Consider the following 57,430-nt stretch of genomic DNA (forward strand, 5'->3'; position numbering starts at 1 on the left):
GTGGGCTGACGACCGTGGTGATGAAGCCACCGGTGATCAGCAGCGCCACTCCGCGACCGGCCAGCATCAGCACCAGGGTCGCGATGATCGGTTGGATCTTCGCGACCGCGACGAGGAAGCCGTTCCACACCCCGAGCAGGAGGGAGAGTCCGACACCGGCCGCCATCGCGAGCAGCACGGTGCCGAGGCTGCCCGAGCTGCCCGACCCGTCGATGATGGTGAGGGTCACAGCACCGGAGATCGCCATCACCGCGCCGACCGACAGGTCGATGCCGCGGGTGGCGATGACCAGGGTCATCCCCAGGGCGACGAGCATCAACGGGGCGCTCTGGCGCAGGATGTCGATGGGAGCGCCGTACAGCTCGCCGTCGCGGAGCGTCACCTTGATGAACCGCGGGCGCACCGCCGTGTTCAGCGCGATCAGCGCCAGCAGGCAGACGACCGGCCAGAACAGGCGATGCTTCATCAGTCGCGTCACGCCAGGCTCCCTTGGCTGTCGTTCGCCATGAGGTCGATGAGTCCGTCAAGGTCGGTGGAGTGCGAGTCGAGCACACCGATCTGGCGTCGGTCTCGCATCACCACGATGCGTTGGGCCAATCGAAGCACCTCCTCGAGCTCGGAGGATATGAAAATGACGGCGAGCCCCTGCTCCGCGAGCTCGGCGACCTTGCGCTGGATGTCGGCCTTGGCGCCGACGTCGACGCCGCGGGTCGGTTCGTCCAGGATGAGCAGCCGCGGCGCGGTCGCGAGCCACCGCGCGAGGACGACCTTCTGCTGGTTGCCGCCCGACAAGTTCCCGGCGAGCATCGCCGGGTCGGCGGGTCGCACACCCAGGGAGGACATGAACTCGGCGACCACGGCGTCCTGTTCGCTGCGCCGGACCCGCCGCAGCCAGCCACGGCGCGCCTGAAGGCCGAGGACGATGTTCTCCGCGACCGTGAGGTCCGGGACGATGCCCTCGGCGCGACGGTCCTCGGACGAGAACGCGATACGCCGCTCCGTCGCCACCCGTGGGGAGGACAGCTTCACGGGGCTGCCGTTGATCTCGACCACCCCCTGGTCGGCCCGGTCCGCGCCATACAGCAGACGGACCAGCTCGGTGCGTCCGGAGCCCAGCAGCCCGGCGATACCGACGACCTCGCCCTCGTAGACGTCGAGGTCCGCCTCGCCGAGCACTCCCCGACGGGCGATGCCCTTCGCACGCAGGACCGGTGCCCCGCTGCGGTCGATGACGCGCTCGGCGGTGACGGAGATGGCCTCGAGCTCGGCGATCTCCCGACCCACCATCTTGGTCACGAGCTGGCCGCGCGGCAGGTCCTCGACGCGGTACTCGCCGACGAGCTGGCCGTTGCGCAGCACGGTGATGGTGTCGGCGATCTCGTACACCTGGTCAAGGAAGTGGCTGACGAACAGGATCGCGACGCCTCTGTCCCGCAGGTCGCGGACGACCGCGAAGAGCCGCTCGACCTCGTCCCGGTCCAGGCTCGACGTCGGCTCGTCGAGGATCAGGACGCGTGCGTCCAGGACCATGGCCCGGCTGATCGCGACGAGCTGCTGGACGGCGATCGAATGGCTCGAGAGAAGCAGGTTGGTGTCGAGCCGGACCCCGAGGCTGCCGAGGTGCCGGGTCGCCTCGGCGTGCAGCCTCGTCCATCTGATGCCCCGGGCGCCTCGCGGCTCGTGGCCCAGCATGACGTTCTCGCCGACGGAGAGGTTCGGGCAGAGGTTGACCTCTTGGTACACGGTGGAGATACCGGCGGACTGCGCGTCCCCGGTGCTGCCGAAGACCCTCGGCTCGCCGGCGATGGTGATCGTGCCTGCGTCGATCGAGTAGACGCCCGTCAGCGCCTTGATCAGGGTCGACTTGCCGGCTCCGTTCTCGCCCATGAGGGCGTGCACCTCGCCGGGTCGCAGGGTGAAGTCGACGCCGTCCAGAGCCAGGACGCCGGGGAACCGGATCGTGATGCCCCGCATCGCCACCACGGGCGCGGTCTCGCTGAGCATTGACATGTCTTCGGCCGATCCTCTCGAGGTGGCGACTGCGCCGGAGCCGGTGGAACGCTCGGCTCCGGCGCAGTCGGTCATCTGGTTGCTGCGTGAGGATCAGTACGGACGGGAGTCGATGACTGCCTTCGCCTGCTCCTGGGTGAAGGACCCGTCGGTCGCGAAGTTCTTCTTCTCCACCGTCGTGCCGGCCAGCACCTTCTTCACCAGGTCGGCGGCCTGGTCGCCGAGCAACGGGTTGCACTCGACGATGTAGTTGATCTTGCCGTCGACCAGGGCCTGCATGCCGTCGTGCACACCGTCGATCGAGACGATGTGGATGTCGGTGCCGGGCTTGCCGCCCGCCGCCTCGATGGCCTCGATGGCCCCCAGAGCCATGTCGTCGTTGTGCGCGAAGACCAGGTTGATGCCCTTGACTCCGTACTTCTGCAGGAACCCCTCCATGACCTTCTTGCCACCGTCGCGGGTGAAGTCACCCGTCTGGGAGGCGATGGTCTTGATCTGGGTGCCCTTGATCGCGTCGCCGAAGCCCGCGGCCCGGTCGTTGGCCGGCGCGGAGCCGGTGGTCCCCTCGAGGACCACCATGTTGGTGGCCTTGTTGCCGTACTGCTCGGCCGCCCACTTGCCGGCGGTCTCGCCTTCCTTCTTGAAGTCGTCGCCGACCCAGCTGGCGAAGGACTCGTCCGGCGCCGACGTCGTCCGGTCCTCCAGGACCACCGGGATCTTGGCGGTCTTGGCCTCGTTGAGGACGTCGTCCCAGCCGTCGCTGACGATCGGGGCGATGACGATGGCGTCGACGCCCTGGCTGATGAAGCTGCGCACCGCCGCGATCTGCGCGGCGGGGTCGTTGTCGGCCGCGTTGAACACCAGGTCGAAGCCCTTGTCCTTGGTGAACGCCTTCTTCATCGACTCCGTGTTCGCGCTGCGCCACCCCGACTCCGAGCCGGTCTGCGCGAACCCGACCTTGATCGTCTTGTCGCCGCCACCACCGCCTCCCGCATCGTCGGAGGAGTTACCACAGCCCGTCGTGACCAGCGCAAGGGCGCCGATCAGGGCTACACCGGCAAGGAACCTCTTCTTCACGCCAGACCTCCTCGACTTGGGACCGGCCTCGAAAGACCGATTCGGTGTGGGCGCCATTGCCCTACCGTGAGCCCACTGCGCCGGATGTTAGCCCTAACATTTCAAGATTGGCCAGCATGTTATCGATAACATTCCGATAACGTGCCCCGGACAATCGTGCTCCTCAAGCCGCCGCAGCACGGTAGGCGGCAAATGGTTAGCGATCACATCCATTGGCCGCCCCTACTGTGAGCACCGATGAGCACCTCGGAACCCACGCCCCGGCGCGGCGGGCGCATCGGCGTCCGGGACGTCGCCCAGCTGGCCGGCGTCTCGACGCAGACCGTCTCGCGGGTGCTGAACAACTCCACGAGCCTGCGTGAGGAGACCCGAGCGCGGGTGCTCGAGGCGATGATCGAGCTGGACTACCGGCCCAACAACGCCGCCCGCGCGCTCGGCACCGCGACCACGCGCACGCTCGGCGTGGTGGCGACCGACGTCACGCTGTACGGCCCCGCACTGGCGGTGGCGGCTCTGGCCGCCGCCGCGCGCGACGCCGGGCGGTGGATCGCCGCCGCGTACGCGGACGCGACGGACGAGTTGTCCGTGCAGTCCGCGCTCTCGCACGTGCTCGGGCAGGGGGTCGACGGCATCGTGCTGGTGGCGCCCCATGCGCGGACCCGAGACGCCCTGCTGGACCACGCGTCCGGCACGCCCATGGTGGTCATGCACGGCGGCCCGGTCGACCGACAGGCCGAGGGCACCTCGCTCGTCGTGGACCACCTGGTCAGCCTCGGCCACCGGCGCATCGGCAGGCTGGGCGGTCCGGCCGACTGGTTGGAGGAGCTGTCGCGCCGCTCCGGCTACGAGGCCGCGCTCGCCGCCCAGGGCCTCGCACCCGGGCCTAGCTGGGTGGGCGACTGGTCGGCTGAGGCGGGGCATCGGCTGACCGAGCAGGTCGTCGAGGCGGTTCGCTCGCCGAACGGACCCACCGCAGTCGTGGTCGCCAACGACCAGATGGCCCTGGGACTCATGGCCGGCCTGCGCGCGCGGGGGGTGGACGTCCCCGGACAGCTCAGTGTCGTGGGGTTCGACGACAACCCGGACGCCGCCTACTACAGCCCGCCGCTGACCACCGTCAGCATCGACGTGACGGCGGAGGCGCGCCGCTGCGTGGCGCAGGTCTTCGGCCACGAGACGCCGGACGAAGGGGCAGCCCCTCGACTCGTCGCCAGATCGTCGACCGCCACGGCGGTCCAGTCGCCAGCCTGATCGGCAGGTCGATCCGCAGGTCAGGCTGGCGGAGAAGCAGATGTTACCGGTAACGTCCACTTCGCCGGCGCCCGAGCGTTCGCGTTCGGCCCCGACCACCCGCCCGGAGGAAGTCTCGTGAGCGACCTGGCAGAAGCGCCCGAGGAGGGTGGCGAACCCGAGGTCAGCGACCGGTTCACCATCGGCATCGACTTCGGCACCCTTTCCGGGCGGGCGGTCGTGGTACGGGTCAGCGACGGCGCAGAGCTCGGCTCGGCCGTGCACGAGTACCCGCACGCGGTGATGGACGTCGCCCTCACCGCCGGGCCGTCGTCCCGGACCGATCGGCCGGTGGCGCTCGCCCCGGCCTGGGCCCTGCAGGTTCCGGCCGACTACGTCGAGGTCCTCCAGCACGCCGTCCCGGCCGCCGTCCGCGCCGCCGGCATCGACCCGGCGCAGGTCATCGGACTGGGCACCGACTTCACCGCCTGCACGGTGCTTCCCGTGCTGGACGACGGCACCCCGTTGTGCGAGCTGCCCCAGTACGCCGACCGCCCGCACGCGTACGTCAAGCTCTGGAGGCACCACGCCGCCCAGCCGCACGCCGACCGCATCAACGAGCTGGCGCACGCTCGAGGCGAGACCTGGATCGCCCGCTACGGGGGGCTGATCTCCAGCGAGTGGGAGTTCGCCAAGGGCCTGCAGTTGCTCGAGGAGGACGACGAGCTCTACCACCGCATGGACCACTGGGTGGAGGCCGCGGACTGGATCATCTGGCAGCTGACCGACCGCTACGTGCGCAACGCCTGCACCGCCGGCTACAAGGGGATGCGCCAGGACGGGCGGTATCCCGACCGGGACTTCCTGGCGGCCCTGAACCCCGCCTTCGCCGGGTTCGTGGCGGACAAGCTCGACCACGAGATCGGGCAGCTCGCCGACGCGGCCGGCACGCTCAGCGCGCGCGCCGCCGCCTGGACCGGGCTGCCGGAGGGCATCGTCGTCGCGGTGGGCAACGTCGACGCGCACGTGACCGCGCCAGCCGCCCAGGCCACCCGACCGGGCCAGATGGTGGCGATCATGGGCACCTCGACCTGCCACGTGATGAGCCACGACGAGCTGGTCGATGTGCCGGGCATGTGCGGCGTGGTAGACGGGGGCATCGTCTCCGGCCTGTACGGGTACGAGGCCGGGCAGTCCGGCGTCGGGGACATCTTCGCCTGGTACGTGAAGAACCAGCTGCCCGACCGCTTCGCCAAGGAGGCGACGGCCGCCGGGGTGTCCGTGCACGAGTACGTGACCGACCTGGCCTACTCCGAGCCGGTGGGCGCGCACGGGCTGGTGGCACTGGACTGGCACTCGGGAAACCGGTCGGTGCTGGTCGACCACGACCTGTCCGGCGTCGTGGTCGGCCAGACCCTGGCGACCCGACCCGAGCAGGGCTACCGGGCGCTGCTCGAGGCCACCGCGTTCGGCACCCGGGTCATCGTCGAGACGTTCGCTGCCGCCGGGGTGCCGGTCACCGAGTTCATCGTCGCCGGCGGGCTGCTGACGAACCGCCACCTCATGCAGACCTACGCCGACGTCCTGCGGTTGCCGATCTCCACCATCGCCAGCGAACAGGGTCCCGCGCTGGGCTCGGCGATCCACGCCGCAGTGGCGGCCGGCGCGTATCCCGAGGTGCGGGCCGCGGCCTCGGCGATGGGTGCGGTCAACCTCGCGGCGTACACGCCGAACGAGGCCGACGCAGCGGTGTACGACCGGCTCTACGACGAGTACCGGCAGCTGCACGACTGGTTCGGGCGCAACGGGAACCAGGCGATGAAGCGGCTGCGCGCGCTGGCTCGGGACGCTCTCGCCAGCCGGCCGGCGCAGGACGTGCCGGCCCCCGCAGGTGCGCCGTGAGCGGGTTCGGCGCCGAGGTGCAGGCAGCCGTCGCGGCCGTTCGGGAGGACGTCGCGCAGTTGCACGCGGAGCTGGTCCGGTACGGGCTGGTGGCCTGGACGGGCGGTAACGTCTCGGGCCGCGTTCCGGGCGCCGACCTGTTCGTGATCAAGCCCTCCGGGGTCTCCTACGACGAGCTCTCGGCCGACCGGATGATCCTGTGCGACCTGGACGGGGCCGTCGTCCCCGGGACGCCGGGCAGCGAGCGCTCGCCGTCCAGCGACACGGCCGCGCACGCGTACGTCTACCGGCACCTGCCTGAGGTCGGCGGCGTCGTGCACACCCACTCGACGTTCGCGGTCGCCTGGGCCGCCCGCGGCGAGGAGATCCCGTGCGTCATCACCGGGATGGCCGACGAGTTCGGCGGGCCGATCCCGGTCGGCCCGTTCGCGGTGATCGGGGACGACTCCATCGGGCGCGGCATCGTCGAGACGCTGCGGGGGCACCGGTCGCGGGCCGTGCTGATGCGCAACCACGGGCCGTTCACCATCGGCATCACCGCACGGGACGCCGTCAAGGCCGCTGTGCTGACCGAGGACGTCGCGCGGACCGTGCACTACGCCCGGCAGGGCGGTGAGCCGGTGCCGATCCCGCAGGACGTGATCGACCGTCTCTACGACCGCTACCAGAACGTCTACGGCCAGGCCACCGACGAACGCCGTCCCGCCGAACGAGAGAGCTGACATGCCACCTTCCCCCATCGAGACCGCCCTGGACGGCTACGAGGTCTGGTTCGTCACGGGCAGCCAGACGTTGTACGGGGAGGAGACGCTCCGACAGGTCGCCGAGCAGTCACAGCAGATCGCACAGGGGCTGAACGGCCTGCCGGTGCGCGTGGTCTGGCAGCCCGTGCTCACCGACCCGGACGGCATCCGCCGGCTCGCGCTGGAGGCGAACGCCCGGGACGAGGTCGTCGGCCTGATCGCCTGGATGCACACGTTCAGCCCGGCCAAGATGTGGATCGGTGGCCTGGACGCGCTGCGCAAACCGTTGCTGCACCTGCACACCCAGGCGAACGTCGAGCTGCCCTGGGCCGAGATCGACTTCGACTTCATGAACCTCAACCAGGCGGCGCACGGGGACCGGGAGTTCGGCTACATCCAGACCCGGCTCGGGGTCGCGCGCAAGACGGTCGTCGGGCACGTGTCCAGCACCGTGGTGCTCGGCCAGGTCGAGGACTGGCAACGTGCGGCCGCCGGCTGGGCGGCCGCGCACTCGCTCAAGCTGGCCCGCTTCGGCGACAACATGCGGTTCGTCGCGGTCACCGAGGGCGACAAGACCGAGGCCGAGCTGCGGTTCGGCGTCCAGGTGAACACCTGGGGGGTCAACGAGCTCGCCGACGCGGTGGCCGCGGCGACCGACTCGGACGTCGATGCGCTGGTGTCGGAGTACGTGGACAGCTACCAGGTCGCCGCCGAGCTGCTGCCCAGCGGGGACCGCCACCAGTCGCTGCGGGACGGCGCGGCGATCGAGCTGGGCCTGCGCTCGTTCCTCGAGACCGGCGGGTTCGGCGCCTTCACCACGAGCTTCGAGGATCTGGGCGCGCTGCGGCAGCTGCCCGGCCTGGCCGTGCAACGGCTGATGGCCGAGGGCTACGGCTTCGGCGCCGAGGGCGACTGGAAGACGGCCATCCTGGTCCGAGTCGCGAACGTCATGGGTGCCGGGCTGCCGGGCGGCGCGAGCCTGATGGAGGACTACACCTACGACCTAGTCGAGGGGCACGAGCGGGTTCTCGGCGCGCACATGCTCGAGGTGTCCCCGTCCCTGACCACCGCCACGCCGAGGCTGGAGGTCCACCCGCTCGGCATCGGCGGCAGGGACGACCCGGTGCGACTGGTGTTCACCGCGGACCCGGGACCGGCCCTGGTGGTCGCCCTGTCCGACATGCGCGACCGGTTCCGGCTGGTCGCCAACGTGGTGCAGAACGTCGAGGCTCCGGACCTGCCCAAGCTCCCGGTCGGGCGGGCGGTCTGGACGCCGGAGCCGAACTTCGCCACCGCTGCCGGCTGCTGGCTGGCCGCGGGCGGGGCCCACCACACAGTCATGACGACCGCGGTCGGCATCGAGGTGTGGCGGGACTTCGCCGAGATCGCCCGGACCGAGCTGCTGGTGATCGACGACTCGACCACGCTGCACGGCTTCGCGCGCGAGCTGCGCTGGAACCAGGCGTACTACCGGCTGGCCGGCGGCATCTGAGCCAGAGGCAGCCATGACGCCGCGCCGGGTCCTAGCGGTGGCCCTCGGATGTCGGCGTAGTGGCCCTCGCCGGTCGACATTCACCGCCGGTGGCTCCTCAGGTGCGCGCCATCGGCCAGCTGCGGCCGCTGGCCCGCGCCGTCACGCGTAGGTAGCGGTCCGGGTCGGTCGGGTCGTCGTCCGTGCGCGGTCGCTCGGGGGACGGGCCGACGACCGGCTGATGCGAGTCGAACGCCGTGGTCAGGGACCCCTCGCCGCGGGTGAGGTCCGGCACCTGCTGGAACAGCTCGTGCACCCGCCCGGCTGGCAGCATGCCCTCGATCAGCAGTCCGGTCCGCGATGCGCGGGTGGCCAGCGGGACGGCGCGGAACGCGGGAAGCGCGGTGAGGACCGCGCGCTGGGCCGCCTCCGGAGCCTCCAGCTGGAAGCGGTGCATCGGCTCGCAGACCAGCGTGCCCGCCCTGAGCAATGCGGTCATCAGCACCAGGGGCGTCAGGTAACGGAAGTCCGCTGCCGTGCTGGAGATGCTCTTGGTGAACGCAGCGTGGCCGATGCTGTGCCGGCCCCAGTATCCGCTGTGCGTCATGGTCAGCCGGCAGTCCGGGACCTGCCAGCCGTGCGGGCCTTGCAGCAGCGCGGTCGCGGCGGAGTCCTCGACCGCGGCGAAGAACGCCGCTGGCATGGAGCCGCGCTCGACCTCCAGGTCCAGCCGGACGCCGCTGCCGACCGGGGCCGGCTCGACCCGCAGTCCGACGCCCGCCAGGTAGGGGTTCGTCGCCCAGCCGATCAGCTCGACCGCCGCACCGGTGCCAACCACACGCTCGATGCACAACGGCGTCGAACGGGTGAAGGAGACCGCGACGCCGTACTCGGACTCCAGCAGGCCGGCGATGACCTCCTTCTGCACCTCCCCGTAGAGCGAGACGGACAGCTGGCCGCGGGCGTCGTCCTGCCGGACGTCGATCAGCGGGTCCTGCTCGGCCAGCTGGGTCAGGCCCTGGTGAAGCTGCGAACGTTGCCGCGGGTCCACCGCCGAGACGACGGTCTCCAGCGAGGGTCGGGCGAACTCGTGCACGCCGCGGCGCGGCGCCGGGTCGGTGCCGATCCGGTCGCCGATGCGGGCGGTCTCCCAACCTCGCACCATTGCGATCTGGCCAGCCGCGACGGCGTCGACGTCGACCAGCTCACCGTCGACGAACACCTTCAGGGCCGTCACCTTCGCCGGCCCCCCGCGGCCCAGATCCACCCGGTCGCGCACGTGCACGGTGCCGGCGCCGAGCGTGAGGTAGACCAGCTTCTCCGCTGCCGGGCCGCGCTCGACCTTGAAGACGGACCCGGACGCCGCGCCCTCGGCGTCCGCGTCGTGCACCGGTAGCAGGGTCGCGAGCAGCTCGAGGAGCTCGCGAACGCCCGCCCCGGTGATCGCCGAGCCGAACAGCACGGGGTGCAGCGTGCCTCGGCGCGCGTGGCTGCGCAGCTGTTGCTGCAGAATGGAATGCGGCACCTGACTCGTCCCGTCGGTGGCGGCCTCCAGCACCCCGTCGTCCACCGCCGCGACCACCTCGAGCGTCGACTCGTAGGCGGCCGGGCCGTCCAAGGACTCGGCCACCACCTGGGCGGCCGGTGTACCGGCGCCGTTGACCCGTTGCAGCGCAACGCTTTGTGGTGCCAGCCGCCGGCGCAGGTCGTCGACCACCTGGGCCGGGCGGGCACCCATCCGGTCGACCTTGTTCACGAAGAACGTGGTGGGAATGCCCAGCCGGTGCAGCGCCCGGTACAGGACCACGGTCTGCGCCTGCACACCCTCAACAGCCGATACCACGAGCACCGCGCCGTCCAGCACGGTGAGGGCGCGCTCGACCTCAGCGATGAAGTCCGAGTGCCCCGGGGTGTCGATCAGGTTGACGGTGACGTCGCCGCCCTGGTCGTGGACGACGAAGGACGCGACGGCAGCGCGGATCGTGATGCCGCGCCGACGTTCGAGCTCCATCGTGTCGGTTCGGGTGCTGCCGGCATCGACACTGCCCGGCTCGTCGAGGACACCCGCCTCGTAGAGCAGCCGCTCTGTCAGGCTGGTCTTGCCAGCGTCAACATGCGCGACGATCCCTAGATTCAACGTACGCAACAGCCTTCACGTCCATCCCACTGGTGGTGACAACCGGTCGGGGCGTGAAAGCTGCTCGCACTGGAACTCCTGGTGGTCGGTGGCGGCGTGTGCTCAACGAGGGCACCACAGATCCGCGGCCCGGCGCCAGCCAATTTCCGTTGGCTAGGCCACCGACGGGGCGCGGCCGCGGGGGATGCGGGAGGCGGCCAGCGCGCCGAGAGCCAGGCACGACAGCGCCACCGCGACGGTCACGCCACGGGCCGGCCACCACTCGCACAGCTGGCCGGCCGCGAACGACCCGAGTGCGATGGCACCGACGTTGACCTGGTCGCTGACCCCGAACACCCGCGCCACCGCGTCCTGGCGGGCCGCGCGCTGCAGGGCAGTCACCGCGACGACCTCGATGACCATCGTCGCAGCCCCCGCCAGCGCGAGCAGCACTACGGCCGGGCCTGCCGAGCCGATCGTGGCGAACCCGACGACGGCCAGGCAGAACCATCCCAGCACCAACATCAGGGACCGGTCGGTCCGGTTGCGGTTCGCCACCCGGTTGACGACGAGGAGGGCCGCGAGCGCCCCCACGGTCAGCGCCGCGTTCAGCCACCCCGGCGCCGCGGCTCCGACCAGCAGCATGCCGACCAGCAGGTAGCCGTAGAGGAAGTTGTTGGCCACCGCGACCGCCAGGGGCCATCGCAGACCACGCCCGGTGAACACGTCACGGGCCCCGTCCACCACGTCTCGGACCCAGCCGGTCGAGGCTCGTCCGGACGCCGCCAGACGAGGCACGCGCATTGCGACGACGGCGGCCACCGCGAAGGCCGCGGCCGCTCCGGCGATCGTGGTCCGGGGCTGCCAGCCGATCAGGAGGACGAGCCCGAGCACCCCTGGGCTGCACATCCAGGCGAGGTTCTCGACCGCGGTCACCAGCGCGTTCGCGGCGGGAAGCTGCACGCTCGGCACGCACTGCGGGGCCACCGCGGCCAGTGCCGGGTAGGACGGCGTCGCGCACACCGCGGCGAGCGCCGAGACGGCGACCAGCAACGGCACCGGCGAGCCGGCCAGCAGACCGCCGAGCACCAGGATGCTTGCGACACAGCGGATGACGGCGGACCAGGCGAGCACCTGACGTGCCGGACGCCGTCCGGCCAGCGCACCGGCCAGGCCGGAGAACAGGGCGTACGGCGCGAAGCCGAGGGAGACGGCGACCGCGACCCAGATCCCCGACGACGTGCGCTCCAGCACCTCGAGCCCCACGGCGAGGGTCAGCACCACCTGGGCGCAGGTGGCCAGCGCGTGTGCGATGAGCAGGCGGCGCAAGGGGCGGGACGCCAGGACGACGGTGAAGCGCGCAGCTGGTGGTTCCCCCTCGACGGCTGTCGGCGAGGTGGGTGCGGCGAGGACCGGCTCGGCGCTCACGTGAACACCTCGCGCAGCGGCGCGAACCCGTTGAACCCGACGGTCGAGTAGGTCGCGGTGTACGCGCCGGTCGAGTGGAACAGCAGCCGGTCCCCCGGCTGCAGCGACGTCGGCAGCTGGTACGGGTGCTCGACGTAGAGGACGTCGAGGCTGTCGCAGGTCGGTCCGGCGAGCACTGCCGGCTGCGTCCGGCCGGCCAGCGGGGCGCCATCCCGGACCGCCTCGACCCGGTACCGGATGCCCTCGCCGACCGTCTCGACCAGGCCGGTGAACACGCCGGCGTCCAGGTAGACCCAGCGCAACCCGGCGCGCTCGCTGACCAGCAGGACCTCGGTCTCGAGCACGCCGGCCTCGGCGACCATGGCCCGTCCCGGCTCCGCCATCAGCTCGGGGACGTCGGGGCCGAGGAAGCGGGCGACGGCCTGCCGGATCCCGGCGCCGTACACCGCGAGCGATGCGGTGGGTTCGCGCATCGCGGCCGGCAGACCACCACCGAGGTCGACGACGGCAAGGTCGGCGCCGTGCGCCCGTGCCACCTCGCGCAGCCGGGCGGCGGCCGCCACGGGCTCAGTCCAGGCCAGCGGGTCGCTCTGCTGACTGCCAACGTGGAACGCCACGCCGACGCGATGGCCGGACCGGATGGCCTGCACGAGCAGGTCGGCAGCGACGTCCGGCGGGCAGCCGAACTTGCCGCCGAGCGCCCAGCCCGCGCCCTGGCCGGAGGTGGTGATCCGCACCATGGCCAGCGATCCCGGCGCGTGCTCGGTGAGCTTGGCCAGCTCGCCTGGCGAGTCGAAGGTGAACCGGCGGACGCCGACCTCGTGGGCGTAGGCGATGTCGGCCGCCCGCTTGACCGTGTTCCCGTAGGACATGTCCGCGGCCGCTCCACCGGCGCGCAGCACCGCCTCGATCTCGCCGCGGCTCGCGACGTCCCAGCGACAGCCCGCCCGGGCCAGCGCACGCAGCACCGGGCGGGCCGGGTTGGCCTTGACCGCATAGTGCAGCTGGACGCCGGGCAGCGCCCGCCGCAGAGCGGCGAGCTGGCGGAGCACGATCGCGGTGTCCACCCGGACAACCGGGGTCTGGCTGAGTACCTGCGGCGCCGCGACCGGGCGCGAGGTGACGGGCTGGACGGGCAACAGCGGCGACGCGAGGTCGACGGGCTGGGCGGACATGAGCGCCTCCTGCGGGCGGGCGCGGCGAGACGCCGGGGGATGTCCTTGCAGAGGAAAGGAGCGACGTCCGGCGCCGCCTGATACGCCGCGCCGGGACCGGCGGAAACCCGTAGGCCGCTCCCAACCGCCTCGCAGGAGTTCCCCAGGAAGCGGCTGGACAGTACTGGGGACACGCTTCTTCGAGAAAGGCCCGGTCATGAAGACCTCACCAGAGCACTCCGGCGCATCGTTCCTCGCCCGCAGGCCGACGCCGGCGCACCGGTGCAAGGCGCGCCGCAACCGGCCGCTGAGCGCCGCGACCCTGGTGCTCGCACTGGGCCTGACAACGGTGGGCGGCCTAGTCGCCGGCGCGCCGGCCGCGAGCGCAGCAGTGAGCACCGCGGCCGACTCGTGGCAGGCCGACTCCCCGTTCGACTGGTCGTGGGGCGACTCGCAGCTGGGTCAGTCACAGCTGGGTCAGTCACAGCTGGGTCAGTCACAGCTGGGCACCGCCACGACGGACACCTCTGACGCCTCCGCCGCCGCGTCGGTCGGGATGGTCGAGATCACCTCCGAACTGAGCGACGGCACGGCCGCAGGCACCGGCATGGTGCTGTCCTCGGACGGCACCGTGGTGACCAACCACCACGTGGTCGAGGGCGCGACGGCCATCCAGGTCACCGTCGTCTCGACCGGGCAGACGTACCGGGCGCAGTTCGTCGGTGCGGACGGCGAGAAGGACGTCGCCGTGCTGAAGCTCGTCGGCGCGAGCGGTCTGGACACGGTCGCGCTGAGCTCGACCGCCGCCCGGGTCGGCGACTCGGTGACCGCGGTGGGCGACGCGAACGGGGACGGCGGCTCGCTGACGGCAGCGCCGGGCCAGGTCACCGACACCGGCCAGAGCATCACCGTGCAGGGCGAGGACGGCTCGCCGCACGCGCTCTCGGACCTGATCCAGGTGAACGCGGACGTGATCCCCGGCGACTCCGGTGGCGCGCTGGTGGACTCCGACGGCAAGGTCGTCGGCATGAACGTCGCCGCCTCGAGCGGTACCGCGGACGTCCAGGGCTTCGTGATCCCGATCAGCACCGTGCTGTCAACGGCACGGGCCATCGTGGCGGGTGACGACAGCGGCGCCATCCAGCTCGGCTACACCGGCTACCTCGGCGTGGGCCTGTACGACGGCGACGCCGCTACGGTCGCCGACACGCTGGACGGCAGCGCCGCCGCAGACGCCGGCCTGCAGCAGGGTGACACCATCACGAGCGTGGACGGTCAGCAGGTGGGTTCGGCGAGCGAGCTGCGCGCCGCGATCGCCGCGCACCAGGCCGGTGCCAGAGTCCGGCTCACCTGGACGACGGCCGATGGCCAGCAGGAGTCCGCCACGGTCACGCTCGGCCAAGCGCCGATCGCCTGATCGGACACTGCAATGGCCACCATGACTGCACCGCCGGTCGTGACGCGTCCCGTCGGGCGGGTGCGCACCTCGCCCGGGTGGCGGGACGCGATCGGCGTGCTGACCTGGACCAGCCTCCTGGTTGTGGTGGCGCTGTGGGTGGGGGACGGCGAGCTGCGGGCCTTCACGGGGTGGACCTCGGCACTGAACAGCCTGGGCCGGCTCACCGGGCTGGTCGCCGCCGACCTGCTGCTGATCCAGGTGCTGCTGATGGCCAGGATCCCTGTGGTGGAACGGGTCTACGGCCAGGACGTGCTGGCCCGACGGCACCGGCTGGTGGGGTTCACCTCACTGAACCTGATGCTCGCGCACGTCCTGCTGATCACCATCGGGTACGCCGGGCTGGACTCGAAGAACGTGCTGGTCGAGGCCTGGGATCTCGTCGTGCAGTACCCGGGCATGCTGCTGGCGTTGGTCGCCACCGGACTGCTGCTCATGGTCGCCGTCACCAGCGTCCGCAAGGCACGGCGCCGGCTGCGGTACGAGTCCTGGCACCTGCTGCACCTGTATGCCTACCTCGGTGCCGGGCTCGCGCTCCCGCACCAGCTGTGGACCGGGCAGGAGTTCCTGACGCACCGCGCCGCGACGCTCTACTGGTGGTCGTTGTGGATCGCCGCCGCGGGTGCCGTGCTCGTCTACCGGGTCGGCCTGCCGGTCTACCGGACGCTGCGGCACGACCTACGGGTCACTCACGTGGTGCAGGAACGGCCGGGCGTGGTCTCGGTGTGGATGGCCGGCCGCGACCTGCACCGGCTGCCGGTGGCCGCCGGTCGGTTCTTCACCTGGCGCTTCCTGGCCGGGCCCGGCTGGACGCGCGGGCACCCGTACTCGCTGTCCGCGGCGCCCACGGGCACCACGTTGCGGATCACGGTCAAGGACCTCGGTGACGGCAGCCGCGCGGTCGCCCGGCTGCGGCCCGGCTGCCGCGTGCTGTTCGAAGGCCCGTACGGGCGCCTGCACTCCGGCGTCCGCACCCGCCCGAAGGTGACGCTGCTGGCCGGGGGCATCGGGATCACCCCGTTGCGGGCGCTGCTGGAGGACCTGCCGCAACAGCCGGGTGACACCACGCTGGTCTACCGGGCCCGGGCCGAGCAGGACGTGATCTTCCGCTCCGAGATCGAGCAGCTGGCCCGCGCGTCCGGCGCCACCGTGCACGTGGTGCTGGGGCAGCGGGTCCGCGACCGCGAGTCCTGGTTGCCGCAGTACGCGGGGCACCTTTCGGACGCCGACGCGCTGGTGCGGCTCGTCCCGGACATCGCCGAGCACGACGTCTACATCTGCGGCGCGACCGGCTGGATGGAGGCGGCCAAGGCCGCCGCCCTGCAGGCCGGTGTCCCGGCGCGGAACGTCCACGACGAGAGGTTCAGCTGGTGAGACGCATCGTCTTCGTGTTGATGAGCACCGTGACGGCCCTGGTGCTGCTGTTCAGCTACCACACGAGCACCAGCTCGCAGATCGCGCCGAGCACCAGCATCGCCTCCGGTGTGGGCTCGTCCGGCGGCACGGCCGCAGGCGGCAGTTCGTCGTCCAGCGGGTCGGGGACCAGCGGGTCGGGGACCAGCAGTTCGGGGACGACGTACACCGGCGACGCGGTCGATACCCAGTGGGGCGTGGTGCAGGTCGCCATCACCGTTGACGGCGGGAAGATCACGGCTGCCGAGGCGGTCCGGTACCCGACGGGGAACGGGCGCGACCAGGAGATCAACTCCTACGCGGTGCCGCAGCTGAACTCCGAGGCGGTGCAGGGCCAGACCGGCAGCATCGACGCCGTCTCGGGGGCCACCGTGACCAGTGACGGCTACATCCAGTCGCTGCAGTCCGCTATCGACAAGGCGAACCTGTGATCCGTGAGGTCGAGCAGCCGCGCCGGGCCTTCGTCGAGCAGGTGATGGGGCTGCCGGTGAGTGTGCACGTGCGCGGCCCGGCAGCGCGTGACCGGCAGGTCGCGGGCGCGGTCGAGTCACTGTTCGCCGACCTGCAGGCAGCCGACCGGCGGTTCAGCACCTGGGACCCGCGCAGCGAGGTCTCCCGGATCCGTGCGGGCGAGCTGCGGCTCCTCGAGGCGCACCCCGAGGTGCAGCTGGTGGCCGAACTCTGCGACGACGCGGCCCGGCGCACCGGCGGGTCGTTCTCCGCGTGGCTGCCGGATGCGGAGGGCGAGCCGGCCTTCGACCCGACCGGCCTGGTCAAAGGCTGGGCGGTCGAGCGGGCCTTCGACCAGCTGCTCGCGCGGCTGGCCGGGCTCGGCCGGTACGACGCTCTGGTCTCGGCAGGCGGCGACGTCGTCGTGGCCTGCACGCGAACGGACACCCCGGACTGGCAGATCGGCATCCAGGACCCGCGCGACCCGGCCGCAGTGCTGCTCACTCTGCCGTTGCGCCGAGGCGCGGTGGCGACGTCCGGGACGGCGGCCCGCGGGCAGCACATCATCGACCCGACGACGGGTCGGCCAGCGGCCGGCCTGCTGTCCGCGACCCTGATCGGCGCCAGCCTCACCTGGGCCGACGTCTACGCCACCGCCGCGTTCGTCCGCGGCCCGGACGCCACCGCATGGGTGTGGACGCTCACCGACCACGCCGCTGTGCTGGTCGACCCGTCCGGTTCGGTCTGGCACAGCTGAGCTCCGCCTCCGGGCGATCGGCGTCCGGTTCGGGATGCGCTGCCCGATGTGTCCCCCTACGCTCCTTGCCGCCCTCCGTTCACCGGGAGCGGTCGGCACCAGGAGGTGCGTCGCATGAAGAAGGTCATCAAGGGGGCGGCGGTCTTCGTCGCTGGCGTCGGGCTCGTCGTGGCCACGCCGTCCATCGCGTCAGCGAGCGACCAGAGCTGGCAGGTCTCGTCCGGCGGCAGTGTCCGCGGCACCGCGAGCTTCGACGACGCGGCCAACCGCGTCTCCGTGCACGACTCGCAGGGTGACTCGGGCATCGTCGTGGTGGACATCTGGCGAGTCGGCAACAAGGGCGGCACCCACGTGCGGTGCAAGGCCGGTCACGACGGCGAGGGTGGCCTCGGCGTGAACAACAACTGCCCGCTGATCTGGGTCGAGGACACCAACCTCGCCGGCGAGCTGTGTTGGAAGGTGGGCACCTCGTCCGACAACCGTGCGTGCAGCGCCGTCAAGGAGTTCTTCAGCTGATCTGCCGCTGAGCCTTCGAGTGCCGGTGGCTGTTTCGCCCGGCTGTGACGCGGTTTCACCTGGAGTGGATGATGCGCGGCCGATCCTCGGATGTCGATGATGGAGGCTTGACGTCCGAAGGGGCAGACCATGGACGTGGAGATCGGGCTGCAGACACTCCTGGTGGTTTCCGGGGTGACCGCGGCGGCGCCGTTCATCGTCGTCGCGCTGCGCCGGTTGAAGGTTCCCCAGGTGGTCGTCCTCATCGTGGGGGGCGTCATCATCGGGCCGTCCGTGCTCGACTGGGGCAACCCGGTCAGCGTCGAGCTGCTGTCCGACGTCGGACTCGGGTTCCTGTTCCTGCTGGCCGGCTACGAGCTGGACATGGCGCTGTTCCGGGAGCGAGGCGGGCGGCGGGCCGTGGTTGCCTGGTTCGTCACCGCAGCCATCGCCGTCCTGGTGACCGGGGCCCTGGCGGCGTCCGGGCTCGTGCATGCGTTCGTCCCCGTGGCGCTCGGGCTGACCACCACGGCGTTCGGTGCGCTGCTGCCCATCCTGCGTGACAACGGGATGCTGTCGGGGCGGTTCCGCGAGTTCATCATGCCTGCCGGTGCGGTCGGCGAGTTCCTGCCGATCGTGGGCATCGCGATCTTCCTGGGCGCCAAGGGCAAGTTCTTGGGGCTGCTGTCGCTGGTCGCGATGGGGCTGGTGGCGCTGGCGTTGACGTACCTGCCGCGGCTGGCCCGCGGCGGACGCCTGTCGCGGATCACGACTGAGGGGCAGCACGAGACGTCCCAGATCACCCTGCGGCTCACTCTCTTCCTGCTGCTGGCGTTGCTGGTCGTGGCCAGCAAGTTCGGTTTGGACGTGGTGCTGGGTGCGTTCCTGGCCGGGGTGGTGCTGCGCCGGTGGGCGCCCGGCGACGTCCACTCGCTCGAGTCCAAGCTCGATGCGATCGGCTACGGCTTCTTCATCCCGGTGTTCTTCGTGGTGTCGGGGATGAGCCTGAACCTCCAGTCGATCGCCGACGCGCCGTTGCGGCTGGTGGGCTTCTTCTTCCTGCTGCTGGCGGTGCGGGGGCTGCCGTCGCTGGTGCTCTACCGGCGCGACCTGCATATCGTGCAGCGTTGGCAGATGGTGCTGCTGACCGCGACAGCGCTACCGCTGCTGGTCGCCCTGGCCGCGGTCGGCCTGCGCACCGGCGAGATGCTGCCGGAGAACGCGGCTGCGCTGGTCGGTGCTGGCGTGCTGTCCGTCGTGGTGTTCCCGGGTCTGGCCGTCGCGCTGAACAAGAGGGTGCCTGCCGAGGACTTGCTGCCGACCACCGCGGCGCAGCCCGACTGAGCGACGGGCTGGCGTGTTCGGCTGCGATACTGCACGTTCGCCGGCGGGGTCTCTAGTTCGCCCGGCCTAGGAAGGGGAAGCGACGGCAAATGACCCCGGACGCGCCCACGGAGCCGGCGTACGAACCGCGCCGATCCCCTACGCAGGGGCCGATGTTCGCTGCACTCTACGGACGCTTCATAGAGCACGGCGGCGCTCCCGATTGGGACGCCGATCCCTACGCGCTCTTCTATCGTCGGTCGCTCGCAATGGGCTGGCTGGATGACCTTGAGTTTCACCCGAGAGTGGGTGTTGCGGCAGAGGTGCGACCTGGCGGGGCTGGTTTGTGGTCGATGAATGACGCCGGATTCGGGGAAGGTGGCCCAAGTAGCGACACCTGGCCGGCCCTGTGGTTCCAGATCGGGGTCGATCCTCTCCCGACGGAGCGCCCGCTACCGACACAGCCCTTCCTGCGCTGCGCCGGCGATGCGGCCAGCCAGCTGGGCGTGCTGGACCTGCAGGCGGTTCAGGTGCTACTTCCGCTTCAGGTGCTCGGCGACGCCTCCGACGACCTTCGCCTGTCCACGTCCCTGGTGACGGCCGACTGGTTCTCCCCGAGGACCGATTCCCACTCGTTGACGTCGGTGCGACTGACCCTCGAGGGCGGCGCGGCAGCTGACCTGGGAACGATCTCGGTTGACGACATCGTCGCGGACGTCAACGGGTGCGATCAACGGATCCTCACGCTCACCATCGGGACAGATAAGTTAGGACCGCTCATCCCGCCGCCCTTCCCCGACTACTTCTGGGGTGGGCCGGTCTCGGCCAGGGTGGGACTCGAAGGCGATCTCTACGACTGGTCGCTGGACGCAATCGGTTGGCTCGCAGGGTTTCTGGGTGACATCTGCGCGAGGCGTGCCATTCACAGTCCGTTGCTGCTCACCGTCGCCAGGACCTGAGACCCGAAGCAGGGGCCACTCCGGGCGCCCTGCAACGTCGTCCGGTCGCGTAGGTTCGCACCATGGCTACTACCGTGGACAAGGCCCGCGAACTGCTGCGGCTGCACACCGCGCCCGAACTCTTGGTTCTGGTGAACGTCTGGGACGTGATCACGGCGAAGGTCGTGGCCGACACCGCGGGCACGAAGGCACTGGCCACGGCCAGCCACTCGGTCGCCGCGTCGTACGGCTACCCGGACGGCGAACAGATCCCGCGCGACCTGATGATCGAGGCGGTCGGCCGGATCGCCGCCGCGGTCGACGTGCCGGTCACGGCCGACCTCGAGGCGGGGTACGGCGATGCCGGCGAGACGATCAACAGGGCGATCGGCGTCGGGATCGTCGGCGCGAACCTCGAGGACCAGCTCAAGCCACTTGCCGACGCGGTTCGCGCGGTACAAGCGGCGGTCGCCGCGGGCGAGCGGGCCGGCGTCCCGTTCGTGCTGAACGCCCGTACGGACGCTTTCCTGCGGGCTGGTGACAAGGATCCGGAGGCGGTGCTTGCGGACGCGATCGAGCGGGGACGTGCTTACCTGGACGCCGGTGCCTCGACGTTCTTCGCGCCCGGTCGGCTGGACCAGCCGACGGTCAGTCGGCTCGTGGAGGCGCTCGGCCCGCAGAAGGTCAACCTGATCGCGGTGCCCGGCTCACTCAGCCTGGACGCGATGGAGCAGCTGGGTGTCGCGCGGGTGTCGTTCGGGCCGTGGAGCCAGAACGTCGCGCTGACCGCGCTGGCCGGGCTCGCCGAGGACGTGTACGCCGGCGGCGCCCTTCCCGACGGCACGCGCAAGCTGAACTGAGCCGTCTTCGGCCCGGGTCAGAGCCGCTGCGCCGATTGGGCTGACGACGGGCTCTGCTGCTGAGGTCGAAACTCCTGCCGCAACACCATCGCACCCGCCACAACGGCCACCAACTCCGACACGGCCGCCGTCCAGACCGCCCACCCCGTCCACACCTCGTTGACCCCGAAAAGACCGACGGTTGCCGCGGTGACGAACGCAGCGAGCGTGGACAGTCCGAAGCCCACGGCCAGCAGCGGCGGGAGCCAGTGCCGCCAGGTCATCAGGAGCACAGCGATCACGAGCCCGCCGACGGCGTTCAGGAGGAACGCCGGGCCGACCTTGTTGTTCTCGTGCGCCCAGTCGAAGTACAGCTTGAGATGTACACCCCCCGAAACGAGCACAGCTACGGCGGCCAGCAACCGCATCCTCATGACGATCTCCGTTCCTCGGACGGCCCGAATCGGGCTATCTGTCCACACGGTTCGGCGCACCGGTTGGTTCACATGCAGCCCGAAGGTCGCTCAGTGGGCGCCTTGCCCTCCCGTGGTTTAGGAGATCAACTCGTGGCGCTGATCTGATCAACCTGCGGGGGGTCAGCGAAGCCAAGCCGGGTACGTGCCAACTTGATGAAGGCCTGGATACCCCAGTGGACCTCCGTGCCGGCATCGTCGAGGCGGACCGGATCGTCGATGGTCTTCAGCTCTTTGATTCGCCCCATCAATTCGTAGGCAGCGTCTCGCACGGGACGGTCATCGAGGAGCAGGTCCAACCGGTACAGCGCGGACCAAGCTTCTGCGCGCGCGGAGCGAACTTCATTCCTGAGGGGTTCGCTGCGGTTGCCCGTCCTCAACTGAGCCATCCGTCGGGCGATCTGCGCGTGCCTGTATCCCACTAGCGCCGCAGGCAAGGCTGCCGCCGCCTCGAGACGCTCACGGCGCGCACGGTCGGCAATGTCATACCGACGTTGCCGGGCAGCCGTCAGTGACTGGAGGAGGTAGGCAAGCACGACTCCTGCCAAGGTTCCGAGCACCACCACAATCTGACCACGCACGGGCATCATCTTCCGCTGCCGGAGGGTAGGTTGCGCCCATTTCGGCCGTCGGCGAGTCTTGTCGCGGCAGAAGACGCTGGCCCGCCCAGAATGCTTCTAGTGCCAGCATCAGTGTCCGGGGAAGTGGGTCAGGCTCCCGTCTGGTCAAGCAGGTAGATCGCTGTGATCGTCCTCATCAGCGTTATCGTCTGCTTCCCGTGTCGATCGCTCGACGAATTCCCGAGGATTTGACGGCGGCCTGGGCGCGCCTCGACGCAACTCCTCGATCTGTTGACGAAGGGCCGATGCCCGACGCTTTCTCTCCTCTGCGTCGTCGCCAGGTTCGTCGTGCTTCGGCGTCGAGGATGGCACTAGACGTCCCTGAGTCCGGCGATCTGCCGCCGCCACGCCTCGGCCCGAGATGCGGTGCCAGCTTCGGACGACGTCATGGCCGCCACTGCCTCGCTCAACGATGTGTCGGCTTCATCCAGGTCCGAGAGGCGTTTGGTCTGGGGTGTCCTCGAATCCACGATCTCGCGAAGACTTCGCCCGTCTCGCTCGAAAACCCCGAGATCGGGGAAGTCGATGACCCCACCGAAGTACGTCTGCTGGAACCAGTGGTCGCTGACCGTGTCGTGCCAGCTCAAGTAACCGCCGGGCAGGACTTGGCGGGGTTCGGTGATGGACCCGGTGAAGCTGTATCGCACGCAAGCCACCGTCGCGGGATCGAAGAACTGCGGTGTGTAGAAGTCGGACATCAGGATGTTGTTGACCCGGTAGGCATAGGCCTGATCTTCGGATGGATCACAGACCTCGACCAAGAACTCCACCCGTCCTTGGCCCTGCATCGGGGATTGCCCTGCAATCAGTCGGTTGCCGAACGGGTCGGCCAACATCTCGAGGCATTCATGGCTCGCGGTAAGCGACCAGCTGCGTCCGTACTCGATCAGTGCGAACGGTTGCCCGTCCTTGTCCGTGTGGTAGCCGGCCGCGTCGCGCACATCCTGCACCACAATCAAAGGCCAATATCCCAGCGGCACGTCATCGAGGCTCGCGAAGGCGTCGACAGTCGCCTGGACGTCCCAGATCGGACTGAAGTCACGCATGACTTGCTTCTGCAGAGCGCCAGCAACACGGGTCAACCAGCGTTGTGACACCGACTCGACTTCGGATACCAAAGCAACGTGTCGGATCATGTCTCAGGCCCCCAATCGGAGAGCCGGAAGGTCGGCGACACACCCGAAAGCGGGCGACCTTCTCGACACACAAAGGTCACTACAAGTCGTAGATTCTGTCAACCCGACGGACGTCCCGTCCGGACCCCGTCTATCGCGGCGGAAGCCATCACGCTAAACCGCCCACGCACGCTCGAATGCACACACCCGACCACCCTGACGGGCGGCAGGATGCTTGGGTAGCCTCACCATGTGTCCGATGAGACCACGCTGCCCGAACCAGCAGGGATGCTGACTGCACCGACGGCTGTGTTCCCGGACGGCTACAAGATCGGGGTGACCCGGTACGCCGACCTGATCCTGCGGTACGCCTTCTCGGCGAGGTTCGACGACCTGTACCTCGCGCTGGACCAGTACAGCATCGATGCCCCCGAGTTGGTCGCAGGCGGAGGCAACCGGGCCGGCCACACGGCACGGTTCGACTCGCTGCTGGAGAAGTTCGGCTGGGGCAAGCGCAACATCACCATCGACAAACTGGTGGACGGACGCCCCATCCACCGAACTCGCGGCCACGAGATCGACATGTTCGGGGGTGGTCCGGGCGGTGAAGACGACCCCTATCCCGGCGTAGGAGTCGAGATGGAGTGGAACAACAAGGACCCATTCTTCGACCGGGACCTGCTCAACTTCCAGGCGCTCCACCGCGAGGGCGCGCTCGCCGTCGGTGTGATCGTGACGCGTGGACCCGAACTCCAGAAGATCATCGGTCCTACCATCCGCGGCACCGCCGCGTCTGTGAAGTTCGGCCAGTCATCAACGCACTGGGACAAGCTGGTTCCCCGGGTAAACCTTGGTGGCGGCGGCGAGTGTCCCCTCATCCTGATAGGTATTGAGCCACCGCGGATCAACGCGTTCGGTCCTATCCGAGGCGCTTGGGCCGACGGTCGACAGATTGCTCGGGGCGACACGCTCTCATAGCAGCGGATGTGTCGGTAGTCCTCATTAAGATCTGTCCTGCCGAAGTAGATCTTTGCTAGGGAGAGTCATGACCGTCGAGATCGTGCAGCCCGACGAGCGCACGTCCGCACCGCCCCTTCGACTGGTCCAGGAGCCGCCTCCTCTGCCCTACGTGGAGGGAGGCTTCAAGACACTGTTGGCTGACCCGCCGTGGCGCTTTACCAACCGCACGGGCAAGGTCGCGCCAGAGCATCGACGCCTCGACCGCTACTCGACGATGGAGCTGAAAGCCGTTTGCGCGCTGCCCGTTGCTGACGTGATGGCGAAGGACGCGCATCTGTACCTCTGGGTGCCGAACGCCCTGCTGCCCGACGGCTTGAAGGTGATGGAGGGGTGGGGGTTCCGCTACATCTCCAACGTCATCTGGGCTAAGCGTAGGAAAGACGGCGGCCCGGACGGTCGCGGCGTCGGCTTCTACTTCCGCAACGTCACCGAGATCATCCTGTTTGGCGTGCGCGGCTCCATGCGGACCCTTCCCCCGGCGCGGTCGCAGGTCAACATGATCGAGACCCGCAAGCGCGAGCATTCTCGCAAGCCGGACGAGCAGTACGACCTCATCGAGCAGTGCTCCCCCGGGCCGTACTTGGAGATATTCGCCCGCCACCCTCGCGAGGGCTGGACGCTCTGGGGAGACGAAGCCGACGAGGAAGTGGCACCCCGTGGCAAAGTCCACAAGGGCTACGGCGGAGGCGAGATCCGCGTCCCGCACATCGACCCGTACGTCCATCTACCGGAGCAGGCCCAGGACAAGGTCGGCGCTGTCCTGCGGAAGCAGTACGAGGATGGCGCATCAATCCGCGAACTGGCCGATCAGACCGAGTACTCCATCACCCGTGTTCGCACGCTGCTAAAGCGTGCCGGCACAACGATCCGAGGGCGCGGGCGCACGCGGTGAAATGACGAACGTCCTGATCGCGGCAGTTCCAGATGACGTCTGGGGTGGATTCCGCGGCTCTCACCATGTTGCCTTGCCGCCCGAGCGGATCGTGGCAGATCCGGTCGCGCGAGGGCGCGTCTAAGTGGGCGCCGAAATGACAAGTGGTGATGAGGTGCAAGATTCCCACGAGTGGGAGCGCGATCGCCGGCTCTGCCTAGGAAGGTCCAGAGACGCGACACCCTCACCGTGCGTGCACGCAACTCTGTGACGAGCCTGCTGTCATCGTCACGGCCGGCACGACTGGCAACTAGATCAGAAAGGTCACCGCCTGTGCGAGTGGATCGCATTGTCCAACTCGGCCCACAATCGCCCTCAGCCGGTCCACATTGGACTCCTTGTGGCCAGGCTGCTCAGATTTCCAACTTAGACGCGGATTGCGCAGACTAGTTCTACGGCCAGCATCAGGATTGGGCCATGTCCACGAAGCGTGAGTAGTGGCCTTGGAATGCGACGGTGATGGTGTCGGTCGGACCATTGCGGTGCTTGGCCACGATGAAGTCGGCCTCACCGGCGCGCGGGGACTCCTTCTCGTAAGCGTCCTCCCGGTGCAGCAGGATCACCATGTCAGCGTCCTGTTCGATGGAGTTGTGGACGGCGATGCCGTTCGCCACGAAGTTGTGGCCGCCGAGCACCGTCGCGTCGAACACCTGCTCCTCGCCGTCCGGCTCGATCGAGACGACCTCGTCCCAGAACAGATCGTTGACCGCCAGAATCTCGAGCTCCTCGTCGTCCAGGATCTCGGCCACCCGGCCAAGCCGCTCGCGGGACGGTGCGTGCTTCCACATCGTTGAGCCGCAGAACGCCGAGTCCATGGCGGCGGCGAAGGCGCGGTGCGACATGCCCTTCTCGGCCAGCACCTCCTTGACCCGCGCCCAGACCGGCGTAGGCACAGTGTCGACAGTGGTGTTCGACGTGTTGGACCGGACGATCTGCAGCAGCTCGGCCGCCCGCGCAGACCTTGCTCCGTGAACGCCGATCTGCTCGAGGAACCACCGCTGCGGTTCGCTGCCAGTGATGTCCAGCGTGTGGCCGTCGCGGTGGCCGATCTGGCGCGTCGTGCGCACCCGCGAGCTGATGCCGAAACGCAGCAGCAGGCGGGAGAGGTCGTCCACCAGACGGCGACTGGTCGAGGCGTAGTAGACCCGCCCTCCTCGGCCGCTCTTGTTGACCGTCACCGAGCCGTCGGTCGCCCAGATGTGGTGCAGGAACATCCGGATCTGTCGCTTCGGCAGGTGGAAGACCTCGTCCGGCAGGAACTTCTCGTGGCTGCGCAGGCCGAACAGGTCCATCCCGTCCAGCCACTGGGCGATCGGGTTGCGCCGACCACGGCCGACCGAGAACGGTGCCGGGAGCCGCAGGCTGGTGACCCGGGCCGCGGCGTACTCGTCACGAACCGCCGTGATGCCGAAGTGGGTGGCGGCCTTAGCGACTGCGAGCAGGTTGTCCTCGTCGACGCTGGCGTAGCGAATGGGCTGGCGGCGGACGAAGGAGCCGTCACCGAGAAGGTGCGCGAGCATCACGACCTCGTCGTCCGCCCAGCCGGCCTCGAGCTCCGGGGCCGGCACGTGGCGCGGAACACCTAGCCGCGATCCCGGTTCGAGCTGCTCGAGTGGACGCCAGCCGTCGTAGGTCAGGAACGGATGGTTGGCGGTCGCTCTGACCTTCTTGCCGGAGGCGAGGGTCACCTGGAAGACGGGCTTCACGCCGGTCGGGAACACGTGTGTGAGGTGGCGGCGCACGTAGCGCAGCGAGTCGTCGAGCGACCAGACTGGGACGTCGGTCGCGCCGCTCAGGAAGAGCTCGCCCATCGTCGTCTCGGCGCCCGTGTCGGCGCGCAGCACCCGAGTGTCGGGTGTCAGGCAGCCCGACTCGCGAAGGTCGCTCATCTGCGGCCGCTTGTCGGTGCGCTGCTCCGGACCACGGTTCAGCTGGCTGATCGCGATCACCGGGACCTCGAGCTCCTTCGCCAGGAGCTTGAGGGCACGGGAGAACTCGGAGACCTCCTGCTGGCGGGACTCGACGCGCTTGCCGCTCGACATCAGCTGCAGGTAGTCGATGATCACGATCTTGAGGTCGTGCCGCTGCTTGAGCCGGCGGCACTTGGCGCGGATCTCCATCAGCGACATGTTCGGGCTGTCGTCGATGAACAGCGGCGCGTCGCTGAGCTCGCCCATGGTGCGCGCCATCTTCGTCCAGTCGGTGTCCTCCAGCCGGCCCTGACGGAGCTTCTGCAGGGGGATGCGCGCCTCGGCGCTGAGCATGCGCATGGTGATCTCGGTGCGGCTCATCTCGAGCGAGAAGATCACCGAGGTCAGGCCGTTCTTGATGGACGCCGACCGGGCGATGTCCAATCCCATGGTCGATTTGCCGATCGCCGGCCTCGCAGCCAGGACGATCATCTGACCCGGGTGCAGCCCGTTGGTCAGCCGGTCGAGGTCGGAGAACCCGGTGGGCACGCCGATCATGCCCTCGCCGCGGTGCCCGGCCGCCTCGATCTCGTCCACCGTCGGCTCGATGATCTGGCCGATCGGCAGGTAGTCCTCGCTGGTGCGCCGCTCGGTGACCGCGTAGACCTCGGCCTGGGCCGCGTTGACGATGTCGTCGACGTCGCCACCGGTGGTCGCATAGCCAAGCTGGACGATCTTGGTCCCGGCATCGACCAGGCGCCGCAGCACGGCCCGCTCGCGCACGATCCGCGCGTAGAAGCCGGCGTTCGCCGCGGTCGGCACCGACGAGATCAGCGTGTGCAGGTACGGAACGCCGCCGACCCGGGCCAGCTCGCCACGCTTGCTCAGCTCGTCGGACACGGTGACGGCATCAGCCGGCTCGCCGCGGCCGTACAGGTCGAGGACCGCGTCGTAGACCAGCTCGTGGGCCGGGCGGTAGAAGTCGTTGCCGCGAAGGACTTCGACGACGTCCGCGATCGCGTCCTTGCTCAGCATCATCCCGCCGAGCACGGACTGCTCCGCCGGGACGTCTTGCGGCGGGGTGCGGTCGAATGACTCGCCGGGACCGCTCGGCGGTCCGTAGCTCGACGGCGCGTCAACGTCCGTGATCGACACCCTGCTCCTCCCCGCGACAAGCCTAATGACAGATGTGTGATTCAACTGCACACCATCTGACCAGCCGGGTCTGACAACTAGGGCTCGTCGAGGTCGCTGGCACACGTTAGGGGAGCCATGCCCCGTCCTCAACATCGCTCATCCACACCCCGGATGAGAGGCTGTGGACGAGCTGTTGAGCACTCCCCACAGGTTGTGGGCAGCACTGTGGACGACGCGCCGGGTGCTGCGGGAGGGCGTGCTTACGACCTGCGTGGATGCCTTACACAGCCTGTGGACAAAAGAAAGTTCGAGAATTCGTGGATACCTCCGCGTCATCTGCTCGCCATCCGGACGCCACCTCCCGGGAGGTGCTGCGCCTCGCCGTCCCGGCCTTCCTGACGCTGGTCGCCGAGCCCGCCTTCCTGCTGGCCGACACCGCGATCGTGGGCCACCTCGGGACGGTGCAGCTCGCCGGCCTGGGAGTCGCGTCCGCGGCGCTCGCCACCTGCGCGGGCATCTTCGTGTTCCTGGCCTACGGGACCACCGCGTCCGTGTCCCGGCAGGCCGGTGCCGGCGACCTGCTGGGTGCGCTCCGGCTCGGGGTGGACGGCGTCTGGCTGGGCCTGCTGCTCGGGGTCGTCGCCGGTGCCGTGCTCTCGTTGGCCGCCGGTCAGGTGACGGCGTTGTTCGGTGCGTCTCTGCCTGCGACCGAGCAGGCCACGGAGTACCTGCAGATCAGCGGCATCGGCGTCCCGGCGATGTTGGTGATCCTGGCGGCGACCGGCGTGCTGCGCGGTCTGCAGGACACCAGGACGCCGCTGGTGGTCGCGATCGCCGGCTTCTCACTGAACATCGTGCTCAACGTGTGGCTTGTCTACGGCCTCGACCTGGGCATCCGCGGGTCGGCCCTGGGCACCGTGCTCGCGCAGACCAGCATGGCGTTGGCCCTGATCGCGGTGATCCTGCGGGCCTTGCACCGCCAGCACGGCAAGGCGCTGCCCACGGTGGTCCGGCCGCACCCGGGGCGCGTGCTCGCGGCGGCCCGGGCCGGCGTCCCGCTGCTGATCCGAACCCTGGCCCTGCGGGCCGTCCTGCTGCTGACCACGTGGGTCGCGGCGTCCAGCGGTGACGTCACGCTGGCGGCCTACCAGGTCTCGGCGACGGTCTGGACCTTCCTGGTGTTCGCGCTGGACGCCCTGGCGATCGCGGCACAGGCGCTGACCGGCAACGCGCTCGGCGCGGCGGACGTGCCCCGCGCCCGCACCCTGACGGCGCTGATGGTGCGGTGGGGGGTGTGGTGCGGAGTGGCTCTGGGCGCCGTCGTCGTCGCGCTGCACGGCGTCCTGCCCGGGCTGTTCACCAGCGACGCGGCAGTGCAGCGGGCGCTGGCCTCGGCACTGCTCGTGCTGGCCCTGCAGCAGCCGTTGTCCGGTTTCGTGTTCGTGCTGGACGGCGTGCTGATCGGCGCGGGCGACGGCCGGTGGCTGGCCGTGGCATCACTGGTGCAGCTCGTGCTCTACCTGCCGGTCGTCCTGCTGATGCAGCAGGCGAACGTGGCGGCGTCCGGGCTGTGGTGGGGCTTCGGCACGTTCATGCTGGTGCGCGGGGTGCTGCTCGGCTGGCGGGCCCGCACTGACCGCTGGGCCGTCATTGGCGCGGCACGCTGAACTCTTGCTCCACTCAACCCGCTCGTCGCGCCTCCAGGGGCGGGTTGAGTGGAGCAAAGCGGGTTGGGGGGAGCAACTGGGTGGGGCGGGGTGGCGGGGGATGCGGAGGGGCCCGCACCCCGAGTGGGATGCGGGCCCCAACAGCAGGACCGGACGTCGGTCAGCCGGCGACGACCTCGAGGGCCACCGTGGCGGCGACCTCGGGGTGCAGACGCACGCTGACGTCGTGACGGCCGACAGCCTTGATCGGCTGGCCGAGCTCGATCTTGCGACGGTCGAGCTGCGGGCCACCGGCGGCCACGACGGCCTCGGCGACGTCCGCGGTGGTGACCGCACCGAACAGTCGACCGGTGCCGCCGGCGTGCGCCGACAGCTTCACGGTCTTGCCCTCGAGCTGGGCCTTGACGGACTGAGCCTGCTCGAGGGTGGCGATCTCGCGGGACGAGCGAGCCTTGCGGATCGCGTCGACCTGCTTCTGGCCGCCCTTGGTCCACGGCGTGCCGAGGGAGCGGGGCATCAGGAAGTTACGGGCGTAGCCGTCCTTGACGTCGACGACGTCACCGGGCGCACCGAGGCCGGTGACCTCCTGGGTCAGGATGAGCTTCATCTGTCCGTCCCCCGATCAGCGAGCAGAGCTCGAGTAGGGCAGCAGCGCCATCTCGCGGGCGTTCTTGATCGCGCTGGCGAGCTGTCGCTGCTGCTGGACGGTGACACCAGTCACCCGGCGGGCGCGGATCTTGCCGCGGTCCGAGATGAACTTGCGCAGGAGCGCAGTGTCCTTGTAGTCGATGTACTCGACCTTCGCCGCCTTCAGCGGGTTGGCCTTCTTCTTCGGCTTGCGCACAACGGGCTTTGCCATCGTGGAGCTCCCCTTTCGTGGAGCCCGGACCGCGTGCGAGGTCGGTCCGGGATGGTCGGATCGGAACTGTCGGTCACCCGGTCAGACCGGGTGTTTCGTGCTGTGTCGCTGCTCTGACCGAAATCGATCAGAACGGCGGGTCGTCGTTGAAGCCGCCACCCTGGCCGCCACCGGTGCCACCGCTGCCACCGGAACCACCGGAGCCACCGCTCCAGCCGCCACCCTGGCCACCCTGGCTACCGCCACCGCCGGAGGGACCGGTCGCCCACGGGTCGTCGGCCGGCTGGCCGCCCCCTTGGCCGCCCTGGCCGCCAGCGGAGCCACCGGAGCCACCGCTCCAGCCACCACCCTGACCGCCACCACCCTGACCGCCACCACCCTGACCGCCACCGAAGCCGCCACCGCCGCCACGCTGGGCCTTGGTGACCTTGGCGGTCGCGCGCCGCAGGCTCGGACCGACCTCGTCCACCTGCATCTCGACCACGGTGCGCTTCTCGCCTTCCTTGGTCTCGTAGCTACGGGACTGCAGACGGCCCTGGGCGATCACCGCGGTGCCACGGGTCAGCGACTCGGCGACGTTCTCAGCCGCCTCCCGCCACACCGAGCAGCGCATGAACAGCGTCTCGCCGTCCTTCCACTCGTTCGACTGGCGGTCGAACGTGCGCGGGGTCGACGCGATCGTGAAGTTCGCGACGGCCGCACCGGAAGGGGTGAAGCGCAGCTCGGGATCGCCGGTGAGGTTCCCGACGATCGTGATGATGGTGTCGCCTGCCATGGCCTGCCCTTCGGAACTGCGGGGGGTGGGTCTGGTCCGTCAGGGACGGATCAGCGGATCTCGGGACGGAGGAGCTTGGTGCGCATCACGGACTCGTTGAGCCCGAGCTGGCGGTCGAGCTCCTGCGCGAGGGCCGGCTCGGCGGTCATGTCGACGACCGCGTAGATGCCCTCGGACTTCTTGTTGATGTCGTACGCCAGACGACGACGTCCCCAGACGTCGACGTTCTCGACGCTGCCGCCACCCTTGCGGATGACGTTGAGGAACTTGTCGAGGCTCGGCGCGATGGTGCGCTCCTCGAGATCGGGGTCGAGGATCACCATGAGCTCGTAGTGACGCATGCGTAAACCCACCTCCTCTGGACTCAGGCGGCCACGGTCTCTCCGTGACAGGAGGGTTGATACGTCGTGCGTCGCGGAACCCGGCTGACCGGATCCACCGGCCTGGGCCCGCGACGACGGGATCAAGGATAACGGCTCGGACCCGCGCCGGGCGAATCGTCGTCCACAGGCTCGTCGTACCCGGCCGTGCCGTCCAGTTCGTCCCGATCCTCGAGGTCCTCGAGGTCCTCGAAGTCGTCGTCGCGCTCGTCGCCGAACCGCACCACGACCGAGTCCTCGGCCCCGGCGAAGGGCCCGCCGACAGGGTCGTCGTAGCCGGCCTCCCGGACCACGTCCAGCTCGGGACGGCGCGCGTCCCGGACGACCAGGCAGACCAGCCAGAGCAGACCGGCGACCCGCAGGACCACCAGTACCGAGTACCAGGAGCCGGGCAGGCCGCGGTTGGCGGTGGTCTGGCCGGCGACGTACAGCCACACGCCGACGAAGTAGGTCGCCTCGCAGCCCGCCCAGATCAGGTGGTCGCGCCAGCGCGGGCGGGCCAGCGCGGCCAGCGGGAGCAGCCACAGCGACGCCTGCACCGGCCAGGCCTTGCCGGTCATCACCACGATCGCCAGCACCACGAACGCCACCTGCGCGACCCGCGGCCGCCGCTCGGTGCCCAGCGTCATCAGGAACCCGACAGCCACGGCCAGCACGATCCCGAGCAGCGTCAGGGTGGTGACGGTGCCGGCGTCCAGTTGGGTCGGGTCAAGGCCCAGGCGGGCGACCCAACGCGGGCGTGGATCGGACGGCAGCGCCAGGGGCAGCAGCCAGATCGAGCCGTAGCTCGCGCCGGCGTGCCACCACGTGCGGTAGCTCGCCTTGACCGCCTCGCTGTTGGAGGCCAGGAACGGCGCGAGCACCACGACCACCGTGACGAACGCCGCCGCCGCCGTGATCAGCCAGGCACGCCACCGTCCGGTGCGCAGCGCCAGCAGGGCGAGCACGAGCAGCAGCACGAGGGGATAGGTCCGCGCAGTGATCGCCAGCCCGAGGAGCACGCCCGCGACCAGCGGTCTGGACCGCCCCCAGAGCAGCAGCGCGGCGGCGGCGAGCGCGATCCCGAGCATGTCGAACGAGACCAGCGCGGACAGCGCCAGCAACGGGCTGAGCGCGACCAGCGAGGCGTCCCAGGGTCTGCGTCGTCCGGTGCTCGCGACGGTCAGCAGCACCAGGGCGAGCACCAGCAGCGCGATCACGCCGGTGCTGATGTCGAAGTACGTGCGGTCTCTTTCGATCATCGAGCCGTGCGGGGTCACCGTGCCGACCGCCCAGCTGAGCAGGCCGGTCAGCACCGGCTGGCCGAGCGCGCCGGCGGGCGCGCCGGCGGCGTACGGGTTGACCCCCCGAGCGATCCCGCTGGTCTCGTAGAGCAGCGGGAGGTCGCTGTAGCAGGCGTGGAAGAACTGGTCGGGCGAGGTCCAGCCCTGTGCCCGGCAGTGCTGCTTCTCGACCACCCCGAAGGACAGCGCGACCATGGCCAGCACGACCAGCACGCGGGCCGCCGTCCACCAGCCGTGCCGGCCGCCCCGGATCCGGTCGCCCGCGGGGCCGCCGACGACCGCCGAGAAGCGGCGGACCAGCGGGTCCTCGCGGGACGGTGCGACCGTCACGTCAGCACCCGTCAGATCGGACGGGGCGCTGCTGGCCTCGAGGGCGGTGTCCACCGGGCGATCATGCCCTACGTCAGCCGCTCGAGCGGTCCTGTGGGCTCACGCCGTTTCCGCCGGACCCGCCGCCGCCGCTACCAGCGCCGCCACCACCGCCGCCGGTGGTCGGGCTGCTCGTCGGGCTGCCGGTCGGCACCGGGACGGTGGGCAGCGTCGGCGTGGGCACGGTCGGCGTGGTCGCGGTCGGCCTGGTCACCGTCGGGGTGGACGTCGGCGTCCTGGTCGGGGTGGACGTCGGGGTCGCAGTAGCCGTCGCGGTCGGCGTCGGCGAGTTGCTCTCACCGCCGTACACCGGGGCCGGGAACTGCTCGACCTTCATGCCCTCGGTGGCACCCTTCATGAACGCCGTCCAGATGTGCAGCGGGAAGGACGCGCCCTGCACGTTGTTGTTGCCGCCCAGGCCGTTCAGCGACAGCTGCACGGGGTGGCCGTCCTTGTCCTTGCCGTTGCGATAGAGCCCGACGGCGGTGGCCAGCTGCGGGGTGTACCCGGCGAACCAGGCCGACTTGGCGTCCTGCGCCGTACCGGTCTTCCCGGCCAGCGGACGGTCGATCTGGCTGGCCGCGAAGCTGCCCGTGCCGTGCTTGACGACGTTCTGCAGGGCGTAGGTGAGGTCCGCCATCGGGCCGGCATCGAAGGCGCGGTTCGCCTTCACCTGCGCCTTGAAGACCTGCTCGCCGGAAGCGAGGGTGACGCTCTTCACCATGTAGGACGGCGCGTGCATGCCCTGCGCAGCGAACGTCGCGTAGGCGGTGGCCACGTCGATCACCCGCGGGGAGGCGGTGCCGAGCACGTTGGCGAAGTTGCTCTTCAGGTCGGTGGTGCCCTCCGGGTACCCCGCGGCGATAGCCGCGTCGCGGGACTTGTCCGGGCCGACCTGCTCGTTGAGCTGCGCGTAGATCGTGTTGACCGAGTGCTCGGTGGCGAAGATCAGGTCGTGCGTGCCGCCCTCACCGGCACTGAAGTTGCTCACCGTCCAGGGCTTCGACTCACCGGGGATCGTGATCTGCTTCGGCGAGTCACCGTTGAACGAGGACTTCAGCGAGACGCCGTCCTCCAGCGCGGCAGCCAGGGTGAACGGCTTGAAGGTCGAGCCGGCCTGCATCGTGTCCTGGGTCGCCGAGCTGCGCTCGCGCTTGATCGCGTCCGCGCCGCCGTACATCGCCACGACCGCGCCGTCGCCGGGCTTGACCGCGACCAGCCCGACCCCGACGCCCTTGGCGCCGTCCTTGGGCATCTCGTCCTTGACCGCCTGGACCGCCTTCTCCTGGGCCTTGCGGTCGAAGGTGCTCACGATCCGCAGGCCACCGCCGTCGATGTCTGCGTCGGACAGGCCGCTCTTGCCGACCACCTCGCTGCGCACCGCGTTCAGCAGGTAGCCGTTGGTACCGCCGTAGCGGTTGTCGGTCGAGCGCTTGGCGATCTTGGGGAACTTCACGGCGTCGGACTGCTCCTGGGTGGCCCAGCCCTCCTTGACCATCCCGCTGAGCACGTAGTCCATCCGGGCCTGGGCGTTGTCCTTGTGCGTGACCGGGTCGTAGAGGCCGGGTGAGCGGACGATCGAGGCGAGCAACGCGCTCTGGCTCAGGTTCAGCTTGCTGACGTCGACGCCGAAGTAGGCGCGGCTGGCCGCCTGGACGCCGTAGGCGCCGCGACCGAAGTAGATGGTGTTCAGGTAGTTCTCAAGGATCTTGTCCTTGGACTCGTTCTTCTCGATCTTGAGCGCGATGACCAGCTCTTTGGCCTTGCGGGTCGGGGAGCGGTCAGCGTTCAGGAAGTAGTTCTTGACGTACTGCTGGGTGATGGTCGAGCCGCCCTGGGTGGAGCCGCCGCGGACCTTGACCCAGACGGCCCGCGCGTAGCCCCTGGGCGAGAAGCCCTTGTTCTGGTAGAAGCTGCGGTCCTCAGCCGACAGGACGGCCTTCTGCAGCGACTGCGGCATCTGCGCCAGCGGCACCGACTCGCGGTTCACGTCACCGAAGCGGCCCAGCTCGGTCTTGCCGTCCGACCAGTAGACGACGGAGGAGTTCTGCAGGACCTGCTTGTTCGGGTCCGGCACCGAGACCGAGTGGTAGAGGAACGCGAAACCGATCACCCCGAGCAGGAAGCACGCGGCGCCGGTGCCCAGGACCAGCCGCCAGGAGGGGACGAAGCGTCGCCAGCCCAGCTTCGATGCGCGGGGGTAGTCCACGATGCGTCGCACGGGGCGTCGTTCTCCAAGCTTCAGGGGGCAGGCTGTCTCTCGACGTCCGGCAGGCCGGTCGCAACGTCCAGTATGCGAGCTGTGGCGCCACCGAGCCCAACCGAAAGGGCTGTCTTCACGGCGTCCTCACCTAATCCACGCCCGACCTTCCGTACCCGTTGACCTGCGAGAACGCTGGATGTGACCGGGCACACATGCAGGGCCGGCTTGCGTCGTCCGAAAGCGTGACCTACTGTTCGACATATCGCGGCGATACATCGCGGCGATCCGTCCCAGTCCGGACCCGGAGGTGCAAGCGTGGCCCGTCGAGCCGACGTCCTGGACCTCGCGGTCCTCGGACTGCTGCACGACAGCCCCTTGCACGGGTACGAGCTGCGCAAGCGACTCGCCACCGTACTGGGTCCGTTCCGGGTGCTGAGCTACGGCACGCTGTACCCCTGCCTGAAGCACCTGTCCGACCAGGGCTGGATCACCAGCGCCGCCAACGACACCGACCCGGTCGGTGGGCGACGGGCACGCATCGTCTACGAGCTGACGGCGGCGGGCAAGGAGCACTTCGACGCGCTCGTCGACGAGTCCGGCCCCACCAGCTGGGAGGACGAGAGCTTCGGCGTCCGCTTCGCGTTCTTCGCCCGGACGCCGACCGAGGTCCGGTTGCGCATCCTCGAGGGTCGGCGCAGCCGGCTCGAGGAGCGGCTGGACTCGATCAGCACCTCGGTCGCCCGCAGCCGCGAGCGCGCCGACCAGTACACCCTCGAGCTGCAGCGTCATGGCCTCGAGTCCGCCCAGCGCGAGGTGCGCTGGCTGAACGAGCTCATCTCGCACGAACGCGGCGAACAGCCGCCCACCGCGTGAACCCCGCCTGAACCACCCCCTGAACCACCAACCACCGATCACCAACGATCACCACATGAAGGAGCACGGAATGGGATCCGTTCGCGTAGCCATCGTCGGCGCCGGCAACTGCGCCGCGTCGCTCGTCCAGGGCGTGCACTACTACCGGGACGCCGACGCCAGTGGCAGCGTGCCGGGCCTGATGCACGTCATGTTCGGCGACTACCACGTCCGCGACATCGAGTTCGTGGCCGCGTTCGACGTGGACGCCAAGAAGGTCGGCTTCGACCTGTCCGAGGCGCTCGTGTCCAGCGAGAACAACACCATCAAGATCTGCGACATCCCGCCGCTGAACGTGCCCGTGCAGCGTGGCCACACGCTCGACGGCCTCGGCAAGTACTACCTCGAGACCATCGAGGTCTCCGACGCCGAGCCCGTGGACGTCGTCCAGGCCCTCAAGGACTCCGGCGCCGACGTGCTGGTCTCCTACCTGCCGGTCGGCTCCGAGCACGCTGACAAGTTCTACGCGCAGTGCGCGATCGATGCGGGCGTGGCCTTCGTCAACGCCCTGCCCGTCTTCATCGCCTCCGACCCCGAGTGGGCGAAGAAGTTCGAGGACGCCGGCGTGGCGATCATCGGTGACGACATCAAGTCCCAGGTCGGGGCGACCATCACCCACCGCGTGATGGCCAAGCTGTTCGAGGACCGCGGCGTCGTGCTGGACCGCACGTACCAGCTGAACGTCGGCGGCAACATGGACTTCAAGAACATGCTCGAGCGCGACCGCCTGGAGTCCAAGAAGATCTCCAAGACCCAGGCCGTGACGTCGAACATCAGCCACGACCTCGGCGCGAGGAACGTGCACATCGGCCCGTCGGACTACGTGCAGTGGCTGGACGACCGCAAGTGGGCGTACGTCCGCCTCGAGGGCCGTGCGTTCGGCGACGTCCCGCTGAACCTGGAGTACAAGCTCGAGGTCTGGGACTCCCCGAACTCGGCCGGCATCATCATCGACGCGATCCGCGCGGCGAAGATCGCCAAGGACCGCGGCATCGGCGGCGCGCTGCTGTCGGCGTCGTCGTACCTGATGAAGTCCCCGCCCGTGCAGCGCCCGGACGACGAGGGCCGCGCGAGCGTCGAGGCCTTCATCCGCGGCGAGGTCGAGCGCTGACCGCTCGCTGACTCGATAGCACCCGCGAAACCAGAGAAGCGGGCCACCTGAGACACCTCGGGTGGCCCGCTTCTCTGATCTCGGTGTCGGACCGAGCAGGCACGTCGTCCGAGAGCCCGACATACAGTGAGTAGGTGCCCTTCGTCGCCGACCTGCGGACCGTGCTCCGCGGTCGTGACTTCCGCCGGCTGTTCGCCGTCCGGCTGGTGTCCCAAGGCGGGGACGGCGTCTTCCAGGTGGCGCTAGCCAGCCTGATCTTCTTCTCGCCCGAGCGCGCCACCACCGCAGTCGGCACGGCCGCCGCGTTCTCCGCGACGGTGCTGCCGTACACGGTGATCGGTCCGTTCGCCGGGGTGCTGCTGGACAAGTGGCGCCGCCGCCAGGTGATGGTGATCGCCAACTTGATCCGTGTCCTGCTGGTCGTGGTGGTGGCGGGCATGGTCGCCGCCGGTTGGGTCGGTCTGCCCCTCTACCTCGCGGTGCTGGCCTGCCTGTCGGTCAACCGGTTCTTCCTCACCGGGCTGGGCGCGAGCCTGCCGCACGTCGTCCCCCGGCACGAGCTGGTGATGGCCAACGCGGTCTCGCCGACGAGCGGAACCCTTGCCGCACTGGGCCTCGGGGCGGTCGGCTACCTGGTGAGCACCCGGCTGCCGGAGGGCGACCAGGGCGACGCGATCCTGCTGCTGCTCAGCGCCGGCGTCTACCTGGTCGCCGCGCTGCTCGCGCTTCGGATCGGTCGGGACGCGCTCGGGCCGGACCACGGGGAGCGGACGGCCGTGGGCTGGAACGCCGTGGCCGAGGGGGCCGCGCACGTCCGCGAGCGCCGGCCGGCCTGGAACGCGCTGGCTGCGATCGGTGTGCACCGGTTCGCCTACGGCATCTCGACCATCGCGACCATCCTGCTGTGCCGCAACCACTTCAACGACCCCGAGGACGTCTCGGCCGGGCTGGCGCTGCTGGCCCAGGTGTTCATCGCCGCCGGCATCGGCTTCGGGCTGGCCGCCTTGGTCACGCCGGTGGCGACCGCTCGCTGGGGGACGGGCGGCTGGATCTGCCGATGCCTGCTGGGTGCGGGGATCGTGCAGTCGGTGCTGGTCCTGGTGCTGACGGTGCCACTGATGCTCTTCGCCGCCTTCTCGCTCGGCATCGCCGCGCAGGGCGTGAAGATCTGCGTGGACGCGGTGGTGCAGCGCGAGGTCGACGACGAGTTCCGCGGGCGGGTGTTCGCGTTCTACGACGTCGTCTTCAACGTGGCGTTCGTGGTGGCTGCCGCCTGCGCTGCGCTCGCCGTCCCGACGGACGGCTACTCCCCCGCCGTCTACGCCGTGGTGGCGCTGCTCTATCTGGGTGCGGCCGCCGGGTACGGGCGGACCCTGCGCACCGCGGCTCCCTCGCAGGTGCCCGCCGACTCCTGACCGGTCAGGCCTGCGACTCGGGCTGCTCGGCCCACCACGCCAGCAGCGCCTCACGCGCCAGCTCCGGCGACAGCGGTCCCTCGTCCATCCGGACCGACAGCAGGTGCTTGTAGGCACGGCCCACCACCGGCCCCGGCGGGATACCGAGGATCGCCATGATCTGCTCGCCGTCCAGGTCGGGCCGGATCGAGGCCAGCTCCTCCTGCTCGGCCAGCCGGGCGATCCGCACCTCCAGGTCGTCGTAGGTGCGCGAGAGGGCCGCTGCCCGACGCACGTTGCGGGTCGTGGAGTCCGACCTGGTCAGCCGGTGCAGCCGCTCCAGCAGCGGCCCGGCGTCGGTGACGTAGCGCCGCACCGCCGAGTCGGTCCACTCGCCGCCGCCGTACCCGTGGAAGCGCAGGTGCAGCTCGACCAGCCGGGACACCGCCTTGACCGTGTCCTTGTCGAACCGCAGCGCCTTGAGCCGCCGTCCGGTCAGCTTGGCCCCGACGACCTCGTGGTGGTGGAACGAGACGCCGCCGCCCTCCTCGAACCGTCGCGTCGCCGGCTTTCCGATGTCGTGCAGCAGCGCCGCGAGCCGCAGCACCAGGTCCGGACCCGGCACGACGTCGTCCTCCAGCGCGATCGCCTGGTCGAGCACGGTGAGCGAGTGCTCGTAGACGTCCTTGTGCCGGTGGTGCTCGTCGATCTCCAACTTCAGCGCGGGCAGCTCAGGCAGGAACACGTCGGCCAGGCCGGTGTCCACCAGCAATCGCAGCCCGACCCGCGGCGACGGCGCGAGCAGCAGCTTGGTGAGCTCGTCGCGCACCCGCTCGGCGGACACGATGGACAGCCGCGAGGCCATCGCGGTCATCGCCTCGCGTACTGGCGGCGCCACGTCGAAACCCAGCTGGGCGGCGAAACGTGCAGCTCGCATCATCCGCAGCGGGTCGTCGGTGAACGACGACTCCGGCGTACCCGGCGTGCGAAGCACCCCCTGCGCGAGGTCCTGCAGGCCGCCGTACAGGTCCACGAACTCACCCGAGGGCAGCGCCAGTGCCATCGCGTTCACCGTGAAGTCCCGGCGGACCAGGTCCTCGTCCAGACTGGTGCCGTAGGCGACGTCGGGCTTTCGCGAGTCCGCGAGGTAGGCCTCGGCCCGGTACGTCGTCACCTCGACGACCTCGTCCCCGTGCCGGCCGCCGATGGTGCCGAAGGCCCGTCCGACGTCCCAGGTGGCGTCGGCCCACGAGGACAGCACGCGCTCGGACTGCTCCGGCGTCGCGTCGGTGGTGAAGTCCAGGTCGTTGACCGGCCGACCAAGGATCAGGTCGCGCACCGACCCGCCGACCAACGCCAGGTCGAAGCCCGCAGCGGCGAAGCGCTCGCCGAGCGAAAGCGCTACTGGTGGGACCTCGGGGCTCGGCACGTTGGCCAAGCCTAGGTCACGTGGACGAGGGTTCGCCCGTCTGCCGTAACTGATCGACGACGCCGGAAGTCGGTGCAGGATAGGGCCGGGCCTGCTCGTTAGAGTGACGACGTGCCCCATCCCGAGCCTCGCCCTGCGCGGAACCTGCCGTCGGTCGAGGAGACGTCGGCCGGTGGGCTCGTGGTCGACCTCACGGACGAACCGCCGGTGGCCGCGCTGATCGCCCGGCGCAACCGAGCCGGCCGGGTCGAGTGGTGCCTGCCCAAGGGGCACCTCGAGGGCGACGAGACGCTGGAGCAGGCCGCGGTCCGCGAGGTCGCGGAGGAGACGGGCATCGAAGGCCGGGTCCTCGCGTCGCTGGGCACCATCGACTACTGGTTTTCGGTCCCGGACAAGCGCATCCACAAGGTCGTGCACCACTACCTGATGGAGCGCGTCGGCGGCCGGCTGACCATCGAGGGCGACCCGGACGCCGAGGCCATCGACGTCGCGTGGGTCCCCGTCGGCGAGCTCGAGGGCAGGCTGACCTTCCCGAACGAGCGGCGCATCGCCGACGCGGCTGCCCGCCGGCTCGCCGGACGTCGATGACGCCCCGGAAAGTGCTGGCGGCCACGGCCGCCGGGCTGCTCGTCGCGCTGACCGGCACTCTCGCCCAACCGACCACCGCGGCGGCGCAGGCCACCGCAGCGCGGATCGTGATCACCTCGGTTACCCCCACCCTGGTCACCCAGGCCGACACCGTGCACGTCACCGGGCGGGTCACCAACCTCACCAAGGGCGCCCTCGAGCAGGTGACGGTCCGGCTGCGTGCGGTCGGCGGACGCCTGGGCACCCGGGACGACGTCGACAACTGGCTGGACGGCCGCGACGTCCGCGAGGGCGTCCCGGTGGACCCCCCGACCGACTTGGCCAAGCCGCTCGCGGCGGGGGCCAGCGCGACCTTCGCGCTCGACGTCCCAGCGACCTCGCTCGCCCTGGAAGGCGGCGAGTTCGGCGCCTACCCGATCGCCGTCGACGCCCGCGCGACCGACGCGGAGGGCACCCGGGACCAGGTCGCCTTCCTGCGCACCACGGTGCAGTGGCAGCCGGCCACCCGCGAGTACGCCCGCCAGCAGATCAGCTGGATGGTCCCGTTCGCCGGACTACCCGGCCCGGTGGCCAACTCGGTACCCACCGCCGAGCAGCTGACCAAGGCACTCACCCCCGGCCAGCGACTGCCCAACCTGCTCGCCGCGGCGTCCGTGCCGGGCGTCGCCTGGGCGGTGGATCCGCAGCTGTTGCAGACGCTGCAGCTCGCCGTCGACGGCTCGCTGCCGAGCAGCGCCGGCAAGACCGCGAGCGCCACGAGCACCGCCGGCGCGAGCACTACTCCGACCCCCACGGGCACGGCCACGTCGTCCCCGAGCGACCAGGCCAAGGCCACGGCAAGCACAGTGGCACTGGCGTTCCTGGACCAGATGCGCACGGCAGCTGTTGGCCGCGACGTGATCGAGCTGCCGTACGCCGACCCGGACCTGCAGGTGGTCAGCGACGCCGACGCCATGCAGCTGGTCACCGCCGCCCGCGCCGCCGGGGCGGGCACGATCGCCGAGGTGCTCGGCGTCATCCCGCGCAACGACATCGCCTGGCCGCCGGACGGTTACGCCAGCGACTCGCTGGTCGGCGACCTCGCCGGGCAGGGCGTGCCGAACCTCGTGCTGGACGAGCGCAGCCGGCCGCTGGTCGACGCGCTGGACTACACCCCGGACGACGTGACCAAGAGCCTGCCGGCCGGGGCGACGGCGGTGCTGTTCGACTCCCAGCTGTCCCGGCTGATGGTGCAGGTGCGGTCCACCGACGCGAGCGCCAGCAGCCGGTTCCTGGCCGAGACCGCCGCCGCCACGACCGAGCGCCCCGGCCTGACCCGCCGGATGCTGGTCGCGCTGCCTCGCGCGGTCGCGTTGGACCCGACGGCGTTCCGGGCCACCGTGCAAGCGGCGACCGGCGCGCCCTGGCTGACCCTGACGCCGTCCGCCTCGATGTTCGAGCCGCTGCCGGACCGTGGCGACGCGTCCCAGCTGGCCCGCAGGTCCGTCGCTGCCCCCAGGACGCGCACCACCACAGGCATCGACACCGCGGACGTCGAGACCGCGCTGTCGCTGCGCTCGCAGCTGTCCGCGCTCGGAGAGGTGGTGGCCGAGCCGGCGAAGACCACGGCGGCCCTGCAGCGCTCGACACTCGACCTGGTCTCGGCGGTGTGGCGAAACCACCGGCCGGTGCTGGCTCAACGACAGCAGATCTCGCGGGTCGCCGTCTCCGCGCTGAGCGCCCACGTCCGGGTGCTCAAGACCACCATCACGTTCCTGCGCCGCTCCGGTGAGTTCCAGCTGACCATCAGCAACACGTTGCCGCAGCGGGTGACGGGCATCCGGCTGCGCGTGCTGGCGCCCAGCCCGCGGCTGGTCGTGTCCAAGGAGGTGTCGGACCCGATCGACCTGGCGCCGGGGACGCGGACCAGCGTGCGGGTCCCGGTGCGCGCGCTGGCCAGCGGCCAGGTCGCCCTGCAGGCGCAGCTGGTGGCCCCCAGCGACCTGCCGATCGGTGCGCCGGTGCAGGTCGAGGTCCGGGTGCGGCCGACGGACAGCTGGGTGCTGAGCGTGGGCGGGGTGATCGTCGGGCTGGTGGTGCTGGTCGGGCTGGTCCGGGCGCTGCGCCGGCCGCGTCGTCGGGCCCGGCTCGTCGACATCGAGACCAACGACATCGAGACCAACGACATCGAGACCAACGACATCGACAGCAGCGACGTGACCGAGCAGGAGGATGCGCCGTGAGCGACCCGAGCCTGATGCGCTCGACGTCCGTGATGGCCTCCGGGACGTTCGTCTCGCGGCTGCTCGGGTTCGTCCGGGTCGCGCTGCTGACCGGCTTGCTCGGGGTCAGCGGCGCGCTGGCCGCGGACACATTCGCCACCGCCAACACCGTGCCCAACCAGCTCTACAACCTGATCGCCGGCGGCCTGCTGAACGCCGTCCTCGTCCCGCAGATCGTCAAGGCCACCAGGCACCCGGACGGTGGCCAGGCGTTCCTCGACCGGCTGCTCACCATCTCACTGCTCGGCATCGGCGTCGTCACGCTGGTCGCGACCCTGCTGTCGCCGCTGGTGCCGGTGATCTACCAGCCGGGCCACGGCCCGGGCTGGGACCCCTCGACGATGGCGCTGGCCGTCGCCTTCGCGTACTGGTGCCTTCCCCAGGTCTTCTTCTACGGCCTCTACACGGTGCTCGGTCAGGTGCTCAACGCGCGCGGGCGGTTCGGCGCGTACATGTGGGCGCCGGTGGCCAACAATGTGGTCGCGATCGCCGGCCTGATCGTGATGTTCTACTGGATCGGCGGCTTCAACAAGATCACCAACCCGCACCCGCCGTCCAGTTGGACCGCGGGTCAGATCGCGGTCCTCGCGGGCTCGGCGACCCTCGGTGTGGTGGTGCAGGCGCTGGTCGTGATGATCCCGCTGCGTCGGATGGGGTTCCGATACCGGCCACGGTGGGGCCTGCGGGGCGTCGGGCTCGGTGGCGCCGGCAAGGTCGCCGCCTGGACCTTTGCCAGCGCGCTGATGGGCTCGCTCGGGTTCATCGTGACCGTCAAGGCCGCCAACTCGGCGGGTACGCAGGGTGGTCCGGGTCAGAACGCCTACGGCAGTGCGTTCCTGTTGTTCATGCTGCCGCACTCGCTGATCACGGTGTCGCTGGTGACGGCGCTGTTCACGCGGATGAGCCACGCCGCCGCGGAGAAGAACACTGCGGCGGTCCGCCGCGACCTCTCGGTCGGCCTGCGGTTGACCGGCGTCGCGTCGGTGCTGGCCCTGGTCGGCATGCTCGCGGTGGGCGACGAGCTGACCCGCGTCCTGTTCTTCAAGAACTCCGCGAACGAGACCTTCGCCATCGCGGCGGCGGCCACCGCCATGATGCTCGGGCTGGTGTCGTTCAGTGCGCAGTACCTGTTCCAGCGGGCGTTCTACGCCTACCAGGACGCCCGCACGCCGTTCCTGATCCAGATCCCGGTCGTCGTCGTGATCGCCCTGACCAGCTACCTGTCGGCCCGCGAGCTCAACCCTCGGCACGTGGTCATCGGCATCGGAGTGGGCATGTCCGTCGGGTACACGATCGGCGCGGTGCAGTCGGCCGTCATCCTGCGCCGCCGGCTGCACGGGCTGGACGGCGCGCGCGTGCTGCGCACGTACGTCCGGCTGGTCTGCGCCGGGCTGCCCGCGGTGGCGGTCGGGCAGGGCGTGTCGCTGCTCGTGCACGCCACGCTCGGCCACTCGGTGCTGGCCTCGCTGGTCGCTCTCATCGTCGGCGGCGGCCTGGTGGTCGCCGTCTACGTGCTGGTGCTGCGGCTGCTGCGGGTCGCCGAGCTGGACGAGCTCGCCGAGCCGCTGCTGCGCCGGGTGCGCTCGCGCCGCTGACCTCAAGCCCCACGCCGGGTCAGCACTGGTCGCGTTCAACTCAAGTCGGGCACCGCGGCGTCCGAAGTCGTGAACATGGCAAAGAACTTCCGGCACGAGCACGTCCGCGACCAAGGCGGGATCGTGGTCGGCTGGCTCTCCAAGCTCGCTATCGGCCTGGCGATCATCGGTGTGCTGCTGTTCGACGTGATCTCCGTGGTCACGGCCAAGATGTCCGTTGAGGACCAGGGCGCCACGGCGGCGTTGAACGCCAGCGACATCTGGGCCCGCACGCACGACGACAAGAAGGCGCTGGAGACGGCACAGCAGACGGTGAGCGCCGCGAACCCGACGAACGTGCTGGACGTGAGCACGTTCCACATCGACCCCGACGGCACCGTGCACCTGCGGATCAGCCGTCAGGCACCCACCCTGGTCGCGCACTACGTCGGCAGGCTCCGCGAGATCAGCGACGTCAGCGCTGATGCCTTCGGTCGGTCCACGACGTGACTCCCGGCCGGCGCAGCACGGTCGGCCCGCGCACGGCGCGCGTCGCCGGGCTCGCCGTCGCCGCCGGTTTGCTGGTGACCTTCGCATTGCCCGCCGGTCCGGCCGCCGCGCAACCGAACCTCAAGGAGCTGCGCCAGCAGGCCAAGCAGCTCCAGCGGCAGCTGGACCGGCTCGCCGTCGAGCAGGGGCTGGCCGTGGAGCGGTACGACGCCGCTCAGGACGCGCTGATGCAGGCGACCAACGGTGAGGTCAACGCCTCCATCGGCGTCAGCGACAGCCAGCGCGCCGCCCAGGCCAGCGCGGACGAGGCGGCCCGCCGGGTCCGCGCGATCTACCTCAGCGGCGGTCCGCTCGCACTGACCGCCTCGATGCTGGGCAGCAGCTCGATCGGCGACGCCATGGTGCGCTGGCACGCCATCGAGGGCATCGTGGCCACCGACGCCGATCGGGTGGACACCCAGCAGGCCGCGGTCGCCCGCCAGCGCACCGTCGAGGCGGCGGCCAGCCTCACCCGCGCCCAGGTCATGGCCCGGCAGAGCGCGGCCGACCAGGCGGCAGCGGTGGTCTCACGCACCATCGCCATGCAGCGCGCGATGCTCGCCCACACGGACTCCCAGGTCGTCGCACTGGCCGAGCAGGAGCGCGCCCAAGCGGAGGCAGCGGCGCTGGCCCGGGCCGCGCAGTCCGCCCGGGCCGCCGGCATCGGCGGGATCAGCGACGCCGCCGGGCACGGCCTCGAGGGCGGCACCGCTGACAGCCAGACGCTGCCCGACGTCCCGGCACCCAACGCGACGGCCGCCGCGGCGATCGCGGCCGCCGCGACCCGGCTGGGCATGCCCTACGTGTGGGGCGCCACTGGCCCGACGACGTTCGACTGCTCCGGCCTGATGCAGTGGGCGTACGCGCAAGCCGGCGTCCTGCTGCCCCGGACGTCGCGGGCGCAGTACGCCGCGCTGCCGCACGTCGCGCTGAGCGAGCTGGCGCCCGGCGACCTCGTCTTCTACGCCATCGACGTGAACCAGCCCTCGACCATTCACCACGTCGGGATGTACGTCGGGAACGGGTTGTCGCTGTACGCCCCGCAGACCGGCAGCGTGGTGAAGATCGGCCCGGTCGGCTACGGCCTGATCATCGGCGCGGCCCGACCGACCGCCGGATCCTGATCCGACACCGATTCCCGTTTTGGTCCCTCAAGGGACGCTCACCCGTACGATGGCACGCGGCGGTCGCCCGGCCGCCACGCGGTCTGGGCCGCGACGAGGTGGGAGGTCGACGCTGGACAGGGTCGGACCAGGCAGCGTCCTCGGTGGACGCTACGTGCTCAAGCGCCGCCTCGAAGATGCGGACGACACGTCGACCTGGCAGGCGCACGACGACACCCTCGACCGCCTGGTGCACCTGCGCGTCGTCGCCGAGGGCCACCCGCACGCCGAGGCCGTGCTGGACGCCGCCAGGCAGGCCGCCGCAGTCGAGGACGTCCGGCTGGTGCGCATCCTGGACGTCGGCGAGGACGAGGGCACGACCTACGTGGTCAGCGAGTGGCTGCGCTCGCCGTCCCTGGAGGAGCAGCTCGAGGACGGCCCACTGGCACCGGCGACCGCCCGGACGGTGGTCGGCGAGACCGCGCTCGCGCTCGAGGCCGCGCGGCACCGGGGCCTGCACCACCTGCGGCTGACGCCGGCCCGCGTGCACCTGCTGGACGACGGCACGGTCAAGGTGACCGAGCTGGCCACGGCAGCCGCGCTGGACGGCGTCGAGGCGGCCGACTCGGACTCGGCCGGCGGGGAGGCGACCCACAAGGACGCCCGCGACCTGATCGCGCTGGCCTACGCCGCGCTGACCGCCACCTGGCCGCTGCGCTCCGGCAGCACGCTGCCGCATGCCCCGCGTGTCGCCGGCAAACCCGTCGCTCCCGCGCAGATCGTCACCGGGGTACCGGCTGACCTGGACACGCTCTGCGCGCAGACCTTCGCCGGGGCCGGCGCACCGGACACCCCGGGCGACCTGGCCGGCCAGATCGCACCGTGGGGGCGCCAGCGCAACGAGGAGCGGGCCGGCGGGGTCTTCCCGCACGCGCTGCCGCCGACGCCGCGCGGCAAGTTGCCCACCGCACCCCCTCCGGCCGAGTCAGTGGCCCGCCCGGCAGCCGCTGCGCCGCTGGTGCCCCCGCTGGTCCCGCCGACCCCGGCATCACCAGTCGTCGCGGCGTCGCCGCCGCCCACCGCTGCACAGCCCACCGCTGCCCGTCCGCCAGCAGCGCCGCCCGCGGTGCTGGAGTCGTTCGGGCTGAGCTACGACGCACCCGAACCCCACCCCCACGAGGTCGACCACGAGAAGAAGCGCCAGACCGGCGCCATCCTCGCCCTGATGGGCGGGTTCATCGTGGTCTTCCTGCTGCTGGCGTACTGCGGGCTGCGTGGCCTCGGCGACCACTCGTTCATCCCGTCGAAGCAGAGCAGCGGCTCCGCGGCGACCGAGTCGGCGACGCCGTCCCCGACGAGCCCGACCGAGGGGTCCACGCCGAGCACGCCGACGGGCGGCTCCGGTCCGTTCCCGGTCGTCGCGGCCGGTGGCTTCGACCCACAGGGCGACGGCAGCGAGAAGGACTCCATCGCCGGCCAGGCGGTGGACGGCAAGGCCTCGACCTCCTGGACCTCCGACACGTACAAGTCCGCAGCCTTTGGCGGGCTGAAGAAGGGCGTCGGCCTGCAGCTCGATCTGGGCGGCGAGAAGGACGTCTCCCAGGTGCGGGTGGCGCTCGGCGCGGACGGCGGGTCGCTCGAGCTGCACACCATGGACGGCGACCAGCTGGGCAAGCTGATCGCCAGCGCGCCCGATGCCAGCGGGACCGTCACGCTGAAGCCGACGTCGCCGGTGCGCACCGCATCCCTGGTTGTCTGGTTCACCTCACTGCCCCCGGCGGACGGCGGCTACCGAGCCGTGGTCAACGAGGTGACCGTCGAGTGAGCGAGGGCCCCACCCCTGACGACGACAGCCTCGACCGCTCCGACGCAGACCTCCTCGCGGCACACGTACAGGGGGACGCCGAGGCGTTCGCTGAGCTGGTCCGCCGGCACCAGAACCGCCTGTGGGCGGTGGCCGTACGCACCGTCGGCGACCGGGAGCTGGCCGCGGACGCCGTCCAGGACGCGCTGATCTCCGCCTACCGGCGGGCCGCCAGCTACCGCGGCGAGGCCGCGGTCACCACCTGGCTGCACCGGATCGTGGTCAACGCCTGCCTGGACCTGCTGCGCCGGCAGGCGGCACGCCCGACGGTGGCGCTGCCCGAGCAGGAGCCTGCGGACCGCCGGGACTCGCACGCCAGCACTGAGGTCGCGGTCGACGTCCAGGCGGCGCTGAGCACGCTCCCCGAGCACCAGCGTCTCGCCCTGGTGCTGGTCGACATGCACGGGCTGTCGGTCAGCGAGGCCGCCGAGGTGCTCGGCGTCGCCGAAGGCACGATCAAGTCCCGCTGCGCGCGCGGCCGCGCCGCGCTGGCGCCACTGCTGAGGAACGACGGGAACCGATCAGCCGGTCCCGCCGTCCCAGTCAAGGAGCCAGCAAACGATGTCGAAGGAGAACGTGCGTGAACCACCCCGCACTCGACGCCTTCGGTGACCTCCAGGCGGCCGCCCGGGATCCACACGTCGCGAGCTGTACGCAGTGCCAGACCGAGCTCGCGACGCAGCAGCAGGTGCACGACCTGCTGGTGTCGCTGCCGGATCCTGGACCCGTGCCAGCAGAGGTCGTCGAGCGCATCGAGACCACCCTGCGTGACCTCGCCAGGGGTCCCCAGCACAGCACGGAGCCAGCCACAGTGCCCACCACAGTGCCCAACCCAGTGCCCAGCACCGACGCCCCGACGCCCAGCACGGACGCCCCCGCGGCCGAGCTGACCGGCTCCGCCGAGCTGACCGGCTCCGCCGAGCTGACCGGCTCCGCCGCGACCGTCGTGCCGCTCCAGTCGGCTCCCAGCGCGCGCAGCCGCCGACCGCTGATGGCCGCGGCTGCGGCAGCCGTCGTCCTGCTGGGTGGTGGGTACGCGGCCAGCCAGCTGGTTCCGCAGGGCTCCTCGAGCGACTCCAGCAGCGCCGGCGCGGCCATGCAGGACAAATCCGCCTCGCAGGGCCTGGTCGGCGGGGCCGAAGGTGGCGCCAGGCCCATCGCCTCGGGCACGGACTACAGCCGAGCGAAGATCGCGGCCCAGATCGACCAGCAGCTCGGCAAGCCCGCCGACTCGGCCGCCGGCGCGGCTGCCGGCCTGCTGGCCACCCCCGCAGGTCTGGCCGGGTGCCTGTCGGCCCTCGGCGCCCCGTCGGCGGTGCCGTCCTTCGTGGACGTGGCCACCTTCGAGGGCAAGCCGGCCGCGGTCATCGTGCTGCCTGGCGAGGCCGGCGGACGCGAGATCTGGGTGGTCTCGCCGTCCTGCGCACCCGGCAAGGACGGCACGCGGTACTTCACCACCGTGCGCTGATCGCGGCGGGAACAACCCCGCCGTACGATTGCTTGACGAGGGTGCATCTGCGCACCCCGCACCTCCTGGAAGGCGATCTGTGAGCGACGACGTCCGAGACGTGATCATCATCGGATCCGGACCTGCCGGCTACACCGCCGCCGTCTACGCGGCACGGGCGAACCTCAACCCGCTGGTCTTCGAGGGCTCCGTGACGTTCGGTGGCGCCCTGATGAACACGACCGACGTGGAGAACTACCCCGGCTTCCGCGACGGCATCATGGGCCCGGAGCTCATGGAGAACATGCGCGCCCAGGCCGAGCGGTTCGGTGCCGAACTGGTGACCGACGACGTCGTCGAGGCGAACCTGGCCGGCGACGTCAAGACCGTGGTCACCGGCAACGGCAAGACCCACTCGGCCCGCGCGGTGATCCTGGCGACCGGTTCGGCCTACCGCGAGATCGGCCTGGAGAACGAGAAGCGGCTCTCCGGCCGCGGCGTCTCCTGGTGCGCGACCTGCGACGGGTTCTTCTTCCGCGACCAGGACATCGTGGTCGTCGGCGGCGGGGACTCGGCGATGGAGGAGGCGACCTTCCTGACGAAGTTCGCGAAGTCGGTGACCGTGGTGCACCGGCGCGACGAGCTGCGCGCCTCCAAGGTGATGCAGGACCGCGCGAACGCCAACGACAAGATCAGCTTCCGCTGGAACAGTGAGGTCACCGACGTGCTCGGTGAGAACAAGGTCAACGGCCTCCAAGTGCGCGACACCGTCAACGGAGACGTCGGCGAACTCCCGGTGACCGGCCTGTTCGTGGCGATCGGCCACGACCCGCGCACCGAGCTCTTCGCGGACCAGATCGACCTGACGCCGGAGGGCTTCGTGGCGGTCGACGGGCGCAGCTCGCGCACCTCGCTGCCCGGCGTCTTCGCCTGCGGCGACGTGGTGGACCACGAGTACATGCAGGCCGTCACGGCCGCCGGCTCGGGTTGCGTAGCCGCCCTGGACGCCGAGCGCTACCTCGCCGACCTGGCGGACGTCCCCGTCCCTGCCCGCGAGGAAGCCGTCGCCACCGTCTGAGCGTCGGACCTTTGGCCTAGCGTTCCCCCCAGAGCACCTCGACCCGCGAACACCGCACCGACCGAAAGGGGCCTGTGATGGCCACCCGTGAGACCACCGACGCCACCTTCGACCAGGACGTCCTGGCCAACGACAAGCCCGTGCTGGTCGACTTCTGGGCGCCCTGGTGCGGCCCGTGCCGCGCCGTCTCCCCGATCCTGGACGAGATCGCCGGCGAGCATGCCGACCGGATCGACATCGTCAAGATCAACACCGACGAGAACCCGCAGATCGCGGCCCGCTACGGCGTGACCGGTCTGCCGACGATGAACGTCTACGTCAAGGGTGAGCTGGTCAAGTCGATCACCGGCGCTCGTCCGAAGCCGATGATCGTCCGCGAGCTGGCCGACTTCATCGGCTGAGCACCCTTCTGCCGGCTGAGCACACTCCTGCCGGCGCCCGCTCGGCGGGCTACCATCTCTCGCAGTGCCAGGGGCGACCGACGAGCCAGCAGGGGGTGACGATGGCGGCGTCCGCGATGCGAGTCGGAGACGTCGGGCCGCTGGTGCGTGCCGTGCGCGAGCGCCTGGTGGCCACCGGCGACCTGCCCAGCTCGGCGGCGTCGTCGGAGGTCTTCGACGGCGACGTGGAACGAGCGGTCCGGGCGTTCCAGCAGCGCCGCGGCATGCTCGTGGACGGCGTCGTCGGGGCGCAGACCTACCGCTCGCTGGACGGCGCGCGCTGGCTGCTCGGTGACCGCATCCTGATGCACACTCCCGGCCACCTGATGGCTGGTGACGACGTCGGAGCGCTCCAGGAGCGTCTGCTGGGCCTCGGCTATCCGTGTGGGCGGGTCGACGCGGTGTTCGGCGCCAACACCGACTCCGCGCTGCGTGACTTCCAGCGCGGGATCGGCCTGCGCCCGGACGGCCTGGCCGGCCCGCACACCCTGCGCGCTCTGAGCCAGATTGCCCGCTCGGTAACCGGTGGCGCCCCCCACGCGCTGCGCGAGGCCGACCGGGTGCGCTCGGCCGGCACCAGCCTGCGCGGTCGCGTCGTGGTGCTCGACCCCGGCCACTCCACTGCCGACCCGGGTGGTGTCGCCGGTGAGCTGCGCGAGTCCGACATCACTCTCGACCTGGCGCGCCGTGTCGAAGGGCGACTGGCCGCGGTCGGGGTGCAGGTCGTGCTCACCCGCGGGCTCACCGGTGACCCGACGCAGCTGGAGCGGGCCGACCTGGCCAACTCGCTGAACGCCGACCTGGTGCTTTCACTGCACTGCGAGTCGCTGCGGCAGTCCCCGCAGGCGCACGGCGTTGCGACGTACTTCTACGGCAGCCCGGCGCGGGGTGGCGCCTGGTCGGCGACCGGGGAGCAGTTGGCGTCCCTGGTGCAGCGCGAGATCGTCGCACGCACCGACCTGCTGGACTGCCGGACGCACCCGCGCACGTGGGACATCCTGCGACACACCGTGATGCCGGCGGTGCGCGTGGAGGTCGGCCACCTGAGCCACCCCGGCGACGCCGCGCGGCTGGGCGACCCGGCTTTCCGCGACACGGTGTCAGAGGCCGTGGTCGTCGCCGTCCAGCGGGTCTACCTCGGTGAGACCGACGACAGCACCACCGGCACGCTGAACGTCGCCGACGTGATGGCCCGCGCCCACCAGTTCTGACCTGATGGGCCAAACCCGTTGTGCTGCAACGGTTCCGGGCTAGATCACGACCCGCTCAGGACGGGCTGGCGCACTGTGCCGAGCAGCCGCTCGATGGCCTGCTCAACGTCCTCACGCCAGGACAGCGTGGTGCGCAGGTCGAGCCGCAGCCGCGGATGGCGGTAGTGCGGTCGGACCGTCTTGAACCCGACGCTGCGCAGGAAGTCCGCGGGCAGCAGGCAGCCCGGTGCGGCGGCGTACCGGTCCCCCTCCGGTGGCTCGCCGCCCTCCAGCCCGAACGCCTCGATGGCCCGCACTCCCCTGCGGGTCAGGTCCTTGGCCACACCCTGGACGAGCATCCGGCCGATGCCTCCGCCGGTGAACTCATCGAGCACCCGCCCGGTGATCAGCAGCACGGCGTCGCCGCTGACCGGAGCGGTCGGGAAGGCCACCGCCCGGGGGACCAGGTGCGCGGGTGCGTAGAGCAGGTAGCCGGCCGGGACGTCGTCGACGTAGGCCAGCCGACCGACGGACCCCCACTCCAGCAGCGCGGCCGACAGCCACGCCTCCTTCTCGAACTCGGTGTCCCCCGTGCGCCGGGCCTGACTGGCAGCGACAGGTGAGAGCTCCCAGAACACGCACGAACGGCACGGGGTCGGCAGGTCCGAGAGCGAGTCCAGCGTCAGGGGCTCGAGCCTGCGGCCAGTCATGGACGTCGCGAGGTCACGAAGGGCTCACCTGGAGCCCTCAGGCTCCGGCGTCCGGACGTCGGCGGGCGTTCGCTGGCGGCCGGGCATCAGGCGGAGGTCGAGCTCCACCGGCAACTCGATCCGCTCGGGCACCGGGGCCTCATAGCCCCCGGCAGGCACCGGACGACGTCGCGGCAGCACCCAGGCGGCCACGTACCCCAGCAGCAGCCCGAGCATCAGCCCCCCAGCCGCGTTCCGCATCAGGGCTGCGGGGCCCCGGTGGCGGCGACGGACGTCTTCGCGCATGCTTCCTCCCGATGGCTGCGCCGACTCGGGCATCGTACGACCGGCCGCCGCCCGCCGGAAGGGTCCAGCCCGGTGACTGCTACGAGCTCGCCTGGTCTCCGGCGACGAAGGCGGCGTCGCCCGGGGCGAGCAGGGCGACGATCCGGTTCAGATCCTCGACGCTGGCGAACTCCACGCTGAGCCGGCCCTTGCGCCGTCCCAGCGAGATCTGCACGCGGGTGTCGAAGCGGTCCGAGAGCCGCTCGGCGAGCTCGTCCAGCTCGCCGTGGCGGGCCCCGGCGCGCGGACGCTTGGCCCGAACCGGCTTCTCCTCGTCGCCACCCAGGGCGACGATCTCCTCGACGGCTCGCACCGAGAGGCCCTCGGCCACGATCCGCTGGGCCAGCCGCTCGATCGCGGCACCGTCCTGCAGGCCGAGCAGGGCACGGGCGTGGCCAGCGCTGAGCACCCCGGCCGCCAGGCGGCGCTGCACCAACGGGGGCAGCTTGAGCAGTCGCAGGGTGTTCGAGATCTGTGGGCGCGAGCGGCCGATGCGCGTCGCGAGCTCCTCGTGCGTGCAGCCGAAGTCCTCGAGCAGCTGGTTGTATGCGGCTGCCTCCTCCAGCGGGTTCAGCTGGCTGCGGTGCAGGTTCTCCAGCAGTGCATCGCGCAGGAGGTCGTCGTCCGCGGTCTCGCGGATGATCGCCGGCACCGTCTCGAGCCCGGCCGCCTGGCTGGCCCGCCAGCGACGCTCGCCCATGATCAGCTCGTAGCGGTCGCCATGACCGTCGATCGGACGAACCACGATCGGCTGGAGCACACCGATCTCGCGCACTGAGTGCACGAGCTCGTTCATGTCCTCCTCGTTGAAGACCGACCGGGGCTGACGCGGGTTCGGCGTGATGGCATCGACCGGCACCTCGGCAAAGGTCGCCCCCGGCACCGGCAAGAGGCCTTCGGTCGACGTTTCACGGGAAACATCGGTTTCACGGGAAACATCAGCCGCAGCAGTTGCCTGTTGGTCGGCGGAGTCGGCGTCACCGGACATCGCCTCCGGAGCCGTCCCGTCCTCCTCGTCGAGGACAGCGACCGCGGAAGCCACTGCACCGGCGTCCCGCCCGGGGAAGAACACGTCGACCGGACGGTCACCGCCGGTCGAGTTGGAGCTGGAGGGGATCAGGGCACCGAGCCCACGTCCCAGGCCCCGTCGCTTCTCACTCACGCGTCAGTTCCCTTTCGTCGTCCCCGGTCGGCGAGCTCCTTGGCCGCCTCGAGGTAGGTCAGCGCCCCGCTGGAGCCGGGGTCGTAGGTCATCACGGTCTGGCCGTGGCTGGGTGCCTCGGAGATGCGCACCGACCGCGGGATGCTCGTGCGGAGCACCACCTCGGGGAAGTGCTCCCGCACCTGCTCGGCGACGTCGGCGGAAAGCCGGGTCCGCGCGTCGTACATCGTCAGCAGGATCGTCGACACGTGCAGGTCAGGGTTGAGGTGCGCCTTGATCAGCTCGATGTTGCGCAGCAGCTGGGACAGTCCCTCGAGCGCGTAGTACTCGCACTGGATCGGGATGAACACCTCGCGGGCCGCCACGAACGCGTTCACGGTCAGCAGGCCCAAGGAGGGCGGGCAGTCGACGAGCACGTAGTCGATGCGCTCCTCCCCCGCTTCGACGCGAGCCGTGAGGTAGGCGCTGAGCGCCCGCAGCAGCCGGGACTCGCGGGCGACCAGCGAGACAAGCTCGATCTCGGCGCCGGCCAGGTCGATGGTCGCTGGTACGCACCAGAGGTTCGGTACGTCCGGGCACTCCTGAACGGCGTCAGCGAGCGGCATCCCGTCGACTAGCACGTCGTAGATGCTGGGCACCTCGCTGTGATGCGGGATGCCGAGCGCCGTGGAGGCGTTGCCCTGCGGGTCGATGTCCAGCACCAGCACGCGCAAGCCGGACATGGCAAGGGCCGCCGCCAGGTTCACCGTCGTGGTGGTCTTGCCCACGCCACCCTTCTGGTTGGCGACGGTGAGCACCCTGGTGTGCTCCGGCACCGGCAACTGCTGGCCGTGCAGCGCGAGCCGGCGGCGGGCGTCGTGAGCGACCTCTTGCGCGAGCGGGGTGTCGTCGTCCGAGGTGGGGATCGCACTGGCGATCTCGTCGGCCATCAGGTCCACCCGGACGACTCCCTGCGAGACCGCAGCCGGGATCGCCTCGCCGGATGCCGGCCGTACGGCAACCGGTGGTGCGCCGGCCGCTGGCGTCTCGGGGCCAGTCGACGTCGTCATCGTCGTGGTAACTGCCGATGTTTCACGGGAAACATCGGCGCCTCCCGGACGGCTGGCGCCCGGCCAGCCAAGCGAAGAGGAACGCAGGGCCACGACCTCGTGGTGGACGCCTTCGGGGACTGACGGACCGTCCGGCCAGCCAAGTCCGGTGGTCGACGGCACACGCGTCGACATCGGCTCGGTGGTCACGCTGGGCCTCCACGAGATTGGGATCGGGGTTCAGTGTCCCTCATCGGGACGTCATAGGTGGACGGTGTCTCTCTCATCCTCCGCCTCTGCTTCTGACTATCGGGGACGGCGCGCCTGCTTCTTCGGCTTCTTCTTCGACGCGCCCGGTCGTCCGTTGAGATCGGGCAGGTCGCCGGCTCCGCGGTCGATCCGGACCACCAGCGTCGGTTCGTCCAGCAAGCCGTCACCGGCCTGCACGACCTGAGCTGTGCAGTCCGCTCGGGTGAGCAGATCGGTCACCCCGTCGAGCTCCTCCTGGGCGGACCGTCCCTTGATGGCCAGCATGGAGCCATTCGCGTCGAGCAGCGGCAGTCCCCAGTGGGCCAGGCGCTCCAGTGGAGCGACGGCCCGTGCGGTCACGAACGGGGCGCTCAGCTCACCGGCCAGGTCCTCCGCCCGCGCACGGCGAACGGTCACCCGATCGGTCAGCTCCAGGTCCTGCACCACTACCTCGAGCCACACCACCCGCCGGAGCAGCGGTTCGACCAGGACGACCTCGAGATCCGGGCGACGGACCGCGAGCGTGATGCCGGGAAGACCGGCGCCCGAGCCGATGTCGATCACCCTGCCGCCTTCAGGCAGCAGGTCGGTCAGCACCGCGCAGTTCACCACGTGCCGCTCCCACAGCCGCGGGACCTCGCGGGGCCCGATCAGACCATGGGTGACGCCTGTGGTGCTGAGGTGGGTGGCATAACGCTCCGCCAGCCCGAGGCGATCACCGAAGACCGCGACAGCCGCCGGTGTGGGTGGCGGCAGTGGTTCCGGTTCAACGGCCTCGTCAGGTTTCACGTGGAACGTGTTTCACGTGGAACGAGATCAGGAGGGCAGGACGACGACGTGCCGGTGGGGCTCGACGCCCTCCGACTCGGTCTGCAGACCCAGCGCAGCCACGGCGTCGTGCACGACCTTGCGCTCGAACGGGCTCATCGGCTCCAGGGACAGCGGCTCATCAGACGACTTGACCTGCTCGACCGCCTCGCCCGCCCGGGCCACCAGGGCCTGACGACGAGCGGCGCGGTGGCCGGCCACGTCGAGCATCAGCCGGCTCCGCTCACCGGTCTGCGCGAGCACCGCGAGCCGGGTCAGCTCCTGAAGGGCCTCCAGCACCTCGCCGTCCCGACCGACGAGGCGGCGGGGAACCCGACCCTCCTCGGAATCGACGATGGCCACCGCGGCACGGTCGCCGTCGATGTCGACGTCGATGTCGCCATCCAGATCGGCCACGTCGAGCAGCTTCTCCAGGTAGTCGGCGGCGACGTCCCCCTCGCGCTCGAGGCGGTCTGCGGCGCTCGACGATGTTTCACGGGAAACATCGGCCGCTGGCTGGTCGCCATCGGACTGGTCGGTATCGGACTGGTCGGTAGCGATCGCTTCGACGGTCTCGAGAGCGTCGACGGTATCGATGGTGTTGATCGTGTCGCCCGTGTCGACGTCCTCCGCAACCGGGGTGGCGGTCGAGTTCTGCTCAGTCAT

The 57,430-nt window shown here is 70.3% G+C and carries 52 protein-coding genes (1 of these 52 only partly in view); 29 read left to right on the forward strand and 23 right to left on the reverse strand.

Going from position 1 to position 57,430, the window contains the following annotated elements:
- From ACPPVT_RS22130 to ACPPVT_RS22140, 3 genes are all read right to left on the reverse strand, one after another.
- Window positions 1-466, reverse strand: partial view of an ABC transporter permease gene (locus ACPPVT_RS22130; protein WP_426567237.1) — the start only. 572 nt of this gene lie to the left of the window's left edge; only the first 466 of its 1,038 coding nucleotides appear in the window; the start codon lies at window positions 464-466; its stop codon lies beyond the left edge, outside the window.
- A gap of 8 nt (window positions 467-474) precedes the next feature.
- Window positions 475-2,010, reverse strand: a complete 1,536-nt coding sequence (locus ACPPVT_RS22135) for a sugar ABC transporter ATP-binding protein (protein WP_426564156.1) — start codon at window positions 2,008-2,010, stop codon at window positions 475-477.
- Between the two features lie 93 nt (window positions 2,011-2,103).
- Window positions 2,104-3,087 (reverse strand): substrate-binding domain-containing protein, encoded by a 984-nt coding sequence (locus ACPPVT_RS22140; protein WP_426564158.1) that lies wholly within the window; start codon window positions 3,085-3,087, stop codon window positions 2,104-2,106.
- 237 nt (window positions 3,088-3,324) lie between these two features.
- Between ACPPVT_RS22140 and ACPPVT_RS22145 the strand changes: the two genes are divergently transcribed.
- The 4 genes from ACPPVT_RS22145 (at window position 3,325) to araA (ending at window position 8,454) form a co-directional block, all read left to right on the forward strand.
- Window positions 3,325-4,338, forward strand: a complete 1,014-nt coding sequence (locus ACPPVT_RS22145; RefSeq protein WP_426564160.1) for a LacI family DNA-binding transcriptional regulator — start codon at window positions 3,325-3,327, stop codon at window positions 4,336-4,338.
- A 126-nt stretch (window positions 4,339-4,464) separates the two neighbouring features.
- Window positions 4,465-6,219, forward strand: coding sequence for a ribulokinase (gene araB, locus ACPPVT_RS22150; RefSeq protein WP_426567238.1), 1,755 nt, complete (start codon window positions 4,465-4,467; stop codon window positions 6,217-6,219).
- Window positions 6,216-6,941, forward strand: a complete 726-nt coding sequence (locus ACPPVT_RS22155; RefSeq protein ID WP_426564162.1) for an L-ribulose-5-phosphate 4-epimerase — start codon at window positions 6,216-6,218, stop codon at window positions 6,939-6,941. The genes araB and ACPPVT_RS22155 overlap by 4 nt, the downstream gene beginning before the upstream one ends.
- Window position 6,942: 1 nt before the next feature.
- Complete coding sequence (gene araA / locus ACPPVT_RS22160; RefSeq protein ID WP_426564164.1) at window positions 6,943-8,454, forward strand: L-arabinose isomerase; 1,512 nt, start codon at window positions 6,943-6,945, stop codon at window positions 8,452-8,454.
- Between the two features lie 97 nt (window positions 8,455-8,551).
- On the opposite strand, the gene ACPPVT_RS22165 is transcribed toward araA, so the two are convergent.
- From ACPPVT_RS22165 to ACPPVT_RS22175, 3 genes are all read right to left on the reverse strand, one after another.
- Window positions 8,552-10,579, reverse strand: coding sequence for a GTP-binding protein (locus ACPPVT_RS22165; protein ID WP_426564166.1), 2,028 nt, complete (start codon window positions 10,577-10,579; stop codon window positions 8,552-8,554).
- A gap of 144 nt (window positions 10,580-10,723) precedes the next feature.
- The gene (locus ACPPVT_RS22170; RefSeq protein ID WP_426564168.1) at window positions 10,724-11,977 is read right to left on the reverse strand and encodes an MFS transporter; all 1,254 of its coding nucleotides are present in this window, start codon (window positions 11,975-11,977) and stop codon (window positions 10,724-10,726) included.
- On the reverse strand, window positions 11,974-13,152 hold the full coding sequence (locus tag ACPPVT_RS22175) for a type III PLP-dependent enzyme (protein WP_426564170.1): 1,179 nt from the start codon (window positions 13,150-13,152) through the stop codon (window positions 11,974-11,976). The genes ACPPVT_RS22170 and ACPPVT_RS22175 overlap by 4 nt, the downstream gene beginning before the upstream one ends.
- 196 nt (window positions 13,153-13,348) lie before the next feature.
- Here ACPPVT_RS22175 and ACPPVT_RS22180 point away from each other — a divergent pair, with 196 nt between their 5' ends.
- The 8 genes from ACPPVT_RS22180 to ACPPVT_RS22215 all read left to right on the forward strand — a co-directional run bounded on the left by ACPPVT_RS22180 (window position 13,349) and on the right by ACPPVT_RS22215 (window position 20,823).
- Window positions 13,349-14,548, forward strand: coding sequence for a S1C family serine protease (locus tag ACPPVT_RS22180; RefSeq protein ID WP_426564172.1), 1,200 nt, complete (start codon window positions 13,349-13,351; stop codon window positions 14,546-14,548).
- A 21-nt stretch (window positions 14,549-14,569) separates the two neighbouring features.
- Window positions 14,570-15,961, forward strand: coding sequence for a ferredoxin reductase family protein (locus tag ACPPVT_RS22185; protein WP_426564174.1), 1,392 nt, complete (start codon window positions 14,570-14,572; stop codon window positions 15,959-15,961).
- Window positions 15,958-16,431 carry an FMN-binding protein gene (locus ACPPVT_RS22190; RefSeq protein WP_426564175.1) on the forward strand — a complete coding sequence of 158 codons (474 nt, stop codon included), beginning with the start codon at window positions 15,958-15,960 and terminating at the stop codon, window positions 16,429-16,431. Before ACPPVT_RS22185 ends, ACPPVT_RS22190 begins: the two co-directional genes overlap by 4 nt.
- Window positions 16,428-17,207 (forward strand): FAD:protein FMN transferase, encoded by a 780-nt coding sequence (locus tag ACPPVT_RS22195; RefSeq protein ID WP_426564177.1) that lies wholly within the window; start codon window positions 16,428-16,430, stop codon window positions 17,205-17,207. Before ACPPVT_RS22190 ends, ACPPVT_RS22195 begins: the two co-directional genes overlap by 4 nt.
- A gap of 114 nt (window positions 17,208-17,321) precedes the next feature.
- Window positions 17,322-17,723 carry a hypothetical protein gene (locus ACPPVT_RS22200; protein WP_426564179.1) on the forward strand — a complete coding sequence of 134 codons (402 nt, stop codon included), beginning with the start codon at window positions 17,322-17,324 and terminating at the stop codon, window positions 17,721-17,723.
- Window positions 17,724-17,852: 129 nt separating this feature from the next.
- On the forward strand, window positions 17,853-19,046 hold the full coding sequence (locus ACPPVT_RS22205; RefSeq protein WP_426564181.1) for a cation:proton antiporter: 1,194 nt from the start codon (window positions 17,853-17,855) through the stop codon (window positions 19,044-19,046).
- 152 nt (window positions 19,047-19,198) lie between these two features.
- On the forward strand, window positions 19,199-19,984 hold the full coding sequence (locus tag ACPPVT_RS22210) for a hypothetical protein (protein ID WP_426564182.1): 786 nt from the start codon (window positions 19,199-19,201) through the stop codon (window positions 19,982-19,984).
- Between the two features lie 62 nt (window positions 19,985-20,046).
- On the forward strand, window positions 20,047-20,823 hold the full coding sequence (locus ACPPVT_RS22215) for an isocitrate lyase/PEP mutase family protein (RefSeq protein WP_426564184.1): 777 nt from the start codon (window positions 20,047-20,049) through the stop codon (window positions 20,821-20,823).
- Between the two features lie 17 nt (window positions 20,824-20,840).
- On the opposite strand, the gene ACPPVT_RS22220 is transcribed toward ACPPVT_RS22215, so the two are convergent.
- The 3 genes from ACPPVT_RS22220 to ACPPVT_RS22230 all read right to left on the reverse strand — a co-directional run bounded on the left by ACPPVT_RS22220 (window position 20,841) and on the right by ACPPVT_RS22230 (window position 22,941).
- Entirely contained in the window at window positions 20,841-21,236 is a 396-nt protein-coding gene (locus ACPPVT_RS22220; RefSeq protein ID WP_426564186.1) for a hypothetical protein, read from the reverse strand.
- A gap of 125 nt (window positions 21,237-21,361) precedes the next feature.
- Window positions 21,362-21,856: a hypothetical protein gene (locus ACPPVT_RS22225; protein WP_426564188.1), complete on the reverse strand. Its 495-nt coding sequence runs from the start codon at window positions 21,854-21,856 to the stop codon at window positions 21,362-21,364.
- 350 nt (window positions 21,857-22,206) lie between these two features.
- Window positions 22,207-22,941: a hypothetical protein gene (locus tag ACPPVT_RS22230; protein WP_426564190.1), complete on the reverse strand. Its 735-nt coding sequence runs from the start codon at window positions 22,939-22,941 to the stop codon at window positions 22,207-22,209.
- A gap of 321 nt (window positions 22,942-23,262) precedes the next feature.
- On the opposite strand from ACPPVT_RS22230, the gene ACPPVT_RS22235 reads away from it, so the two are divergent.
- Together ACPPVT_RS22235 and ACPPVT_RS22240 are read left to right on the forward strand one after the other, a co-directional pair.
- Window positions 23,263-23,988 (forward strand): BglII/BstYI family type II restriction endonuclease, encoded by a 726-nt coding sequence (locus ACPPVT_RS22235; protein ID WP_426564192.1) that lies wholly within the window; start codon window positions 23,263-23,265, stop codon window positions 23,986-23,988.
- Between the two features lie 67 nt (window positions 23,989-24,055).
- On the forward strand, window positions 24,056-24,922 hold the full coding sequence (locus tag ACPPVT_RS22240) for an MT-A70 family methyltransferase (protein WP_426564194.1): 867 nt from the start codon (window positions 24,056-24,058) through the stop codon (window positions 24,920-24,922).
- 443 nt (window positions 24,923-25,365) lie between these two features.
- Here the strand turns inward: ACPPVT_RS22240 and ACPPVT_RS22245 are convergent, their stop codons facing one another.
- Window positions 25,366-28,026, reverse strand: a complete 2,661-nt coding sequence (locus ACPPVT_RS22245) for a replicative DNA helicase (protein ID WP_426567239.1) — start codon at window positions 28,024-28,026, stop codon at window positions 25,366-25,368.
- Between the two features lie 299 nt (window positions 28,027-28,325).
- On the opposite strand from ACPPVT_RS22245, the gene ACPPVT_RS22250 reads away from it, so the two are divergent.
- Window positions 28,326-29,675 carry an MATE family efflux transporter gene (locus ACPPVT_RS22250; RefSeq protein WP_426564196.1) on the forward strand — a complete coding sequence of 450 codons (1,350 nt, stop codon included), beginning with the start codon at window positions 28,326-28,328 and terminating at the stop codon, window positions 29,673-29,675.
- Window positions 29,676-29,835: 160 nt separating this feature from the next.
- Here the strand turns inward: ACPPVT_RS22250 and rplI are convergent, their stop codons facing one another.
- The 6 genes from rplI to ACPPVT_RS22280 form a co-directional block, all read right to left on the reverse strand.
- Window positions 29,836-30,282, reverse strand: a complete 447-nt coding sequence (rplI, locus tag ACPPVT_RS22255; protein WP_426564198.1) for a 50S ribosomal protein L9 — start codon at window positions 30,280-30,282, stop codon at window positions 29,836-29,838.
- Between the two features lie 15 nt (window positions 30,283-30,297).
- A complete protein-coding gene (rpsR, locus tag ACPPVT_RS22260; RefSeq protein ID WP_345716034.1) occupies window positions 30,298-30,534 on the reverse strand; it encodes a 30S ribosomal protein S18 in 237 nt (78 codons plus the stop codon).
- Between the two features lie 127 nt (window positions 30,535-30,661).
- Entirely contained in the window at window positions 30,662-31,309 is a 648-nt protein-coding gene (locus ACPPVT_RS22265) for a single-stranded DNA-binding protein (RefSeq protein ID WP_426564201.1), read from the reverse strand.
- 50 nt (window positions 31,310-31,359) lie between these two features.
- The gene (rpsF, locus tag ACPPVT_RS22270) at window positions 31,360-31,650 is read right to left on the reverse strand and encodes a 30S ribosomal protein S6 (RefSeq protein WP_426564203.1); all 291 of its coding nucleotides are present in this window, start codon (window positions 31,648-31,650) and stop codon (window positions 31,360-31,362) included.
- Window positions 31,651-31,772: 122 nt separating this feature from the next.
- Window positions 31,773-33,356, reverse strand: coding sequence for a glycosyltransferase family 87 protein (locus tag ACPPVT_RS22275; protein WP_426564205.1), 1,584 nt, complete (start codon window positions 33,354-33,356; stop codon window positions 31,773-31,775).
- 19 nt (window positions 33,357-33,375) lie between these two features.
- Window positions 33,376-35,562, reverse strand: a complete 2,187-nt coding sequence (locus tag ACPPVT_RS22280) for a transglycosylase domain-containing protein (RefSeq protein ID WP_426564207.1) — start codon at window positions 35,560-35,562, stop codon at window positions 33,376-33,378.
- Between the two features lie 297 nt (window positions 35,563-35,859).
- Here ACPPVT_RS22280 and ACPPVT_RS22285 point away from each other — a divergent pair, with 297 nt between their 5' ends.
- The 3 genes from ACPPVT_RS22285 (at window position 35,860) to ACPPVT_RS22295 (ending at window position 38,982) form a co-directional block, all read left to right on the forward strand.
- Window positions 35,860-36,417 (forward strand): PadR family transcriptional regulator, encoded by a 558-nt coding sequence (locus tag ACPPVT_RS22285; protein ID WP_426564209.1) that lies wholly within the window; start codon window positions 35,860-35,862, stop codon window positions 36,415-36,417.
- Window positions 36,418-36,487: 70 nt separating this feature from the next.
- Window positions 36,488-37,567, forward strand: a complete 1,080-nt coding sequence (locus tag ACPPVT_RS22290; protein WP_426567240.1) for an inositol-3-phosphate synthase — start codon at window positions 36,488-36,490, stop codon at window positions 37,565-37,567.
- A 134-nt stretch (window positions 37,568-37,701) separates the two neighbouring features.
- The gene (locus tag ACPPVT_RS22295) at window positions 37,702-38,982 is read left to right on the forward strand and encodes an MFS transporter (RefSeq protein WP_426564211.1); all 1,281 of its coding nucleotides are present in this window, start codon (window positions 37,702-37,704) and stop codon (window positions 38,980-38,982) included.
- 4 nt (window positions 38,983-38,986) lie between these two features.
- Here the strand turns inward: ACPPVT_RS22295 and ACPPVT_RS22300 are convergent, their stop codons facing one another.
- On the reverse strand, window positions 38,987-40,510 hold the full coding sequence (locus ACPPVT_RS22300; RefSeq protein ID WP_426564213.1) for a CCA tRNA nucleotidyltransferase: 1,524 nt from the start codon (window positions 40,508-40,510) through the stop codon (window positions 38,987-38,989).
- Between ACPPVT_RS22300 and ACPPVT_RS22305 the strand changes: the two genes are divergently transcribed.
- From ACPPVT_RS22305 to ACPPVT_RS22355, 11 genes are all read left to right on the forward strand, one after another.
- Window positions 40,502-40,978 carry an NUDIX hydrolase gene (locus ACPPVT_RS22305; protein ID WP_426564215.1) on the forward strand — a complete coding sequence of 159 codons (477 nt, stop codon included), beginning with the start codon at window positions 40,502-40,504 and terminating at the stop codon, window positions 40,976-40,978. The genes ACPPVT_RS22300 and ACPPVT_RS22305 overlap by 9 nt on opposite strands.
- The gene (locus ACPPVT_RS22310; RefSeq protein ID WP_426564217.1) at window positions 40,975-43,200 is read left to right on the forward strand and encodes a DUF6049 family protein; all 2,226 of its coding nucleotides are present in this window, start codon (window positions 40,975-40,977) and stop codon (window positions 43,198-43,200) included. Before ACPPVT_RS22305 ends, ACPPVT_RS22310 begins: the two co-directional genes overlap by 4 nt.
- Window positions 43,197-44,834, forward strand: coding sequence for a murein biosynthesis integral membrane protein MurJ (murJ, locus tag ACPPVT_RS22315; protein WP_426564219.1), 1,638 nt, complete (start codon window positions 43,197-43,199; stop codon window positions 44,832-44,834). The genes ACPPVT_RS22310 and murJ overlap by 4 nt, the downstream gene beginning before the upstream one ends.
- 75 nt (window positions 44,835-44,909) lie before the next feature.
- Window positions 44,910-45,323 carry a hypothetical protein gene (locus tag ACPPVT_RS22320; RefSeq protein WP_426564221.1) on the forward strand — a complete coding sequence of 138 codons (414 nt, stop codon included), beginning with the start codon at window positions 44,910-44,912 and terminating at the stop codon, window positions 45,321-45,323.
- Window positions 45,320-46,486 carry an NlpC/P60 family protein gene (locus ACPPVT_RS22325; protein ID WP_426564223.1) on the forward strand — a complete coding sequence of 389 codons (1,167 nt, stop codon included), beginning with the start codon at window positions 45,320-45,322 and terminating at the stop codon, window positions 46,484-46,486. The genes ACPPVT_RS22320 and ACPPVT_RS22325 overlap by 4 nt, the downstream gene beginning before the upstream one ends.
- A gap of 154 nt (window positions 46,487-46,640) precedes the next feature.
- Entirely contained in the window at window positions 46,641-48,290 is a 1,650-nt protein-coding gene (locus ACPPVT_RS22330; protein WP_426564225.1) for a protein kinase family protein, read from the forward strand.
- Complete coding sequence (sigM, locus tag ACPPVT_RS22335) at window positions 48,287-48,913, forward strand: RNA polymerase sigma factor SigM (protein WP_426564227.1); 627 nt, start codon at window positions 48,287-48,289, stop codon at window positions 48,911-48,913. The genes ACPPVT_RS22330 and sigM overlap by 4 nt, the downstream gene beginning before the upstream one ends.
- Window positions 48,910-49,797 carry a hypothetical protein gene (locus ACPPVT_RS22340; RefSeq protein WP_426564229.1) on the forward strand — a complete coding sequence of 296 codons (888 nt, stop codon included), beginning with the start codon at window positions 48,910-48,912 and terminating at the stop codon, window positions 49,795-49,797. The genes sigM and ACPPVT_RS22340 overlap by 4 nt, the downstream gene beginning before the upstream one ends.
- Before the next feature lie 79 nt (window positions 49,798-49,876).
- On the forward strand, window positions 49,877-50,854 hold the full coding sequence (gene trxB, locus ACPPVT_RS22345) for a thioredoxin-disulfide reductase (protein WP_426564231.1): 978 nt from the start codon (window positions 49,877-49,879) through the stop codon (window positions 50,852-50,854).
- A 77-nt stretch (window positions 50,855-50,931) separates the two neighbouring features.
- A complete protein-coding gene (trxA, locus tag ACPPVT_RS22350; RefSeq protein WP_426564233.1) occupies window positions 50,932-51,255 on the forward strand; it encodes a thioredoxin in 324 nt (107 codons plus the stop codon).
- A 101-nt stretch (window positions 51,256-51,356) separates the two neighbouring features.
- Window positions 51,357-52,505, forward strand: coding sequence for an N-acetylmuramoyl-L-alanine amidase (locus ACPPVT_RS22355; RefSeq protein ID WP_426564235.1), 1,149 nt, complete (start codon window positions 51,357-51,359; stop codon window positions 52,503-52,505).
- A 44-nt stretch (window positions 52,506-52,549) separates the two neighbouring features.
- Here the strand turns inward: ACPPVT_RS22355 and ACPPVT_RS22360 are convergent, their stop codons facing one another.
- From ACPPVT_RS22360 to ACPPVT_RS22385, 6 genes are all read right to left on the reverse strand, one after another.
- Entirely contained in the window at window positions 52,550-53,194 is a 645-nt protein-coding gene (locus ACPPVT_RS22360) for a GNAT family N-acetyltransferase (protein WP_426564237.1), read from the reverse strand.
- A 24-nt stretch (window positions 53,195-53,218) separates the two neighbouring features.
- Complete coding sequence (locus tag ACPPVT_RS22365; protein ID WP_426564239.1) at window positions 53,219-53,479, reverse strand: hypothetical protein; 261 nt, start codon at window positions 53,477-53,479, stop codon at window positions 53,219-53,221.
- Window positions 53,480-53,558: 79 nt separating this feature from the next.
- Window positions 53,559-54,680: a ParB/RepB/Spo0J family partition protein gene (locus tag ACPPVT_RS22370; RefSeq protein WP_426564241.1), complete on the reverse strand. Its 1,122-nt coding sequence runs from the start codon at window positions 54,678-54,680 to the stop codon at window positions 53,559-53,561.
- Window positions 54,677-55,729, reverse strand: a complete 1,053-nt coding sequence (locus ACPPVT_RS22375; protein ID WP_426564243.1) for an AAA family ATPase — start codon at window positions 55,727-55,729, stop codon at window positions 54,677-54,679. Before ACPPVT_RS22375 ends, ACPPVT_RS22370 begins: the two co-directional genes overlap by 4 nt.
- A 285-nt stretch (window positions 55,730-56,014) precedes the next feature.
- Window positions 56,015-56,746, reverse strand: a complete 732-nt coding sequence (gene rsmG, locus ACPPVT_RS22380; protein ID WP_426564245.1) for a 16S rRNA (guanine(527)-N(7))-methyltransferase RsmG — start codon at window positions 56,744-56,746, stop codon at window positions 56,015-56,017.
- 27 nt (window positions 56,747-56,773) lie between these two features.
- Window positions 56,774-57,430, reverse strand: coding sequence for a protein jag (locus ACPPVT_RS22385; protein WP_426564247.1), 657 nt, complete (start codon window positions 57,428-57,430; stop codon window positions 56,774-56,776).

This window comes from Angustibacter sp. McL0619, assembly GCF_049994355.1.
GTDB lineage: Bacteria > Actinomycetota > Actinomycetes > Actinomycetales > Angustibacteraceae > Angustibacter.

What these genes read in the sequence shown, in the direction of transcription:
- ACPPVT_RS22300 (WP_426564213.1), bottom strand. Translation starts at nt 40,510, where the DNA reads ATGGGGCACGTCGTCACTCTAACGAGCAGGCCCGGCCCTATCCTGCAC.
- ACPPVT_RS22210 (WP_426564182.1), top strand. Translation starts at nt 19,199, where the DNA reads ATGTTCGCTGCACTCTACGGACGCTTCATAGAGCACGGCGGCGCTCCC.
- ACPPVT_RS22230 (WP_426564190.1), bottom strand. Translation starts at nt 22,941, where the DNA reads ATGCGTGACTTCAGTCCGATCTGGGACGTCCAGGCGACTGTCGACGCC.
- ACPPVT_RS22290 (WP_426567240.1), top strand. Translation starts at nt 36,488, where the DNA reads ATGGGATCCGTTCGCGTAGCCATCGTCGGCGCCGGCAACTGCGCCGCG.
- araA (WP_426564164.1), top strand. Translation starts at nt 6,943, where the DNA reads ATGCCACCTTCCCCCATCGAGACCGCCCTGGACGGCTACGAGGTCTGG.
- rpsR (WP_345716034.1), bottom strand. Translation starts at nt 30,534, where the DNA reads ATGGCAAAGCCCGTTGTGCGCAAGCCGAAGAAGAAGGCCAACCCGCTG.
- trxA (WP_426564233.1), top strand. Translation starts at nt 50,932, where the DNA reads ATGGCCACCCGTGAGACCACCGACGCCACCTTCGACCAGGACGTCCTG.
- ACPPVT_RS22360 (WP_426564237.1), bottom strand. Translation starts at nt 53,194, where the DNA reads ATGACTGGCCGCAGGCTCGAGCCCCTGACGCTGGACTCGCTCTCGGAC.
- ACPPVT_RS22355 (WP_426564235.1), top strand. Translation starts at nt 51,357, where the DNA reads ATGGCGGCGTCCGCGATGCGAGTCGGAGACGTCGGGCCGCTGGTGCGT.
- ACPPVT_RS22365 (WP_426564239.1), bottom strand. Translation starts at nt 53,479, where the DNA reads ATGCGCGAAGACGTCCGTCGCCGCCACCGGGGCCCCGCAGCCCTGATG.
- rpsF (WP_426564203.1), bottom strand. Translation starts at nt 31,650, where the DNA reads ATGCGTCACTACGAGCTCATGGTGATCCTCGACCCCGATCTCGAGGAG.
- ACPPVT_RS22205 (WP_426564181.1), top strand. Translation starts at nt 17,853, where the DNA reads ATGGACGTGGAGATCGGGCTGCAGACACTCCTGGTGGTTTCCGGGGTG.
- ACPPVT_RS22265 (WP_426564201.1), bottom strand. Translation starts at nt 31,309, where the DNA reads ATGGCAGGCGACACCATCATCACGATCGTCGGGAACCTCACCGGCGAT.
- ACPPVT_RS22145 (WP_426564160.1), top strand. Translation starts at nt 3,325, where the DNA reads ATGAGCACCTCGGAACCCACGCCCCGGCGCGGCGGGCGCATCGGCGTC.
- ACPPVT_RS22180 (WP_426564172.1), top strand. Translation starts at nt 13,349, where the DNA reads ATGAAGACCTCACCAGAGCACTCCGGCGCATCGTTCCTCGCCCGCAGG.
- ACPPVT_RS22310 (WP_426564217.1), top strand. Translation starts at nt 40,975, where the DNA reads ATGACGCCCCGGAAAGTGCTGGCGGCCACGGCCGCCGGGCTGCTCGTC.
- ACPPVT_RS22135 (WP_426564156.1), bottom strand. Translation starts at nt 2,010, where the DNA reads ATGTCAATGCTCAGCGAGACCGCGCCCGTGGTGGCGATGCGGGGCATC.
- ACPPVT_RS22240 (WP_426564194.1), top strand. Translation starts at nt 24,056, where the DNA reads ATGACCGTCGAGATCGTGCAGCCCGACGAGCGCACGTCCGCACCGCCC.
- ACPPVT_RS22320 (WP_426564221.1), top strand. Translation starts at nt 44,910, where the DNA reads ATGGCAAAGAACTTCCGGCACGAGCACGTCCGCGACCAAGGCGGGATC.
- ACPPVT_RS22375 (WP_426564243.1), bottom strand. Translation starts at nt 55,729, where the DNA reads ATGACGACGTCGACTGGCCCCGAGACGCCAGCGGCCGGCGCACCACCG.
- rplI (WP_426564198.1), bottom strand. Translation starts at nt 30,282, where the DNA reads ATGAAGCTCATCCTGACCCAGGAGGTCACCGGCCTCGGTGCGCCCGGT.
- ACPPVT_RS22185 (WP_426564174.1), top strand. Translation starts at nt 14,570, where the DNA reads ATGACTGCACCGCCGGTCGTGACGCGTCCCGTCGGGCGGGTGCGCACC.
- ACPPVT_RS22200 (WP_426564179.1), top strand. Translation starts at nt 17,322, where the DNA reads ATGAAGAAGGTCATCAAGGGGGCGGCGGTCTTCGTCGCTGGCGTCGGG.
- ACPPVT_RS22385 (WP_426564247.1), bottom strand. Translation starts at nt 57,430, where the DNA reads ATGACTGAGCAGAACTCGACCGCCACCCCGGTTGCGGAGGACGTCGAC.
- ACPPVT_RS22215 (WP_426564184.1), top strand. Translation starts at nt 20,047, where the DNA reads ATGGCTACTACCGTGGACAAGGCCCGCGAACTGCTGCGGCTGCACACC.
- ACPPVT_RS22175 (WP_426564170.1), bottom strand. Translation starts at nt 13,152, where the DNA reads ATGTCCGCCCAGCCCGTCGACCTCGCGTCGCCGCTGTTGCCCGTCCAG.
- ACPPVT_RS22220 (WP_426564186.1), bottom strand. Translation starts at nt 21,236, where the DNA reads ATGAGGATGCGGTTGCTGGCCGCCGTAGCTGTGCTCGTTTCGGGGGGT.